This window comes from Methylocystis silviterrae (genome assembly GCF_013350005.1).
Lineage (GTDB): Bacteria > Pseudomonadota > Alphaproteobacteria > Rhizobiales > Beijerinckiaceae > Methylocystis > Methylocystis silviterrae.
Window position 1 is genome coordinate 114,012 of sequence record NZ_JABVWW010000001.1, and the last position, 56,734, is coordinate 170,745.

At 62.3% G+C, this 56,734-nt stretch carries 54 protein-coding genes, 1 tRNA gene and 2 pseudogenes (2 of these 57 only partly in view); 32 read left to right on the plus strand and 25 right to left on the minus strand.

All coding sequences use genetic code 11. The features are described 5' to 3' along the window. The 15 genes in view from HUN39_RS00535 to hypB are tightly spaced (at most 20 nt apart) and all read left to right on the plus strand, a layout consistent with a single transcriptional unit that may run on beyond the window. A protein-coding gene (locus HUN39_RS00535) for an NADH-quinone oxidoreductase subunit B family protein (protein WP_175092573.1) crosses the window boundary here: on the plus strand, positions 1-566 show its 3' portion. Its footprint begins 520 nt before the window's first position; 566 of the gene's 1,086 nt are visible here — the last part of the coding sequence; the start codon falls outside the window, past its left edge; it ends in the stop codon at positions 564-566. A gap of 17 nt (positions 567-583) precedes the next feature. After that, the gene (locus HUN39_RS00540) at positions 584-2,404 is read left to right on the plus strand and encodes a nickel-dependent hydrogenase large subunit (RefSeq protein ID WP_175092574.1); all 1,821 of its coding nucleotides are present in this window, start codon (positions 584-586) and stop codon (positions 2,402-2,404) included. After that, positions 2,401-2,922, plus strand: a complete 522-nt coding sequence (locus HUN39_RS00545; RefSeq protein ID WP_175092575.1) for a nitrogen fixation protein NifU — start codon at positions 2,401-2,403, stop codon at positions 2,920-2,922. Before HUN39_RS00540 ends, HUN39_RS00545 begins: the two co-directional genes overlap by 4 nt. A gap of 20 nt (positions 2,923-2,942) precedes the next feature. Beyond that, complete coding sequence (locus HUN39_RS00550) at positions 2,943-3,566, plus strand: DUF5947 family protein (RefSeq protein ID WP_175092576.1); 624 nt, start codon at positions 2,943-2,945, stop codon at positions 3,564-3,566. Continuing rightward, on the plus strand, positions 3,559-4,206 hold the full coding sequence (locus tag HUN39_RS00555; RefSeq protein WP_175092577.1) for a DUF6084 family protein: 648 nt from the start codon (positions 3,559-3,561) through the stop codon (positions 4,204-4,206). Before HUN39_RS00550 ends, HUN39_RS00555 begins: the two co-directional genes overlap by 8 nt. Further along, the gene (locus HUN39_RS00560; RefSeq protein ID WP_175092578.1) at positions 4,203-5,561 is read left to right on the plus strand and encodes a hypothetical protein; all 1,359 of its coding nucleotides are present in this window, start codon (positions 4,203-4,205) and stop codon (positions 5,559-5,561) included. Before HUN39_RS00555 ends, HUN39_RS00560 begins: the two co-directional genes overlap by 4 nt. Then, positions 5,558-6,046 carry a hydrogenase maturation protease gene (locus HUN39_RS00565; RefSeq protein WP_175092579.1) on the plus strand — a complete coding sequence of 163 codons (489 nt, stop codon included), beginning with the start codon at positions 5,558-5,560 and terminating at the stop codon, positions 6,044-6,046. Before HUN39_RS00560 ends, HUN39_RS00565 begins: the two co-directional genes overlap by 4 nt. Before the next feature lies 1 nt (position 6,047). Next, on the plus strand, positions 6,048-6,203 hold the full coding sequence (locus tag HUN39_RS00570) for a hypothetical protein (protein ID WP_175092580.1): 156 nt from the start codon (positions 6,048-6,050) through the stop codon (positions 6,201-6,203). Positions 6,204-6,219: 16 nt separating this feature from the next. Then, on the plus strand, positions 6,220-8,616 hold the full coding sequence (gene hypF, locus HUN39_RS00575; RefSeq protein ID WP_175092581.1) for a carbamoyltransferase HypF: 2,397 nt from the start codon (positions 6,220-6,222) through the stop codon (positions 8,614-8,616). Further along, positions 8,580-8,876, plus strand: coding sequence for a HypC/HybG/HupF family hydrogenase formation chaperone (locus HUN39_RS00580; protein ID WP_175092582.1), 297 nt, complete (start codon positions 8,580-8,582; stop codon positions 8,874-8,876). Before hypF ends, HUN39_RS00580 begins: the two co-directional genes overlap by 37 nt. Positions 8,877-8,881: 5 nt before the next feature. Beyond that, on the plus strand, positions 8,882-9,571 hold the full coding sequence (locus HUN39_RS00585; protein ID WP_175092583.1) for a D-sedoheptulose-7-phosphate isomerase: 690 nt from the start codon (positions 8,882-8,884) through the stop codon (positions 9,569-9,571). Continuing rightward, positions 9,568-10,710 carry a hydrogenase formation protein HypD gene (gene hypD / locus HUN39_RS00590; protein ID WP_175092584.1) on the plus strand — a complete coding sequence of 381 codons (1,143 nt, stop codon included), beginning with the start codon at positions 9,568-9,570 and terminating at the stop codon, positions 10,708-10,710. The genes HUN39_RS00585 and hypD overlap by 4 nt, the downstream gene beginning before the upstream one ends. After that, positions 10,707-11,774: a hydrogenase expression/formation protein HypE gene (gene hypE, locus HUN39_RS00595; protein ID WP_175092585.1), complete on the plus strand. Its 1,068-nt coding sequence runs from the start codon at positions 10,707-10,709 to the stop codon at positions 11,772-11,774. The genes hypD and hypE overlap by 4 nt, the downstream gene beginning before the upstream one ends. Positions 11,775-11,784: 10 nt before the next feature. Further along, the gene (gene hypA, locus HUN39_RS00600) at positions 11,785-12,123 is read left to right on the plus strand and encodes a hydrogenase maturation nickel metallochaperone HypA (protein ID WP_175092586.1); all 339 of its coding nucleotides are present in this window, start codon (positions 11,785-11,787) and stop codon (positions 12,121-12,123) included. After that, the gene (hypB, locus tag HUN39_RS00605) at positions 12,123-13,064 is read left to right on the plus strand and encodes a hydrogenase nickel incorporation protein HypB (RefSeq protein ID WP_175092587.1); all 942 of its coding nucleotides are present in this window, start codon (positions 12,123-12,125) and stop codon (positions 13,062-13,064) included. The genes hypA and hypB overlap by 1 nt, the downstream gene beginning before the upstream one ends. Before the next feature lie 21 nt (positions 13,065-13,085). On the opposite strand, the gene HUN39_RS00610 is transcribed toward hypB, so the two are convergent. The 4 genes from HUN39_RS00610 to HUN39_RS00625 form a co-directional block, all read right to left on the minus strand. Next, positions 13,086-13,901, minus strand: a complete 816-nt coding sequence (locus tag HUN39_RS00610; protein WP_175092588.1) for a hypothetical protein — start codon at positions 13,899-13,901, stop codon at positions 13,086-13,088. Between the two features lie 102 nt (positions 13,902-14,003). Further along, positions 14,004-14,885, minus strand: a complete 882-nt coding sequence (locus HUN39_RS00615) for a transglutaminase family protein (protein ID WP_124738819.1) — start codon at positions 14,883-14,885, stop codon at positions 14,004-14,006. Then, entirely contained in the window at positions 14,882-17,395 is a 2,514-nt protein-coding gene (locus tag HUN39_RS00620) for a circularly permuted type 2 ATP-grasp protein (protein WP_175092589.1), read from the minus strand. Before HUN39_RS00620 ends, HUN39_RS00615 begins: the two co-directional genes overlap by 4 nt. Beyond that, positions 17,385-20,693 (minus strand): transglutaminase family protein, encoded by a 3,309-nt coding sequence (locus HUN39_RS00625; protein WP_175092590.1) that lies wholly within the window; start codon positions 20,691-20,693, stop codon positions 17,385-17,387. The genes HUN39_RS00620 and HUN39_RS00625 overlap by 11 nt, the downstream gene beginning before the upstream one ends. Positions 20,694-20,988: 295 nt before the next feature. Here HUN39_RS00625 and HUN39_RS00630 point away from each other — a divergent pair, with 295 nt between their 5' ends. Both HUN39_RS00630 and lldD read left to right on the plus strand, forming a co-directional pair. After that, positions 20,989-22,071 carry a zinc-binding metallopeptidase family protein gene (locus HUN39_RS00630; protein WP_175092591.1) on the plus strand — a complete coding sequence of 361 codons (1,083 nt, stop codon included), beginning with the start codon at positions 20,989-20,991 and terminating at the stop codon, positions 22,069-22,071. A 209-nt stretch (positions 22,072-22,280) separates the two neighbouring features. Further along, positions 22,281-23,413: pseudogene (gene lldD / locus HUN39_RS00635) on the plus strand (FMN-dependent L-lactate dehydrogenase LldD). A gap of 101 nt (positions 23,414-23,514) precedes the next feature. On the opposite strand, the gene HUN39_RS00640 reads toward lldD, so the two are convergent. Continuing rightward, complete coding sequence (locus tag HUN39_RS00640) at positions 23,515-24,282, minus strand: carbonic anhydrase (RefSeq protein ID WP_175092592.1); 768 nt, start codon at positions 24,280-24,282, stop codon at positions 23,515-23,517. A 344-nt stretch (positions 24,283-24,626) separates the two neighbouring features. Here HUN39_RS00640 and HUN39_RS00645 point away from each other — a divergent pair, with 344 nt between their 5' ends. Both HUN39_RS00645 and HUN39_RS00650 read left to right on the plus strand, forming a co-directional pair. Beyond that, positions 24,627-24,848, plus strand: a complete 222-nt coding sequence (locus HUN39_RS00645) for a NepR family anti-sigma factor (protein WP_232365849.1) — start codon at positions 24,627-24,629, stop codon at positions 24,846-24,848. 98 nt (positions 24,849-24,946) lie between these two features. Next, positions 24,947-25,231, plus strand: coding sequence for a PsiF family protein (locus tag HUN39_RS00650; protein WP_175092594.1), 285 nt, complete (start codon positions 24,947-24,949; stop codon positions 25,229-25,231). 42 nt (positions 25,232-25,273) lie between these two features. Here HUN39_RS00650 and aqpZ read toward each other — a convergent pair whose 3' ends face one another. From aqpZ to HUN39_RS00705, 11 genes and pseudogenes are all read right to left on the minus strand, one after another. Continuing rightward, on the minus strand, positions 25,274-25,975 hold the full coding sequence (aqpZ, locus tag HUN39_RS00655; protein ID WP_175092595.1) for an aquaporin Z: 702 nt from the start codon (positions 25,973-25,975) through the stop codon (positions 25,274-25,276). A gap of 176 nt (positions 25,976-26,151) precedes the next feature. Then, positions 26,152-27,120, minus strand: coding sequence for a DUF5996 family protein (locus HUN39_RS00660; protein ID WP_175092596.1), 969 nt, complete (start codon positions 27,118-27,120; stop codon positions 26,152-26,154). 16 nt (positions 27,121-27,136) lie between these two features. Further along, the gene (gene egtD, locus HUN39_RS00665) at positions 27,137-28,099 is read right to left on the minus strand and encodes an L-histidine N(alpha)-methyltransferase (RefSeq protein WP_175092597.1); all 963 of its coding nucleotides are present in this window, start codon (positions 28,097-28,099) and stop codon (positions 27,137-27,139) included. Next, positions 28,099-29,403, minus strand: coding sequence for an ergothioneine biosynthesis protein EgtB (gene egtB, locus HUN39_RS00670; RefSeq protein ID WP_175092598.1), 1,305 nt, complete (start codon positions 29,401-29,403; stop codon positions 28,099-28,101). The genes egtD and egtB overlap by 1 nt, the downstream gene beginning before the upstream one ends. Positions 29,404-29,505: 102 nt before the next feature. Further along, a complete protein-coding gene (locus HUN39_RS00675; RefSeq protein ID WP_175092599.1) occupies positions 29,506-30,222 on the minus strand; it encodes a glutathione S-transferase in 717 nt (238 codons plus the stop codon). Between the two features lie 237 nt (positions 30,223-30,459). After that, positions 30,460-30,982: pseudogene (locus HUN39_RS00680) on the minus strand (nucleotidyltransferase family protein). Then, a complete protein-coding gene (locus HUN39_RS00685; protein WP_175092600.1) occupies positions 30,979-31,995 on the minus strand; it encodes an XdhC family protein in 1,017 nt (338 codons plus the stop codon). The pseudogene HUN39_RS00680 and the gene HUN39_RS00685 overlap by 4 nt, the downstream one beginning before the upstream one ends. A gap of 156 nt (positions 31,996-32,151) precedes the next feature. After that, positions 32,152-32,451: a molybdopterin cofactor-binding domain-containing protein gene (locus HUN39_RS00690; protein WP_408631382.1), complete on the minus strand. Its 300-nt coding sequence runs from the start codon at positions 32,449-32,451 to the stop codon at positions 32,152-32,154. A gap of 162 nt (positions 32,452-32,613) precedes the next feature. Continuing rightward, positions 32,614-32,973: a hypothetical protein gene (locus HUN39_RS00695; protein WP_175092601.1), complete on the minus strand. Its 360-nt coding sequence runs from the start codon at positions 32,971-32,973 to the stop codon at positions 32,614-32,616. A 354-nt stretch (positions 32,974-33,327) separates the two neighbouring features. Further along, positions 33,328-33,403, minus strand: a tRNA-Ala gene (locus HUN39_RS00700). A gap of 272 nt (positions 33,404-33,675) precedes the next feature. Next, a complete protein-coding gene (locus HUN39_RS00705; RefSeq protein ID WP_175092602.1) occupies positions 33,676-34,050 on the minus strand; it encodes a response regulator in 375 nt (124 codons plus the stop codon). A 261-nt stretch (positions 34,051-34,311) separates the two neighbouring features. On the opposite strand from HUN39_RS00705, the gene HUN39_RS00710 reads away from it, so the two are divergent. The 4 genes from HUN39_RS00710 to HUN39_RS00725 are packed head-to-tail and all read left to right on the plus strand — an operon-like array spanning position 34,312 to position 38,679. Beyond that, a complete protein-coding gene (locus HUN39_RS00710) occupies positions 34,312-35,805 on the plus strand; it encodes an FAD-linked oxidase C-terminal domain-containing protein (RefSeq protein ID WP_175092603.1) in 1,494 nt (497 codons plus the stop codon). Between the two features lie 2 nt (positions 35,806-35,807). Beyond that, on the plus strand, positions 35,808-37,025 hold the full coding sequence (gene glcE, locus HUN39_RS00715; protein ID WP_175092604.1) for a glycolate oxidase subunit GlcE: 1,218 nt from the start codon (positions 35,808-35,810) through the stop codon (positions 37,023-37,025). Between the two features lie 6 nt (positions 37,026-37,031). Continuing rightward, a complete protein-coding gene (glcF, locus tag HUN39_RS00720; RefSeq protein WP_175092605.1) occupies positions 37,032-38,330 on the plus strand; it encodes a glycolate oxidase subunit GlcF in 1,299 nt (432 codons plus the stop codon). 22 nt (positions 38,331-38,352) lie between these two features. Continuing rightward, the gene (locus tag HUN39_RS00725; protein ID WP_175092606.1) at positions 38,353-38,679 is read left to right on the plus strand and encodes a nucleotidyltransferase family protein; all 327 of its coding nucleotides are present in this window, start codon (positions 38,353-38,355) and stop codon (positions 38,677-38,679) included. 161 nt (positions 38,680-38,840) lie between these two features. On the opposite strand, the gene trpS is transcribed toward HUN39_RS00725, so the two are convergent. From trpS to HUN39_RS00745, 4 genes are all read right to left on the minus strand, one after another. Further along, positions 38,841-39,875 (minus strand): tryptophan--tRNA ligase, encoded by a 1,035-nt coding sequence (gene trpS / locus HUN39_RS00730; protein ID WP_175092607.1) that lies wholly within the window; start codon positions 39,873-39,875, stop codon positions 38,841-38,843. Between the two features lie 73 nt (positions 39,876-39,948). Next, positions 39,949-41,253 (minus strand): ATP-dependent protease ATPase subunit HslU, encoded by a 1,305-nt coding sequence (hslU, locus tag HUN39_RS00735; protein ID WP_175092608.1) that lies wholly within the window; start codon positions 41,251-41,253, stop codon positions 39,949-39,951. 96 nt (positions 41,254-41,349) lie between these two features. After that, a complete protein-coding gene (hslV, locus tag HUN39_RS00740; RefSeq protein ID WP_175092609.1) occupies positions 41,350-41,913 on the minus strand; it encodes an ATP-dependent protease subunit HslV in 564 nt (187 codons plus the stop codon). A 122-nt stretch (positions 41,914-42,035) separates the two neighbouring features. After that, positions 42,036-42,722, minus strand: coding sequence for a hypothetical protein (locus HUN39_RS00745; RefSeq protein WP_175092610.1), 687 nt, complete (start codon positions 42,720-42,722; stop codon positions 42,036-42,038). Between the two features lie 371 nt (positions 42,723-43,093). On the opposite strand from HUN39_RS00745, the gene hisB reads away from it, so the two are divergent. The 8 genes from hisB (at position 43,094) to HUN39_RS00785 (ending at position 49,509) form a co-directional block, all read left to right on the plus strand. Beyond that, entirely contained in the window at positions 43,094-43,690 is a 597-nt protein-coding gene (gene hisB, locus HUN39_RS00750) for an imidazoleglycerol-phosphate dehydratase HisB (RefSeq protein WP_175092611.1), read from the plus strand. Between the two features lie 32 nt (positions 43,691-43,722). Next, positions 43,723-44,121 (plus strand): DUF2628 domain-containing protein, encoded by a 399-nt coding sequence (locus HUN39_RS00755; protein ID WP_175092612.1) that lies wholly within the window; start codon positions 43,723-43,725, stop codon positions 44,119-44,121. Beyond that, on the plus strand, positions 44,118-44,768 hold the full coding sequence (hisH, locus tag HUN39_RS00760) for an imidazole glycerol phosphate synthase subunit HisH (protein WP_175092613.1): 651 nt from the start codon (positions 44,118-44,120) through the stop codon (positions 44,766-44,768). Before HUN39_RS00755 ends, hisH begins: the two co-directional genes overlap by 4 nt. Then, positions 44,765-45,511, plus strand: coding sequence for a 1-(5-phosphoribosyl)-5-[(5-phosphoribosylamino)methylideneamino]imidazole-4-carboxamide isomerase (hisA, locus tag HUN39_RS00765; RefSeq protein ID WP_175092614.1), 747 nt, complete (start codon positions 44,765-44,767; stop codon positions 45,509-45,511). The genes hisH and hisA overlap by 4 nt, the downstream gene beginning before the upstream one ends. Then, a complete protein-coding gene (gene hisF, locus HUN39_RS00770; RefSeq protein ID WP_175092615.1) occupies positions 45,511-46,290 on the plus strand; it encodes an imidazole glycerol phosphate synthase subunit HisF in 780 nt (259 codons plus the stop codon). The genes hisA and hisF overlap by 1 nt, the downstream gene beginning before the upstream one ends. A 223-nt stretch (positions 46,291-46,513) precedes the next feature. Then, positions 46,514-46,837 carry a phosphoribosyl-ATP diphosphatase gene (locus HUN39_RS00775; protein WP_175092616.1) on the plus strand — a complete coding sequence of 108 codons (324 nt, stop codon included), beginning with the start codon at positions 46,514-46,516 and terminating at the stop codon, positions 46,835-46,837. After that, entirely contained in the window at positions 46,834-47,796 is a 963-nt protein-coding gene (gene coaA / locus HUN39_RS00780; protein WP_175092617.1) for a type I pantothenate kinase, read from the plus strand. The genes HUN39_RS00775 and coaA overlap by 4 nt, the downstream gene beginning before the upstream one ends. A 63-nt stretch (positions 47,797-47,859) precedes the next feature. Then, the gene (locus tag HUN39_RS00785) at positions 47,860-49,509 is read left to right on the plus strand and encodes a Na+/H+ antiporter (RefSeq protein WP_175092618.1); all 1,650 of its coding nucleotides are present in this window, start codon (positions 47,860-47,862) and stop codon (positions 49,507-49,509) included. A 187-nt stretch (positions 49,510-49,696) separates the two neighbouring features. On the opposite strand, the gene clpB is transcribed toward HUN39_RS00785, so the two are convergent. Together clpB and HUN39_RS00795 are read right to left on the minus strand one after the other, a co-directional pair. Beyond that, a complete protein-coding gene (clpB, locus tag HUN39_RS00790; protein WP_175092619.1) occupies positions 49,697-52,321 on the minus strand; it encodes an ATP-dependent chaperone ClpB in 2,625 nt (874 codons plus the stop codon). Between the two features lie 185 nt (positions 52,322-52,506). Next, a complete protein-coding gene (locus HUN39_RS00795) occupies positions 52,507-52,932 on the minus strand; it encodes a hypothetical protein (protein ID WP_175092620.1) in 426 nt (141 codons plus the stop codon). A 95-nt stretch (positions 52,933-53,027) separates the two neighbouring features. Here HUN39_RS00795 and HUN39_RS00800 point away from each other — a divergent pair, with 95 nt between their 5' ends. After that, positions 53,028-53,786, plus strand: coding sequence for an MOSC domain-containing protein (locus HUN39_RS00800; protein WP_175092621.1), 759 nt, complete (start codon positions 53,028-53,030; stop codon positions 53,784-53,786). 4 nt (positions 53,787-53,790) lie between these two features. Here HUN39_RS00800 and HUN39_RS00805 read toward each other — a convergent pair whose 3' ends face one another. The 3 genes from HUN39_RS00805 to htpG form a co-directional block, all read right to left on the minus strand. Continuing rightward, a complete protein-coding gene (locus HUN39_RS00805; protein ID WP_175092622.1) occupies positions 53,791-54,666 on the minus strand; it encodes a DUF4167 domain-containing protein in 876 nt (291 codons plus the stop codon). Between the two features lie 517 nt (positions 54,667-55,183). Continuing rightward, positions 55,184-56,083 (minus strand): peptide chain release factor N(5)-glutamine methyltransferase, encoded by a 900-nt coding sequence (gene prmC, locus HUN39_RS00810; RefSeq protein ID WP_175092623.1) that lies wholly within the window; start codon positions 56,081-56,083, stop codon positions 55,184-55,186. Between the two features lie 2 nt (positions 56,084-56,085). Further along, on the minus strand, positions 56,086-56,734 hold the 3' end of the coding sequence (htpG, locus tag HUN39_RS00815) for a molecular chaperone HtpG (RefSeq protein WP_175092624.1). The gene runs 1,262 nt beyond the window's last position; only the last 649 of its 1,911 coding nucleotides appear in the window; the start codon falls outside the window, past its right edge — the gene reads right to left on this strand; it ends in the stop codon at positions 56,086-56,088.

A 56,734-nucleotide genomic window follows, 5' to 3' on the forward strand; every position in this document is an offset into this window, starting at 1 on the left:
AATCGAAGGCCGGGTTGCCGATCGTCAATGTCCCGGGCTGTCCTGTGCAGCCCGACAATTTCATGGAGACATTCCTCTACCTGCTGCGCCAGCTCGCTGGTCTGGCGCCGATGATTCCTGTCGACCGACACGGCCGCCCGCGCTGGCTGTTTGGTCCCACCGTTCATGAGGGATGTGACCGCGCCGCTTATTACGAAGAGGCCGATTTCGCGCAAGAGTATGGCTCGCGGAAGTGCCTGGTGAAGATCGGCTGCTGGGGACCGGTTGTTCAGTGCAATGTGCCCAAGCGCGGTTGGATCGCGGGTCTCGGCGGCTGTCCAAATGTCGGCGGCATCTGCATCGGCTGCACTATGCCGGGCTTTCCCGACAAGTTCATGCCGTTCATGGACGAACCGCCCGGCGCCCGCATCTCATCGGTTCTCATCAAGCCTTACGGCGTGCTGATCCGCAATTTGCGGAAAATCACCAATCACACGCTCAACAAGGAGCCGAAGTGGCGCAACAGGGAGCCGACCTACACCACCGGGTACGATCCTGATCAGCCGAACAAAACTCATCCACTCTAAAGTAAGGGACTGCGATCATGGTCGACCTTGCAACGCGTCGCTCCGCGTCTCCGAGCCCCCATAAGGCGTCGCCAAATCTCGTCGAGATGAATTGGGATCCGATCACCCGGATCGTCGGCAGTCTCGGAATTTTCACCAAAATTGATTTCGAAAACCGGCAGGTCGCCGAATGTCACAGCACGTCGTCGATCTTTCGCGGCTACAGCATTTTCATGAAGGGCAAAGATCCCCGTGATTCCCACTTCATCACCAGTCGCATCTGCGGAATCTGCGGCGACAATCACGCGACGTGCTCCGTCTATGCGCAGAATATGGCCTATGGCATTAAGCCGCCGCCCCTCGCCGATTGGATCATCAATCTGGGCGAAGCCGCGGAGTATATGTTCGACCACAACATCTTTCAGGACAATCTCGTCGGGGTCGATTTCTGCGAGCAGATGGTCAAGGAAACCAATCCGAGCGTCTGGGTAAAGGCGCAACGGACCCCAGCGCGGAACTCGGACGCGCATGGCTATCGCACGATCGCCGAGATCATGACCGCGCTCAATCCTTTTTCCGGCGAATTCTACCGTGAGACATTGATTGTAAGTCGCTACACGCGTGAGATGTTCAGCCTGATGGAGGGGCGCCATGTGCACCCCTCCACTCTATATCCTGGCGGCGTCGGCACCGTGCCGTCGAACCAGCTCTTCACCGAATATCTAACGCGACTCGTGCGCTACGCCGAGTTCATGAAAAAATGCGTGCCGCTGCACGATGATCTGTTCGACTTTTTTTACGAAGCGTTGCCCGGCTACGAGGAAGTCGGACGTCGACGAATTCTGCTGGGGTGCTGGGGCGCGTTTCAGGACCCGAACCATTGCGACTACAATTATAAGCATATGACCGACTGGGGTCGGAAGATGTTCGTCACCCCGGGCGTTGTCGTTGACGGCAAGCTTGTCACGACCGACCTCGTCGACATCAATTTGCAGATTCGTATCCTGCGCGGGCAGTCCTACTACGACGACTGGGACAATTGTGAAACTTTCGTCAAGACGGATCCGCTGGGCAATCCGGTCGACCAAAAGCACCCATGGAATCAGACGACGATTCCAAGACCGCAGAAGCGCGATTTCGACAAGAATTATTCCTGGGTGATGTGTCCGCGCTGGCTTGACAAGAGCAGCGGAGATCATCTGCCGCTCGACACCGGCGGCGGCGCCTTCGCGCGCCTATTCTCGACGGCGCTGGCAGGGCTCGTCGACATGAACGGCTATGTCAAAGCCACGGGCGACAGCGTGAAGATCAATCTCCCCAAGACGGCGCTCAAGCCTGCAGTGGAGTTTGAATGGAAGGTGCCAAAGTGGAGCAATGCGATCGAACGCGATCGGGCGCGCACCTATTTTCAAGCCTACTGCGCCGCTGCCGCGTATTATTTCCTGGAACAAGCCTTCGCAGAAATTCAGGCGGGCCGCACAAAGACCTTTACGCCATTCGAGGTTCCGGATGAGGCGATCGGCTGTGGCTTCCACGAGGCGGTGCGCGGCGTGCTGTCGCACCATCTCGTCATAAAAGACAAGAAAATCGCCAATTATCATCCCTATCCGCCGACGCCATGGAACGCGACGCCGCGAGACGATTTCGGAACGCCGGGGCCTTACGAGGACGCAGTTCAGAACACGCCGATCTTCGAAGAGAATGGTCCGGACAAGTTTAAGGGCATCGACATCATGCGCGCGGTGCGCAGTTTCGATCCCTGTCTGCCATGCGGCGTGCATATGTATGTGGGCGGCGGCAAGACCGTTAAGACCACGCACTCGCCCATGTTCGGCGCCTCGCGAAAGCCGTCGCCATGAGCGGAGAAGCGCGCGAGACGGAGACGCTGGAGCAGTCACTGGCCCGGCTGGAAAGGCTGACGGCCGCGCTCGAGGGGATCGCAGACGGGACGGGGCGGGAGGCGGCGCGTGAGTTGCTGGCGCTCGTGCTCGATTTGCACGCGCGCTCGCTGGCGCGACTCAGCACAATCATTGCAGCATCGGACGATGGCGCCGCCTTACTCGAGACGATCGTCGAGGATCGGGCCCTTCGGGCAATATTGCTCCTCCACGGGCTACATCCGCATAGCGTGGAGGATCGTCTACAGGATGTCGTCGCGCGCATGCAGCCGCAATGGAGCGCGCGCGGCCTCCATGTGAGCCTCATGAGCGCGAGTAAAGCCTTTGCAATGGTTCAGCTGCAAAGGAATGGCGTTGCTGAGCCTACCGACCAGTTGCGGCTGGAAATCGAGAACGCGCTCACCGACGCGGCGCCGGACCTCGACGATATTTTGATCGAAATGGACATGACAGCCTTTTACGTCGAAACCGCCGCCTAGCCACAAAGAGGCGCGAGAGCATGGAAAGAATAGAATCGGGGAATTGGGCGTCTCGGCTGCGGCGCTTCGCGCGCGCGACGGAAGAAGAGCATTGCGAGTTCTGCTCGAAGGCCATCAATTCCCGGCACGCGCATTTGGTTGAGCGCGCGACGCGAAAGTTCTTTTGCGCTTGTCCCCAATGTGCGTTCCTCTTGGGCGGGGGAGAGCGTTTTGCCGCCTTGCGCGCACGTGCCGATGCGCTGCACGACATCGATCTGAGCGACGTCGAATGGGAGGGTTTTCGCATCCCAATTGATCTCGCATTCGTGTTCCACAGCACGCCGGCGCAGGGTCCGGTGGCGATCTATCCAGGTCCGGCCGGAGCGATCGAGTCTCCTTTTGCCGCCGATGGCTGGTCGCGACTGATCGCGGCCAATCCGATGTTGGCCGACCTTGATCCGGACGTTGAGGCGTTGCTCGTCAATCGAATGAATGGCGCACGGGAATACTATCTTGTTTCGATTGATCGCTGCTATGCGCTCATTGGGCTGATCCGAAGGCATTGGCGCGGATTGTCCGGCGGCGAAGAAGTCTGGGAGTCTGTTCGCGACTATTTTTGCACGCTGCGAGACGACGTCGAGACGAAGGACAGGGTTCATGGTTGATCTCGACTTTCGCATCGAAGACGTCAAAGTCGAGAAATATTCGGCGGCGCCGCTGCTGCTGTTTGCGTTGCATGTCGTAAACAAGACGCCGGATCTAGCCATTCTCAACGTGATGTTGAACTGCCAGATTCGCATCCAGCCTGCGCTGAGACGTTATGACGGCGATGAGCACGATCGGCTTTCCGATCTCTTTGGTCATCCGTCGCGCTGGGGCGAGACGATGCGGAGTTTCCTTTGGACGCACGCGAGCGTTTCCGTTCCCGCCGTCAACGCTGAGCGCAGGGTCGATCTGCCGGCGCCTTGCAGCTATGACTTCAACATTGCAGCGACGAAATATTTTCATGGCCTGGAGCAGGGCGACGTTCCGCTCAATTTTCTGTTCAGCGGCTCGATTTTTTACCGCGACAGCGAAGGCAGGCTGCAGATCGAGCAGGTCGCTTGGAGCAATGAATGTGCGTATCGTCTGCCCTTAAGCGTATGGCGCGCGATGATGGAGCATTACTATCCGCAGAGCATGTGGCTCTGCCTGCATCGCGACGCTTTTGACGACCTGGACCGGTACCGGCGCCGGCAAGGACTTCCGACATTTGAACGCGCCTTGCAGGCGCTACTCGAAGCCAACGCGGCGGAGGCGACATGAAACTCGACTCCATCAGAGCAATCGCCAATGCCGTTCTTTACGAGGGCTACATCCTTTATCCCTATCGGCCATCGTCAATAAAGAATCGTCAGCGCTGGACGATCGGGGGCGTCTTTCCGAAGGCGTTCGATCAACAAGGCGACGCCTCTCGCATGGAGACGCAAGTTCTCTTGCGGGGCGGAGAGCAGGCGGCGTTCAACGTCCATTTTCGATTCCTGCAGGTCATGACGCGCGAGGTCGGACAGTTGGCGATGCTGGCGCAAGAGCTTCCGGAAGAGGGCGAGCCGGCGCTGACGCGCGTTCCGAGCTTCAATGTCGACGGTCGGGAGTTGCTGGCCTGGGAGGAGGCGATCGAACGGGAGATCGCCTTAGGGCCGCTGCGGCCGGCAGATATTCAAGAGGTAGCGACTGTCTTGTCGTTCCGCTTCGAAGGCGCGCGCGAAATCGAGCCGGTGCGCGCCCAGGACGGCTGCATCGCCGCCGTTCTCATTCGTACGTCGCATGAGATTCAGGGCGTCATCGGTGCGAAGGCGCAGAGGCTCGCGTCGGACGTGTGGAAGCTGACGATAGGAATCGAGAACGTCACGCCGTTTGCGGGCGCGGATCGTGAGGAACGCGCAGCAGCGCAACTTCGCGCCTTTGCCTCAACGCATGCAATCCTCACGGTTGAAGATGGCGCGTTCGTCTCGTTGCTCGATCCTCCGGACGATCTGCGGGAAGCTGCGACGCAGTGCCGAAATGTCGGCGCTTTCCCGGTGCTGGTCGGGGAACCAGACAATAGCGCCATGCTCGCTTCGCCGATCATCCTCTATGATCATCCGGCGATCGCGCCGGAAAGTCCCGGCGACCTCTTCGACGGCACTGAGATCGACGAAATCTTGACGCTTCGCATCCTCGCGATGACCGACGCCGAAAAGCGCGAGATGGCGTCCGTGGACGCCCGTGCGCGCGCGCTTCTGGAGCGCACGCATGCTTTGTCCGCCGAGGACATGGCGCGACTTCATGGCGTCATGCGCGATCACCGGTCTCAGGCCAGTCCTATTGAACCGGCGCCGATGGGCGGGGATCAAGAGAAGCCTCGCCTCGTCTCGCTGCTCGAGAGCGGACGCAGCCTATGCGTCGGAGCCCGCGTGCGACTCCGCCCAAAATCGGGCGGCGACATCATGGATATCGCGCTCAAAGACAAGATTGCGGTCGTCGAGGCGATTGAGCGCGATTTCGAGGACCGGATCCATGTCGCGGTGACGTTGATTGACGATCCCGGCCGGGATCTCGGCGCGGCGGGCTTTCCTGGACATCGCTTCTTTTTCAGCCAGGAGGAGATCGAGCCGATTGCGGCGGGAGATGGGCCATGACCTCCATTCTCGTCGCCTGCGTCGGCAACATCTTTAGCGGCGATGACGCCTTCGGAGTCGAGGTGGCGCGCCGGCTCTCACGGGTCACGCTCCCGGACGGGGTACGCGTGATCGATTTCGGCATTCGCGGAATAGATCTCACCTACGCGCTGATGGATGGCTATGACGCCGTGATTCTCGTCGACGCGGCGCAGCGGGGGCATGCGCCGGGCGTCGTCTCAGTAGTCGAGCCGGACCTAATCGAGGCGGGAGACTCCACACCCGAGGATCTGGCGCTTTCGCCGCATGAGCTCGATCCGGCGAAAGTTCTTCGCCTGGCGTCGGCGCTCGGCGGAAGTTGCCGGCGCGTGCTCCTGGTTGCGTGCGAACCGCTGACGCTTGGCGGCGAGGAAGGCGTGATGGGTTTGAGCGAGCCTGTCACGGCAGCGGTGGCCGTCGGCGCCGAAACGGTAGAAGAGCTGATCGATGGAATGATGGCGGCGTAACTTGGCGCAATTCGCGCTCGCGCCGCGTATCGGAAAAGGGAGAAACGTCATGAGCGGATGGGAGATTACAGGAATCGTCCTGGGGATTATTATCCTCCTGTTGCTGGTCATGAACGCGAAGGATCTTTGGCGCTATATCAAAATCAGCAACATGTGAGGCTGACAGGACAATCATGAGTTTTGCCGCCGAGCCATCGCAGGCGCTCGAATTTCGGGTGCGCGGCCGCGTGCAGGGCGTCGGCTTTCGTCCGACCGTCTGGCGCATGGCGCGCGAACTTGGGCTTGCCGGCGAGGTTCTTAATGACGGCGAGGGCGTATTGGTGCGCGTCAGCGGCGACCAGTCGCGGATCGCTGCGCTGCTTCGACGAATCGAACGGAGCTCGCCGCCGCTGGCGCATATCGACAGCATCGAAAGGCGGCGCTACAGCGGCCGACTGCCACAGGAGTTCCGTATCGCCGACAGCATCGGCGGACCCGCACGCACCCAGGTCGCGCCCGATGCCGCGCTCTGCGGCGCATGCGCAGCGGAGCTGCGCGATCCCGGCCAGCGCCGCTATCGCTATCCGTTCACGAATTGCACCCAATGCGGACCGCGCCTCAGCATTGTGACGGCCATTCCCTACGACCGCGCGACGACGACGATGGCGCCCTTCGCCCTGTGTGCGGCGTGTGAGGCGGAATATCGCAATCCGAACGATCGCCGCTTCCATGCCGAAGCGGTGGCCTGCCCGTCCTGCGGGCCGACTGCATCGCTCGTTGCCTTCGGGCAAGCGGGAGCGCCGCGCGACGGCGGCCCCGACGCGGTAAAGATTGCGGCTGGGCTTATCGCGCGCGGCGATATCATCGCCGTCAAGGGACTCGGCGGCTATCATCTCGCGTGTGACGCGACCAGCCCCGAGGCCGTCGCGCGCCTGCGGCTGCTGAAGCGTCGTGACGCAAAGCCCTTTGCGCTGATGGCGCGCGATCTCGATGTCATGAGGCGCTACTGCGTAATCGACGCCGTCGAGGAACGCGAACTCACAAGCGTCAAGGCGCCGATCGTGCTGCTGCGCGCAACAGGTCCGGAGCGCCTGCCCGAGGCCGTCGCGCCCGGACTCGACACGCTCGGCTTTATGTTGCCGACGACGCCGCTGCATCTGCTACTCGTCGATCAGTTCGAACAACCACTCGTGATGACGAGCGGCAATATTTCGGACGAACCCGCCGTTGTTGACGACGCGGAGGCGTACCGACAGCTTGCCGAAATCGCCTCCTTCGCATGGACGCATAATCGCGCCATCTCCAATCGCGTCGACGACTCGGTCGTGCGGGTCATGGCCGGGCGATCGCGCGTCCTTCGCCGCGCCCGCGGCTACGCGCCCGCGCCGCTACGATTGCCGAACGGCTTCGAGAATGCGCCCGACCTGTTGGCGATGGGCGGAGAGCTGAAGGCGACCTTCTGCCTGGTCAAGGACGGTCAGGCGATCCTGTCGCAGCATCAGGGCGATCTCGCGAACGCGGCGACGTTAGATGATTACAAAAAGAATCTGGCGCTCTATCGGAGCCTGTTCGATCACGCGCCGTCGGCGATCGTCGTCGACCGGCATCCTGAATATCTGTCGTCGAAACTCGGACGCGCAGAGGCCGACACACGGGCCTTGCCGTTGATTGAGGCTCAACACCATCACGCCCATATAGCCGCCTGTCTTGCCGAGAACGGGCGGTCGCTCGATGCGCCGCTAGCGCTCGGCGTCGTGCTCGATGGATTGGGCTTTGGCGACGACGGCGCGATATGGGGCGGCGAGTTCCTGCTCGCCGACTATCTCGGCTACGAGCGACTGGCGCGTTTGAAGCCGGTCGCCATGCCCGGCGGCGCGCAGGCGGTGCGCGAACCGTGGCGAAACCTCTATGCGCATCTTAAGGCCGCGGGCGCGTTCGATGCGAGGCCGTCCGCGGCCGGCAATTGGAGCGCCTTGAACGGCAAACCGCTTGCGACGATCGACCGGATGATCGCCCTAGGCCTCAATTCGCCGTTAGCCTCCTCGTGCGGACGCCTGTTCGACGCGGTCGCCGCCGCGCTCGGCGTCTGCGCCGATCGTCAGGCCTACGAAGGCGAAGCCGGGGCGCGACTTGAGGCGCTTGCGGCGGCGGCGCCAAACGAGACGCGCGGCTATGCGCTTAGGATTTCCGAGTCCGAGCTTGTCGACATCGATGCGGCGCCGATGTGGCGCGCAATTCTCGATGATTTGCGGCAGGGCGTTTCGGCGCAGACCATCGCGCGCCGTTTTCACCTCGGTCTGGCGCAGTCAATCACTGAAGTCGCCGTGCGGCTGGCGGCTGCGCGACGCTTTGAAACGGTGGCGCTCTCAGGAGGCTGCTTTCAGAACCGGCTGCTATTTGAAAGCGTCCATGGCGGATTGTGCGAGGCGGGGTTCGTCGTGCTCACCCATGCAGATGCGCCGGCGAATGATGGCGGGCTCTCGCTGGGTCAGGCCGCCATCGGCGCCGCGCATCTGATGAGAACCGACATGACAAGAGATGGAAAGGACGGCGCATGTGCCTCGGCATCCCCGGCTGTATCGTTCGCATAGACAATGCCGACGATCTCGTGGCGACCGTTGACGTGAGCGGGGTGCGTCGTCAGATCAACATCAGCTGCATCGTGGATGAAGCGCATCCTGTGGACTCCTGCGTCGGCGACTGGGTTCTCGTCCATGTCGGTTTCGCGATGAGCCGGATCAACGAGGCGGAGGCGGCGGAGACGCTCAGATTGCTGCAAGAGCTTGGCGAACTCCAAGCCGAACTTGAGACTATGCAAACGCTCACCGACGCAGTCGCGGCGCAGGAATAGGGATCATGACCAGCAAGAGCGCACTGGAGGTCCTTTATCCGTTCCTGCATGGCAAAGAGCAGGATCCTGCCGCCGTCGATGCTGGGTTGCTGCACTCCATTGAAGAGAAAGCGCGCGAGTCGCGTGAGACCAATGCGAGTTTCTTCGCCGAGCAGGCGCCGGTCCTGCTCGACGCGGCGAAGGCGCTTGCCGCCGTTTATCGCCGCGGCGGCCGGATGTTCACCATGGGCAATGGCGGCTCGAGTTGTGACGCCTCGCATGTCGCCGTCGAGTTCCTCCATCCGATCACCGCCGGTCGGCCGGCGCTTGCAGCGATAAACCTCACCGCCGACGTGGCGATGACGTCCGCCGTGGGCAATGACGTGGGCTTCGAGCACATTTTCGTGCGCCAGCTTATCGCTCATGGCCGTGCGGGAGACGGGCTTATCGGCCTCTCCACCAGCGGCAATTCGGCAAATCTGATCGCCGCCTTCGTGAAGGCGAGGGAAATGGGTCTGACGACCATTGGCTTTAGCGGCGGCGACGGCGGCAAGATGGCGTCCGGCGTCTGCGATCATTGTGTTGTCGTGCCCACGACGTCTGTCCATCGCGTTCAGGAGTGCCACGTCGCCGCCTATCACATTCTGTGGGACCTCGTTCACACGCTGCTCGCCGACGATCGCGGCTCGGCCATAAGCAAGGACGTCGCGGCATGAGATATGTCGACGAATTTCGCGATCGGGCGAAGGCGGATGTCCTGGTCAAGGAGATCGAGCGGCTGCTCGCGCGAATCGGGCGCGATGAAAGTCGACCGCTACAGATCATGGAAGTCTGTGGCGGGCACACGCATTCGATTTTTCGCTACGGCGTCGAAGGCATGCTGCCGAAATCCATCGAGCTGGTGCATGGACCGGGATGTCCCGTTTGCGTGCTGCCGATGGGACGCGTCGACGATTGCGTCGCCATCGCCGAGCGTCCGGAGGTGATTTTCACCACCTTCGGCGACGCCATGCGCGTGCCGGGCTCACGCAAGAGTCTGTTGCAGGCGAAGGCTGACGGCTGTGACGTGCGCATGGTCTATTCGCCAATGGATGCGCTGGCGCTCGCGCGTAAAAATCCCGCGCGCGAGGTCGTTTTCTTCGGCATCGGCTTCGAGACGACGATGCCGTCGACGGCGTTGACCGTGCTGCAGGCGGAGCGCGAAGGGATCAAGAATTTTTCGATCTTCTGCAATCACATCACCATCGTTCCAACGATCAAAGCGATTCTCGACAGCCCGGATCTACGCCTCGACGGATTTCTGGGACCGGGCCATGTGTCCATGGTGATCGGCGATGCGCCCTATGAATTTATCGCGCGTTACTACAAGAAGCCGATGGTGATCGCGGGATTCGAGCCTCTCGACATTTTGCAGTCGATCTGGATGTTGCTGAGGCAAATCGACGAGGGACGCTGCGAGATCGAAAATCAATATGCGCGCGTCGCGCCAGCAGGGGGCAACGCCGTTGCGCTGCAGGCGGTTGCGCAGGTCTATGAACTGCGCGAATTCTTCGAATGGCGCGGGCTCGGCTCCATTGATCACTCGGGGGTCAAAGTGCGCGACGCCTATGCGGGCTTTGACGCCGAGCGGAAATACGCAGTGCCCAATGCAAGGATCGCCGATCCCAAGGCATGCCAGTGCGGCGAAGTCCTCAAGGGCGTCATCAAGCCCTGGCAATGCAAGGTTTTTGGCCGCGCCTGCACGCCGGAGACGCCGCTCGGCGCGCTGATGGTGTCCTCCGAGGGCGCTTGCGCCGCCTATTACCAATATGGCGGCATAAAGCGGGACCGCGACGACGAGGCGAGCGCCGCATGAACATGGTCTCCTTCCCGCCCCGGCGTTCGCGCGGCAAGGTGCATGTGCCGACCGTCACGCTTGCGCATGGCGGCGGCGGCAAGGCGATGAAGGATTTGATCGACGACGTCTTTGTCGCGGCGTTCGACAATCCACTGCTGGCGTCGCTCGACGATTCTGCGCGGATGGATCTCTTGGACCTCGCCCAATATGGCGACCGGCTGGCCTTCACGACGGATTCGTTCGTCGTCGACCCGTTGGTCTTCCCCGGCGGCGACATCGGCAGGCTTGCGGTCTGCGGCACAGTTAACGATCTCGCCGTTGGCGGCGCGCTTCCGCTCTATCTCTCTTGCGCAGTCATTATCGAAGAAGGCGTTTCCGTCGATTTTCTCCGCCAAATTGCCAAGTCTATGGCGGCGACGGCGCAGGAGGCCGGGGTGAAGATCGTCACCGGCGACACCAAGGTCGTGAACAAGGGCGCCTGCGACCAGATGTTCATCACCACGACCGGCGTTGGCGTCGTCGCCGCAGGCGTCGAGCTTGGCGCACATCGCGCGAGACTGGGCGACGCGGTGCTCGTCAACGGGTTACTCGGCGATCATGGCGCGGCAATTCTTGGCGCGCGCGGCGATATGGCGTTGCAGTCGCCGATCGAGAGCGATTGCGCGCCGCTGCAGGGTCTTATCGCAAGCCTGCTCAATGCGGCGCCGAATATCCGATTCATGCGCGATCCGACGCGCGGCGGCGTGGCGACTGTGCTCAATGAAATCGCCGAAGCCGCACAGGTCGCCATCGAAATTGACGAGGCCGTTACGCCGCTGCGCGATGAGGTTCGTGGCTTTTGTGAAATTCTCGGCCTCGATCCGCTCTATCTCGCCAATGAAGGCAAGATTGTCGCAATTATCCCGCCCGACGAGGCCGAACAGGCGCTCGAGGCCATGCGTGCGCATCCGCTGGGCCGACAGGCGGCCATCATCGGCAGTGTCGTCGCGGGCGAGCCGGGTCGCGTCACCATGCGCACGATTTTCGGTGGCCGGCGCATCGTCGACATGCTGGTCGGCGAGCAACTACCGCGCATCTGCTAAAGGAGCCGAGGTGCACGAACTCTCGATCGTTTGCAGCATCGTCGAATTGGCGTCGCAGGCCGCGGAAGGGCGTCGCGTGCGCCGGGTGACGCTCGAGATCGGCACATTGTCGGGCGTCGAGCCGCAGGCCGTCGCCTTCTGTTTTCCTGAAGTCGCCCGAGGCACGCCGGTTGAAGACGCGACGCTGGACATCCGCGAAGTCGACGCCGAGGCGCGCTGCGACGTCTGCGGCGCGGAATTTCCCACGCCCGACATGCTCTCGGCGTGTCCATGCGGCTCTCGTCAATTTCAGCGCCTGCGCGGCGAAGAGCTGAACATCAAGAGCATCGAAGTCGAAGAGGCTGCATAATGTGCACGAGCTGTGGCTGCCAAGGGCAGGGGACTACGACGACCAATCTGCAGACCGGCGCGCGCGCGGAGATCGCGGCGCTGCCCGAGCATGATTCGTTCGGCGATGGCCATTCGCATGGGGACCATGGCCACGGTCATCTTCATGGCGAACATCAACATGCTCATGATCATCATCACGGGCGCGAGCATGGCCATGCGCATGGGCATGATCACAGCCACGCGCATTCGCACGATCACGGCGATCACGATCACGCTCACGAGGATTCCCACCGGCGCCTCGAATTGGAGACGCGCATTCTCGCGAAGAACGACGCGATCGCCGCCAAATGTCGCGCCTGGCTCGCGGGTCGCGAAATTGTGGCGCTCAATCTCGTCAGCTCGCCCGGCGCGGGAAAGACGACGCTGCTCGAGCGCGCCATCGCCGACCTCTCAGGCGAACTGCCGCTGTTCGTCATCGAGGGCGATCAGGCGACGTCGAATGACGGCGAACGCATTCGCGCGGCGGGCGCGCCGGTGGTTCAGGTCAACACCGGCACCGGATGCCATCTCGATGCGGAAATGATCGCGCGCGCGCTTTCCGAACTCAAGCCGAGCGTCGCTTCGCTCGTCTTCATCGAAAACGTCGGCAATCTCGTCTGTCCGGCGCTTTTCGATCTCGGCGAACACGCCAAGGCGGTCATCTTCTCGACGACGGAAGGCGAAGACAAGCCGCTCAAATATCCGCATATGTTCAGCGCCGCGAAGCTCGTCATCTTCAACAAGATTGATCTTCTGCCGCATCTAGATTTTTCGATGGAGCGGGCGCGGGAGAATATTCTCCGCGTCAATCCGGGTGCTGAAATCATTGAAGTCTCGACGAAGACCGGCGCGGGCATGCAGACGCTTTATGACTGGGTTCGTGCACAACGTAAGGCTGCCGGACAGTTGGACGTCATCTGACGCTCGACGCGAGAAAAACGTCTACTTCGGTCGCGGAATTGCCAGCCCTGCCTTCTTCAGAACTTTACGCTTATAAATAGTATAGGTATCATCATTTCTAAGACTATGTGGTGATTGTTCCATTACGTTGACTGTGGATTCTCTTTGCGTCCTCAAGCCTAGAAAGCTCACTGCAAAGAAAGGGCTATCTGGGCTTCTGTCGCCTTGATTACATCCCGCGGCAGAATTACTTTTTCTCCAATCCTGCGGGCGATATACATCAACATCGACGATATGATCCATTCTGTCGAACTCCGGCGAACGAAGCAAAGAAAACGATCGTACAGGCAGTTCGGCGTCTATCACAATTCTTATTCGAAAAATGAAGTACGTAATAGCGCATCTCTCGGTCGTCGAAGGTAATTCTTTTGCTCGATCATATGTTTCTATATCTTTGAAGACGCAATATTTGGTATCTTCTCCGATGGCGATGTACGCCAAATCCTTCGAATTCGCCGCGTCTTTGACTGAGACGACGTTGTTCTTGAGGGTGAACTTGATGTCCGCAAATTTGGTCGCGTGCGACGAAGTTCCCGGCGGCCCGGAAAATCGGTTGAGAATCTGGTAATCCGAACTGCACTCGTAGGAGCCGGGGGCATCGCCTCTGTAGTTTTCCGCCGCTTCAGCCGGAGCGGCGCTTGCGACAAGCATTGCGGAAAAAACAAGCGCGCCGAGGATCCGCCGCGCGGCCGCCACGAAACATGAATTGCGCGAACCCGTGTCCGCCACGTCGGAGAAGAAAAAAAATCTCAAGACAAAAACCTTCCCGCAATTGGCCGCTAAACGGGGCAGGCTCACATCCGCCGGTCAGCAGCGTAGCAAATTTTGCTTCGGATGCAATGAAGCGGCGCTCGCCTCATTGAGGATGGGAAGCCTTGGACACTGGTAAAGGAGTTCTTCCTAAATCGCTGCTTCCTTGACGTCGACGCTGACATCCAAATCTTGATCGCCGGCGCCGATAATCACCCCGTCGATCGGCGAAACATCCGCATAGTCGCGTCCGATGGCGATGGCGATATGGTCGTTCCCAACGACGATCGCGTTCGTCGGATCAAGGTCGAAGAAGCCAAATTCCGGCCCGCACCAGACAGACACCCACGCATGGGTTGAATCGGCGCCTTCCAGCCGCGCCTGGCCTGGCGCCGCGAAAGTTCGAAGATAGCCGCTGACATAGGACGCCGCCAGGCCAAGCCCGCGTAAAGCCGCGATCATGATATGCGCGAAATCCTGGCAGACGCCGCGACGGCGTTCGAACGCCTGGGCGATCGGCGTCGCGATATGCGTCGCATCCGGATCGTAGGCGAAGTCGGCGTGGATGCGCTGCGTTAGTTCGATTGCGCCTTCGAGAATGGGTCGACCCGGCGAAAAGCTTTTGCGCGCATAATGCGTCGCTGCGTCGAACAGCGGCGCAAAGCGGCTTGCATAAATGTAATGGGCGGGAGAGGAGGCTGCGAGCGAGTCGGACGCGTAAGCGGCGTTCCTCACGATTTCCCATGCCGGCGTCAGCGCCGGCGCAGGCGGGGGCGCCCGTTCGACCGCGACGCGCGCAGCAAGGGCGATTTGCAGTCTCGTATGAGGCTTGAGAATGCGCGCTTCGCAGATCCGGTTGCCGTGAAAGTCGATTCTTTCATGGAGGATTTCGGCTGATGGCGACAGCTCAATTCGGTGGGACAGCACGGTTTGGCCGCGATCGTTTCGCGGGATCAGGCGCATGGCGCAGCGCGCCGAGGCGACCGGCGCGTCATATTTGTAGATCGTGCGATGGGCGATATCGTAAATCACGCGATCCGTGACGGCTGAGAGTTTGCTGCGCCATCGGCGTCATGCGTGAAATAGCGTTCGGCGATTTTGTCGGCGAGAGACATCAGGCGCTGCTCAAACGCAAAAATGGTCGCGGCGTCCAGGCGGCGCGCATCCTCCGACTCGAGCTCGGCGCGCAGCTTGACGGAGAGTCGCCGCGGCGGCTCCATGACTCCATCGTCGCGCAGATTCGGCAGCGCCGCGAGATGTTCGTCGATACGCATCGCCTGGAAGAGGACGGATCGCGGATTGAACGGGTCGAGCATGGCCATGTCGAGGACGGGCGCCAGAGCGGCTCCGGCGATGTAGCGTGAGCGATAGGTGATCTGCGAATCGAGCAGATCGAGCAAAGCGTCCAACGTCTCGACCGTCGCGTCGTCGCCGGCGAACTGTCGGGCAAATCGGCAGGTCCCGATGGCGCGTTCGATTCTGCGCCCGAGATCGATAAAACTCCAGCCGGCGACGCGGTTGAAATTTTCGTCGATCAGTCCGGACAAAGCCGCCAGCGTATGGAGCGAACGCTCCACGATCTCCAGCGCTTCGGGCTCCGTGATGGGGCGGGCGCCCGCGTCCGTCAGACGCGTCTCGATGCGCCCGATGAGTTGCCAGACATCTTGGGACAAACGCTCGCGCACGATCGAGGCTGCGCGTCTTGCATAGCGCATGACAGAGAGCGCTGAACCGTAATTGTCGGCGCCTGCGGCCGCCACCCATGCGATCTGCGTCGGGTCCATGTCCGGCATGTCTTCGGGCGCGGCGCCCCAGGCGATCAGCAGTCGCGCAAGCCGTTCGATCGATTGGCGCCCTTGAAGATCGATGTGCTGGAGTTCGCCCAGCCGCGCCCCGAGCGACCGCACGACGCGCAATGTCGCTTCGGCGCGCTCGAGATAGCGTCCCATCCAGAAAAGATTATCGGCGGCGCGGCTCGGCAGATTGCCGAGCGCGCGCACGATCGGCGGATCCTCGTCGGAAGGCAAGAGCGTCGACCATTCGATCGGACGGCTCGTCAACACCCAGACGTCGCTCGATTGCGCGCCGGCGTCCATCGACACGGCGCGCGCGTCGAGCCGGTTGGAGATGCGACAGAAGCCGCCGGGCATCACCGTCCAACCGTCAGCCGTCGCGGCGGCGAACACGCGCAAGGCGAAAGGTCTCGGCGTCAGTCTACCGTCGGCCCAGGCTGGCGTCGTGGAGAGATTGACAGGTTCCTGAGCGACATAGTCGACGCCGCGCTGATTTATAGCGTCGATCAGCCGCGCGCGCTCCTCGCTGGAGAGCGCATGACCGAGCGCCTCACGACGTTCGCCAAATCCCGGGAGCCTGTCGCTGAACGCTCCGCTGATCGCGTAGTCGCTCAATGCCTGGACAACTTGATCGCGTTCGCTTTCGCGTCCACACCACCACGTCGCGACATTGGGAAGTTTGAGGCTCTCGCCGAGCAGGCGTTGCGACAGCTCCGGCAGGAAACTCATCAGCGCGCGCGATTCGATGAGACCGGCGCCGGGCATGTTCGCGACGACAACGGCGCCGCGACGGATGGCCTCGAACATCCCGGCGACGCCCAGACGCGACGCGGCGTTCTGCTCCAGCGGGTCGCACCAGTCAGCGTCGACGCGACGCCAAATCGCATCGGCGCGCTTCAAGCCGGCGATGGTGCGCACATGCAGCTTGCCATCGCTCATGACGAGATCTTCGCCTTCGACCAGCGTAAGGCCGAGATAGCGGGCGAGATTCACCTGTTCGGAATAGGTCTCGCTCCAAGGGCCAGGCGTCAGCAGGCAGATGCGCGGATCAACGCGTTGCGCCGCGCCGGAAATGCTCGCACGGAATTCTCGGAAAAACGGCGCGAGGCGCTCGACGTTCATGTCTCGATAGAGACTCGGCAGCGCGCGCGACAGGATCATCCGATTTTCTAAGGCGTAACCAGCTCCCGAAGGCGCCTGCGCGCGATCGCCGAGCACCCGCCAGGCGCCATCGGGCCCGCGCCCGATATCGGCGGCGTAAAAGCGCAGCCAACGTCCGCCGGGCGGCGCGACTCCGCACATCGGTCGTATGAAGTCCGGCGATCCCGTGATGGCCGCGGCCGGCAGGGCGCCCTCAGCGACAAGCCGCGCCTCGCCGTAAACGTCATGCAGGATCTGATCGAGAAGTTCGGCGCGCTGTGCGACGCCAGTCGCAATATCGCGCCATTCTGATTCCGGGATCAGAAGCGGCAAACGCCCTAACGGCCAACTGCGCTCCTTGGTTTCTCCGTGAACCCGGTAGGAAATCCCCATGTCGTCGATGCGGCGGCCGGCCGCGGCGAAGCGTTGCTCGAGGCCGGTATCGCCGAATGCGGCAAGCGATTCGAGGAACTGGAGCCAGTGCGCACGCGGCCGTCCATCGGGGTCGAGAAGCTCATCCGGCGCGTCGCGCATCGGCGCATATTGAGCGATCCAGGCGGCAACGCACTGCGACGCCTTGTCCGTTTCAATGGGGCGCTCAGCGGACAATGCTCCTCCGAAGATCCAGCGTCAGCGGAAACTCTTGGCCCGGCTCCTCGCGCGGCGGATCGACAGGCCCGGGCGTGTGCCCATGATCCTGAAATCGCGCCAAGCGCCGCGCTTCGGCTTCGTTACTGTTGACGGGGAAGGCGTCGTAATTGCGGCCCCCGGGGTGCGTCGCGTGATACACGCAGCCGCCCAGTGAACGCCTGCTCCAGCAGTCGATGACGTCGAAGGTCAGTGGCGCATGGACCGGCAGCGTCGGATGCAGGCCCGACGGCGGTTGCCAGGCCTTGAAGCGCACGCCCGCCACCGCCTCGCCGGGGACTCCGGTGCTGGTCATCGGCACGCGGCGTCCGTTGCAGGCGATGATGTGTCGGCCCGGAACGAGACCCTTCGCTTTGACCTGCAGGCGTTCGAGCGACGAATCGACATAGCGCACCGTACTGCCATTCGCGCCTTCCTCGCCCATCACATGCCAGGGCTCAAGCGCGCCGCGGATTTCCAAATGAACGCCGCCGTGCTCGACGCTTCCGGCGAGCGGGAAGCGGAATTCCCGCTGCGCCTCGAACCATTCCGCTTCGAAGCCGTAGCCGGCGCGGCGCAGATCATCGACAACGCCGAGGAAGTCCTGCCAGACGAAATGCGGCAGCATGAATTTGTCGTGCAGCGCCGTTCCCCAGCGCACCAGGTCTCCGTGCTGCGGCTCCCGCCAGAACCAAGCGACGAGCGCGCGAAGCAACAATTGCTGCGCGAGACTCATTCGCGCGTCGGGAGGCATTTCGAACGCGCGGAATTCGACGAGCCCGAGACGCCCGGTCGGTCCGTCGGGCGAATAGAGCTTGTCGATACAGATTTCGGCGCGATGGGTGTTGCCGCCGACATCGACCAGCAGATTGCGGAACAACCGATCGACGAGCCACGGCGGCACATAGCCTTCGCCAGGAGACGGCACCTGCGCCAGTGCGATTTCCAGCTCATAAAGAGAATCGTGCCGCGCCTCGTCAACGCGCGGCGACTGGCTGGTGGGACCGATGAACAGTCCGGAGAACAGATAGGATAGCGAGGGATGCCGCTGCCAATAAAGCACAAGGCTCTTCAACAGGTCTGGCCGGCGCAGGAAGGGCGAGTCGGCTGGCGTTTTGCCCCCAAGCACGACATGATTGCCGCCGCCCGAGCCGATCTGCCGTCCGTCGATCATGAATTTGGCGGTCGTCAACCGCGCCCGCCGCGCGTCCTCATAGAGCGCGGTCGTCGTTTCGACGGCCTCCCGCCATGTGGCGGCCGGGTGAATATTGACCTCGATGACGCCAGGATCAGGCGTCACCTTGATCACTTCGAGGCGCGGATCGTCGGGCGGCGGATAGCCTTCGATGTAGAGCGGCAGCCCGGTCGCTTTGGCGCTCTCTTCCACCGCCTCGAGCAGTTCGAGATAATCCTCGAGCGTTTCAACCGGCGGCATGAACACGCAGAGATTGCCGTCGCGCGGTTCGATGGTGAAGGCAGTGCGCACGGCCCCTTCGACAATGGACTGTTCGTGCACGTCCTGGCGCGCGTGACCGCCGGACGTCGCCCCGCCGCCTTGAATGCGGCGAAAATGTCCGGGTTCCGGCAGCGGCTCGCGAGGCGCGAAGGGATCCTGCGGATAGATGAACGGATATTCGCCTTCGGGGAGCTTGGGCAAGGATGCAACCGGGAGCCGCAGTCCAATAGGCGAATCGCCCGGCGCCAAGAACAGCTTTCCTCGACGCAGCGTCCACTTCTCCGAGGTCCAGCGCGACTGGGACTCGGCGCGCGCGTTCCAGCGCTGAATCGGCAGGACGAAACCCGTCGGCTTGCTCAGGCCGCGCTCGAACACCCGCATCATGCGCGAGCGTTCCTCCGCATCGTCGATCTTGGGATCAGAGGGATCGACATTGATCGGGAGGACGCTCTCCTTGACCATCCAATGCGCGGGATCTTCATAGGCCGGCAAAGCATGTTCGGCGCCCACCCCGAGACGCTCGGCCAGATCCTGCACAAAGACTTCCGCTGCTGCCGTGGTCGCGCCTTTCGGCTCGGCGATATCGGCGATCAGTTGCGGCTGCGACCAAATCGGCTTGCCGTCCCGGCGCCAGTAAAGCCCGAAGGCCCAGCGCGGCAGGCTTTCGCCCGGATACCATTTGCCCTGGCCGTAATGCAGAAACCCGTTTGGCGCAAAGCGCTCGCGCAGCCGGCGTATAAGGTCGTCGGCTCGGGCGCGCTTGGTGGGGCCGGTCGCCGCCGTGTTCCACTCGGGGGACTCGAAGTCGTCGATCGAAACGAATGTCGGCTCGCCGCCCATGGTGAGGCGAACGTCAAGCGCCTCAAGATCGGCGTCGACCTTCTCACCTAGCTCATCGAGCCGGCGCCATGCGTCGTCCGAAAAAGGCGCTGTGATGCGTGGCGCCTCATTGATGCGGTCGACGCGCATCTCGAAACCGAATTCGACCTGGGCGGGCTCTACGAGGCCCGACAGAGGCGCGGCGGAGCGATAGTGCGGCGCGCTGCATAGCGGCAGATGACCTTCGCCACAGAACAGTCCCGACGTCGCGTCGAGACCGATCCAACCAGCGCCGGGCAGAAAAACTTCCGCCCAAGCGTGCAGATCTGTGAAGTCGTGATCAGTTCCCTTCGGGCCTTCAATCGGATCGACATCGGCCTTTAACTGGATGAGGTAGCCGGAGACGAAACGCGCCGCGAGACCGAGCTTGCGCAAGATCTGCACGAGAAGCCAAGCGGAATCGCGGCACGAACCCGATCCCAGCGCGAGAGTCTCTTCCGGCGCCTGCACGCCAGGCTCCATCCGGATGACGTAGCAAATATCGCGGTGCAGCCGCGCGTTGAGTTCGACGAGAAAATCAATTGTCCGCGTCTTTTGCCGCGGAAGGCTTCGGACAAAGCCTTCCGTCAATGACCCCACGTCCTCGGGTTCCAGATAGGCGGCGAGTTCAATTTTCTGTTCGTCCGGATAAGCGAACGAAAATTCTTCGGCATAAGGCTCGATGAAGAAATCGAATGGATTATAGACGGCGAGATCCGCCAGCAGGTCGACCTCAATCTTGAATTCGCTCGCGCTATCGGGGAACACCAGACGCGCCAGCCAATTGCCGTGGGGGTCCTGCTGCCAGTTTATGAAATTTTCCGAAGGCGCGATCTTGAGCGAGTAGCTCAAGATTTTCGTGCGGCAATGCGGAGCCGGGCGCAGACGGACGATCTGCGGACCGAGCGCGACCGGGCGGTCATATTTGTAGTGGGTGATATGGTGAAGCGCGATCTGGATCGACACGTTAATCAGCGTCTCATTTCAGCGCCATTCGCTCACGAATTGGCGCAGGGCCACTGCCGGGAGTTTAGCGGGGCCGCGCCGCGCAGTGTCAATCTGAAGAGCCGCCAAAATGGCGGCTTTGTCCGAAATTGCGGCAATAAGCCTAGCGGGTGAATACGGGCTGCGCATTCAACTGGCGCCGGTATAGGATGCTCCGGAAGACCGAGGCTCCCGAGCGACCACCGCTCTGTCTCGACCAGGAACATTCCGCCTGCAGCGCAGTTAAGGCGGCAAGCGCGCTCCCGAAAGATCCTCCATGAAAGCCTTTCGATGCCAAGTTTGCCGCCAGAGCATACTTTTCGAGAACACCAAATGCGAAAGTTGCGGGCACACGCTCGGCTATTTGCCGGCGCATGGCGCGATGACCGCAGTCGAACCTGCCGGTGACGGATGGCGCGCGTTCGCTGACGGAACCCGCGAATATCGCTTCTGCAAGAACTGGGAGCTGCACGGATGTAATTGGATGGTCGAGAAGGGCGGCCCTTCGGAGTATTGTGTTGCCTGCCAGCACAATCGAACCGTGCCTGACTTGTCGGACGACAAGCGCCACGCCGCGTGGCAGAAAATCGAAGCCGCCAAACGACGGCTCTTTTACAGCCTGATCAGACTGAATCTTCCTGCGCCCACGGCGTCCGAGAACGACGGCGAGCCGCTCGTCTTTGATTTTTTGGCGGAGGAGCCATCGAAGCGGCCGGTGCTAACGGGCCATAGCTCGGGGCTGATCACGATCGCCCTGAAGGAAGCGGACGATCCGGTCCGGGAAAAAATGCGCGACGATATGGGTGAGCCCTATCGTACGTTGCTCGGGCATTTCAGGCATGAGATCGGCCACTATTATTGGGATCGCATCGTGCCGCACTCCGAACATCTTAGGCCGTTTCGTGAGCTCTTTGGGGACGAGCGGGTAGACTATGCCGCCGCCCTAAAGAGACATTACGACGAGGGGCCTCCAGCCGACTGGCGACAGAAGCACATAAGCGCATACGCCTCTTGTCACGCGTGGGAAGATTTTGCGGAAACCTTCGCGCATTATCTCCATATCGTCGACACGCTCGAAACGGGTCGCAGCACGGGGCTCGTCGTGCGGCGGGATGACGGTTCTCCGGCGCGGGTCGATTTTGATCCCTACGGCTATCCCGACATAAATGAGATGGTCGACAGTTGGCTGGACATTTCGTTTGCGTTGAACAACATCAACCGATCGATGGGGCAGCCAGATATCTATCCCTTCGTGATTTCGCCGGTCGTGAAAGAGAAACTGGGCTTTGTCCAAAACCTTCTCATGGATCACGCACAGCGGCACGCCGCCGTCGCCGCGCCGCGCGCCGCGTGCTGCTAATCCATCCATTTGCGATACCAGGCCAGCTTGCAGGCGAACGCTCTTGATCTGCGCCGAAGCGGCAAGCATCCCAAAACGAAAGACCGGTTTGACGATGCGCCGCGCCGCTGCGATCAAAGGCGCAGGATGTGAGCATCGAGGCGCGCCTGTGCGTTCAGGCGCGGACGCGCGCCCCCGTTGCGGCGCCCGACGAGCCTTTGGAGAATCGAATGATCGTTTCGTCAGCTTCGGATTATCGAAAGGTCGCGCAGCGCAAGCTGCCGCGCTTCCTCTTTGATTATATCGACGGCGGGGCGAACGCTGAAGACACGCTGCAGGCCAATGTCGCTGATTTGAGAGCCGTGAATCTCAGACAGCGCGTGCTGAAGAACGTTTCCGACCTCAGTCTCGCGACGGAGTGGTTCGGTCAGCCTTCTGAGCTTCCCGTGATCCTGGCGCCTGTCGGGCTGAGCGGGATGTTTGCCCGTCGAGGCGAGGTGCAGGCGGCCAAAGCTGCGGCGAAGAAGGGCGTTCCTTACGTGCTATCGACGCTCTCGGTCTGTTCGCTCGAGGAAGTTACGTCGCAATGCAGCGCAGGAACCATCTGGTTCCAGCTCTACGTGCTCAAAGACCGTGGATTCATGCAGTCGATGTTGGAGCGCGCCCAACGCGCAGGCATAGAAAAACTTGTGTTTACGGTAGACTTGCCCGTGCATGGATCGCGCTACCGCGACGCCCATTCCGGGCTGTCAGGACCCTACGCCATGCAGCGGCGAATACTGCAGGCGATAACAAAACCCGCTTGGGCCTTTGACGTCGGGATCCGCGGACGACCGCACGATCTCGGCAATATCTCAGATTATCTCGGCAAGACGACCGGACTGCAGGATTACATCGGCTGGCTTGGAAAAAACATTGACCCGTCGATCAGCTGGTCGGACCTGGAATGGATCCGCGATTTCTGGAAAGGGCCTTTGATCGTCAAAGCGTATTGGATCCCGAGGACGCGCGGGACGCCGTGCGCTTCGGAGCGAACGGGATCATTGTTTCCAATCACGGGGGAAGGCAGCTCGATGGGGCGCTGTCGACAGTCAAAGCCTTGCCCCCAATCGCCGACGCCGTCGGAAGCGATCTTGAAGTGTTTGTCGATTCAGGCGTTCGATCGGGACTGGACGTGGTCCGCATGCTGGCGCTCGGCGCAAAGGGCGTCCTGCTCGGCCGAGCGGCCGCCTATGCGCTGGCCGCGGCCGGACAGGCGGGCGTCGAGAATATGCTTGAGATCTTCGCCAAGGAAATGCGTGTGGCGATGACGTTGACGGGCGTCACTTCGGTTGCGCAGATCGATCGGCGGATTCTCGCTTGATAGCAGGCGCGCATGGCCGTTCGCGCTCGATTGACGTTCTTGTGCGGCATCGACGTTACGTTTCGTGACCGCGCCGACTAAACAGCGCCAGCTCCTCGGCCTCACGCAAACAGATCGACCCGACCGTCGCCAAGCCGGTAAATTCCGCTCACGATTTTGAAGCGCTTTTCATTGAAAGCGGCGCTCAGCAAAGGCGTTGCGGTCTTCAGCGTCTCAACGCCGAGCCGGGCGTTTTCCATCGTCGCGTTTTCTAACTGATCGCCTGGACGGCCAGCGACTGCTTTGACGGCCGGGGTCAGAGCAGCGACGAGCGAGGGAAGGTGGCCAGGCAAAGTCGTATGGTCCTGGATTGAGGAAATTGCGGATTTAACAGCGCCGCAGGCTTCGTGACAGAGCACCAGAATGAGAGGCGTCTTTAGGACCTCCACCGCGTATTCCATGCTCGCAATATTGTCCGGGTTGGCGAAGTTGCCGGCGACGCGAACGACGAAGAGATCTCCGCGCGAACTGTCAAACGCGTATTCCGGCGCGATCCGCGAATCCGCGCAGCTGAGAATCGCGGCGTAAGGATTTTGTCCGCCGACGAGCGCCTCGCGTTCCGCGACGAAGTCGTGCCGTTTTGCGATGCCTTTCTGATATCGTCTATTGCCCTCCATCAGGCGCGCCAACGCCTCGTCCGGAGTCATCACGTTCTCAGGCTTGGGCGGCGCACTACTCTGCTTGGTTTGGTTTGACTGGGATTTGACGCCTTGCGCGCGCGCGCTTGCGGCGACCGTCAGCGCCCCCGCCGTGGCGGCGCCGAAGACAAAGGCTCTGCGGCGCATTTTGCTGCCATGAACGATATCGGCAAAGCCACACGCCTGACACATACGCGATCCTCCGAGAGAGAAAACAAGCGCTCTGCGCTGGTCGCGCAAAGATAGCGCCAAAACGATCGATATTGAAAGCGCCTACTCGAGCTCAGCTTTTTGACCAGCGGTCAAAATTCGCTTTGCCTTCAATGCTGACAAGGGCGCCATGCGAACGGCTGCCGCTGCCGAAGACCGATGGCGGGCCGATTGAGCAGGATGTGGTGTGTCTAATTTACCATAAAATTTACAAATCGCCTGTTGCAGGCACGCCGGGGAGCGTCGCTCACATTGTGGCCGCAACCTAAGTCGACGCTCTCACGTCCGCTGTGGACGAGTGGAGGCGTAACATGCGTCGGTCCCCTATGCATGGCCAAAAGGTCGGCGATGAAATCGGCAAATTGCTACGGCAAACGTACGACGACGTTCTTCGAGAGCCGCTTCCCGATCGGTTCCGCGATCTGTTGGAGGGGCTGGAAATGGACAGCGCTTGTCCGCGAATGGAATGCGGGGAAAGGCCGTTCTTTTTAGCGGAAGCGCGAGCGCGCGAAGACAGCGACGCCGCTGATGCGCTCACGGAGCGCTGACATTCTTGGCGCCTAGTGTCCTGGGCTCGGGTCATGTCAGCAGATCGCGTCGCCGTCATGCTAACTGAGTCTCTTCGCCGAAGCTACGGGAGGACAACATGTCGGTAAGAATTTTGATTGCCGGTATATGCGTCGCTGGCGTTTTGATTTCGGCTGCTGCTTTCGCTCAAACAACGCCAGCTGGCCCGGATTGCGCCGCCCAGGCAACGGAAAAGAAGCTGCATGGCGCAGCGCTGAAAAGTTTCATGAGAAAGTGCGACAGAGACGCCGTTGCAAGCGCCTGCGATGCCGCTGCTGCTGAAAAGAAGCTGGCAGGCGCAGCTCGGACGAGCTTCACGAAGAAGTGTGTCAGGGACGCTGCGGCGAAGCCGAGCGTCTATTGAATGCGTCTAGATTCTGCTGTTTTTCGCGCAAGTGATGGGGGCTCAGCCATCAGCAAGGGTGAAGCGATGAATGAGCCCCCCGATGACGGCGCCGACGAGCGGCGCGACCCAGAACAGCCAAAGTTGTTCAAGCGCCCACCCGCCGACGAAGAGCGCTTGGCTTGTCGAACGCGCAGGGTTCACGGAAGCGTTGGTGATGGGGATGTCGACCAGATGGATCAGCGCCAGCGCCAATCCGATGGCGATGGGCGCGAAGCCGACCGGCGCGCGGCCTTCGGTCGTTCCCAGAATGACAAGCAGGAAAAAGGCCGTCAGCACGATTTCAGCAAGAAGGCCAGACTGCCACGTGTAGCCGTTTGGCGAATGTTCGTCATAGCCATTAGCGGCAAAGCCGCTCGCGACCGAAAAATCGATGTTGCCCTGCGCGATCTTGAGCAGCACGAAAGCCGCAAATGTCGCGCCGAGAAGCTGCGCCACCCAAAACGGTCCGACCTCCTTCCAGGAGAAGCGGCCGGCCGTCGCGACGCCGAGCGTCACCGCTGGATTGAAATGGCCGCCGGATATGGGGCCGAAAGCGTAAGCGCCCGTCAGCACCGTGAGCCCGAAGGCTAGCGCCACGCCCAGGAAGCCAATGCCGAGCTGCGGAAAGCTGGCGGAAATCACCGCGCTGCCGCAGCCGCCGAATACGAGCCAAAAAGACCCAAGAAATTCAGCCAGAAGCTTGCGTGGAAGAGAATGCCGCATTTGAGTTCTCCATCTCCGCTGAACCAATGAATCTGTGAATAAAGCAAAATCTAGCGCAAAGCCTTGGTCTGTCGAGGGCCGAGATGCCGTGGCGTTGCCAAGCGGGGACTGCGCCGTCCTCCGAGATCCGAGTGGGAAAGGGCAGAAAGCTGCGCAAAAACTGATTTGTCGAAGACCTATCCGGGAACGGGACGCGGGACGCCGACATGTCCTAACGGACATTCGAGCGCGGCGCGGTCCCATCCGCCGGCGTCGGCGGCCGCCTCATATGTGCTCTGCAAAAAGCGAAGTAGCGTCGCATCTGGATGCTCGGCTTTTCGCACGATGTCATAGGGCAGGATGAATTCCTTGAGATCCTGGCTAAAAAATGCGCCGTCCGGTGCAACCGTCGCGCGATCGAATCCAGGCGGCGCGGGATAGGCGTAGGAATAGAAAGCGGGGAAATCGATCGAGCCGCCGCCAGGCCAGAAGCCGGCGCTGCTCACCTCATGCGAGTAAGCTTCGCGCACAACGGCGTCTGCAAGATTTGGAACGCCACCCGGATGGCGCGGCGCACGGCGACCGGAAAACCTCGTCACCGCCAAGTCAAAACTGCCCCAGAAAAAATGCACAGGGCTGACCTTGCCAACGAAGGCCGTGCGAAAGATTTTGAATACACGGTCGGCTTGTACAAGCAGTCTCCAAAAGCAGTTTGCATAAGCAGGATCGTAGTCAGCATGAATCCGGTCCTTAGTGAAGGGAAGCGCATCAGGCATCTCGTTGGGATGCTCATTGATATGGACAAAAATGTCCAACTCCTCGAGCGTGCTGAAAAGATCCGCGTAACAGTCGGCGACTGTCCGAGGTCGGAGCTGCAATTGGCGTTCTCCGCCATCGCTCGTCGTTATACGCAGCGCATGGTCTATGAAGTCGAAATCGATTTGGAAGGCTCTTGCGCCATATGCGATGGGCGACGTGGTGAGGCCTCGCGTCGTCACATACAGCGCAACGTGCCAGGAATGGTTTTGCCAGGGAGCAAGCGATAATCGAATCTTGCCGACGATCTGAGTCCAAAGATGCAGAGTCGTATAGGTCTCTCGCCAAGCGAAATAAGGCAATGCTGGCCACGCGTCTCGCTCAGCTTCGCTCACCTTCGTGGCAGTCATTCAGCTGGTCCTCCGCTCAAGACGCGACCAGTTCATGTACGCTGAACAGATTTAGCTCATCGTTCCACACGCGCAGAGGCGTCCACCCCGCCGACTGCGCGATCAGATGGAACTCCTCGATCGTGTATTTGTACGCGCTCTCGGTGTGAATCGTCTCCGCTTCCCGGAAGCGAATGTTTCTTCCCGCCACCCAGACGTCCTGATCCTTCAAACTGACGAGATGCATTTCAATGCGTCCTTCGAAGGGCTCGTAGGTCGCCGCATGGCGAAAAGCTTGAAGATCGAACGTCGCATCGAGCTCACGATTGATGCGCGCCAGAAGATTCAGATTGAATGCGGCGGTGACGCCATTTGCGTCATCGTAGGCTGCAACAAGCTGGCGAACGTCCTTTTTCAGATCGACGCCGATGACCAGCTTTCCGTGCGGCGAAAGCGTCTCTCGCATCGCTCGTAGCAACTGCGTCGCCTCCGCAGGGACGAAATTGCCGATCGTCGATCCAGGGAAAAATCCCAGTTTAGGCCGTTCCGCCAGCTCGAGAGGAAGCTCGATCGGATGCGAAAAATCAGCCAATAGCAGCTGAATGTTGAGTCCAGAAAATCGCGCCGTCAGCCGCTCTCGAGCATTTGTAAGAGCGCTCTCCGAGATGTCGATCGGCACATAGGCGTGTAGACGCCGCATGTGTTCGAGCAGGATTTCAGTCTTGATGCTCGAACCAGAGCCAAACTCGACGAGAACCGTCTCACCGAGCGCTCCCTCGAGTATCTGCATCGCATTGGCTGTGAGAATCCCAACCTCAACTCTCGTGGGATAGTACTCAGGCTGGCGCGTAATGTCTTCGAAGAGCGCGCTGCCTTTAGCGTCATAAAAGAAGCGACAGGGAAGAGTCTTCTTTGGCCGGGACAGGCCCTCGAGCACGCTAACGGCGAAGTCGTCCGCTTGCCGCACGAGCGGCGCTGAGCGTTCCGTCGCCTCTGACATCAGGCAATCTCCGAAGCGAGGCGTAGTCCCAGAAATTGCCAACGCTGATGCGGATAAAAGAAGTTGCGATAGCTCGGGCGGACGTGATTTTGCGGGGTCACGCAGGAGCCGCCGCGCAACACATGCTGACCAACCATGAACTTGCCGTTGTATTCTCCCAGCGCTCCTTCAGGGGCGCGATAGCCCGGATAAGGCAGATAGGCGCTCTGGGTCCATTCCCAGACGTCGCCGAACATCTGACGAGGCGATCCATTTGGTTCGGTTTCGGCGGGGCGCGGATGCAATGCAGCTGTTCCAAGAAAATTTCCCTGCTTGGGCGCTGTGGCCGCCGCGACCTCCCATTCGAATTCGGTCGGCAATCGCTTGCCAGACCAGCGCGCAAAAGCGTCGGCTTCGTAGTAGCTCACATGCGCAACCGGCGCATCGAGGCTTAGCGGCTGTAGTCCTTCGAGCGACATTTCAAACCACTCTCCGTCACGAGACTCCCAATAGAGTGGAGCATGCCAGTTTTCGCGACCGACCGCGGCCCAGCCGTCGGACAGCCACAGGGTCGCCGCCTCGTAGCCGCCGTCGGCGACAAACTCCAACCATTCCCTGTTTGTGACCAGGCGGTCCGCAAGCCGGAACGGGCGGAGGAGCACATCATGGCGGGGCCCCTCATTGTCCCAAGCGAAATCTTTGCCCTCGTGGCCGATCTGGTAGACGCCGCCGGCAAAATCAATCCAGCGTTGCGGTTCGCATGGCGCCGGAATGGCGCGCGGGTGGGTCGGGCGGTAGGCTGGCCTGAGGGGATTTGCGGCGAAAAGGGAGAGGATGTCTGTGAGCATCAACTCCTGATGTTGCTGCTCGTGATGAATTCCGACCTCAAGCGTATGGATCAAGGCTGGCGGCGCGTCGGTTTGCACAGCAAGCAGTTGCGCCAACGCCAGGTCGACATGCTGCCGATAGGCGAGGACTCGATCGAGCGACGGCCTGGTGAGAAGTCCGCGCTTCGGCCTCGGCTGCCGGGGGCCCTGGTGCTCATAGTAGGAGTTGAAGCAATAGTTGAACGCCTCGTCGAACAGCGGATAGCCAGTCAGATAGGGCGTCAAGACAAAGGTTTCGAAAAACCAGCTTGTATGAGCGAGATGCCATTTGGTCGGACTGGCGTCTTCCATCGCTTGGACGACCATGTCTTCGGCGCTGAGTGGAGCTGCAAGTTCGATGGAAAGTCTGCGGGTTTCGAAAAGACGATCGCTCAAGGCGCTGAGGGCGCTCGCCGAAAGCTGCGTAGCGAGGATCGAGGCTAATCCGCCCATCAACATCTCTCCAAGAAGCAAGCCGAACCCGAACTGCGACGCCGGACAAGATGAGCATATAGGGCGAGGCGATCCATCTAAGATCCGTGTAAGGACGGATCTCGCTGATCAGTCATCGAGTTCAGCATAGTGACGAAATATACCTTGCTCATTGAATTTCACCCGGCGATCGCTATCGAGGTAGGCGCGAATGCGCGGGCGTTGCGCGACCATCATACGAAGAGCGGACACGCGCGGCGACTCGGCCAGGATGGCTTTTGTTGTCTTGGGAAACGCATAGAGCAAGCCTTCGACGGCCTGGAACAGGGAGATATCTGCATAGCTTAAGGTATCGCCGACGAGATGCGAGTCGCCGTCGGGATTGCGTGCGAGAATCGTTTCGAACCAATCAAGATATTTTTGTATCCGTTCCTCACGGAACCACTTCGCTCTGCGTAAGGCCTCGGGTTTCTGCTCCTCGTAGTACAAATCGCCGCCCAACGGGTGATGCGTGTCGTGAGCCTCGCCGACCAAATCAGCGATCGTCAATTGAATTTGCTGAACCCAAAGCCTGCGCGCCGCATCTCTCGGAGCGAGATCGTGACGATCGCCGAGATAAAGCAATATTGCGGCGGTCTGTCCGACGAGCACATGTCCGTCTTTCAAGAACGGCGGTGCGAACGAAGGGTGGGCGAGGTCGGTCCGTTCGAGTAAGGCTATAAGCGTCGCCTCGGCGTTTGGCTCACGCGCCATATCGATATAGTTGGCGCCGGCTTCTTCCAGCGCGAGTCTGGCGAACTCTCCACGCCCCTGAATGCCGGGCCAATAATAGAGCTCATAGGACATGAGGGGGCCTGCAGTTTCGGCGACGCTGGAACGCTCCTGCGCTGGAGGCCGTCTCGAACGTCAATCGTTTGATGGCCAATAATGTTGCAACATATTCCTTGGGCCGCACACATCAAGTAGCGCCGATCTTTGAGGCGCATGGAAGGCCGGCGCAGTCGCGCGGCAGCTCTTTCCATCGTCGCGTGCGCAGTTACAAGCGGCCCATTGCATGACGAATTCTGCGCCACGTAAAAGACCTTAAAGATTCGCAATGTTCCATCGCGAACGGGCGGCTTCCAAATCCGCGGGCGCATCAATATCGATAAAGGCGCCTTCGTCGAAGACGTGCGCCTGCTTCTGAGAATTCTCGCTGTTCTGGAGCAATTGCTTGGCGCCCGGCGACCCAGAGAGCGCCGCCAGCGAAGGGAAGAATCGTCGGGGCCACAAGACGGGGTTGCGCTGCTTGCCCTCGGATGTCGTTGGATAGGTGATCAACGCTCCCCGGCTTTCCATAAAGACGGTCATCAAGTCCTTGATCAGATCTGATGTCAAAAAGGGCAGATCGCCCGGGACGACAAACGCCCCTTGTGTTTGCTGGCCGAGCGCCATTATGCCGACCGCGATCGACGACCCCATGCCGCTTTCCCAGTTCAAATTGCGTGCAAATCGAAGCGGCCACCCTGCGGATGAGCGGCTTCCCGCCAAGGTCGGAAAGAAGTTTGTTGTTCTCCCCAAATCGCTTTGAGGCGCCAGCAGCCAAGAGCACAGCTGCAATATTCACCCTTGCCTCGTTTCGCGCGCGACCTGCACAATCTCCGCGAGAATGGAGACGGCGATCTCAGCTGGTCCCTTCGCGCCAATCGGCAGTCCGACCGGGGCGCTGATGCGCGCGAGTTCCGCATCGTTGAAGCCTGCGGCGGCGAGACGTTGCAGGCGCTTGGCGTGTGTCCGCGTCGAGCCCAGGGCGCCAATATACAGGCAGTGCGAGCGCAGCGCCTCGGTGAGCGCTTCATCGTCAATGGCGGCGGCGTGGGTCAGAGTGACCACTGCGGTCCTAGGGTCGAGCCCCAAGGATTTCAGCGAGATTTCAGGCCAGTCGGTGAGACTTTTGAAATCGCCGAGGCGGTCGACGCTCGCAAAAGCGGCGCGCGGATCGACGACGACGACGTCGTAACCAATGCGGTTCGCCAAATCAGCAAGCACCTGGCCGACATGCGTCGCGCCAACGATGACGACGCGAACTGGCGGGGTGAGCGCGTGCAAGAAGACCGGAGCATCTCCAAGAGAGAGAAGCTGGCTCTCACACGAAACGAGGCATTGGGCGATCTCGGCCGGCATCGGCGCCCCGGCGTCGAATAGGCGCCGCTCGCCGGTCGCAAGCGTCGTGAGCACTGCAAGCGACGTCCGCGCGCGGCGCGCTGAAAATACTCTGTCGAGAAAAGCTGAATCTCGCTCACGCCGCAGAGGCTCGACATAGATGCTGATCGCGCCGCCGCAGGGCAGGACGGCCTTCCACGCCAGTTCCTCTCCGACTCCGAACTCTAGCAGCTTCGGTCTGTCGCGCGCCAGAACGTCCGCCGCTTCGGTAATCACGTCCACTTCGACGCAACCGCCGGAGACAGAGCCCTCGAATTGTCCGCCTGGACCGATGGCCATTTGGCCGCCGATCGGTACGGGCGACGAACCCCAGGTGGAGACGACGGTCGCCAGCGCCGCCTGTCCGAATTCCTCCAGCCATCTGCGGGCGCTGGTGAGAGCGTCTCTCGGCCGTCCGGGGTCTGGGACGTAATTCATTTACGCCGCGTGGTTGCTCGTGGGCTGCCTCAGCTCGAGCAGCTTATCGATGGTGATCGGTAGATCGCGGACGCGCACGCCGGTTCAAAGCGGACGTATTGGCGATCGCATCATGCTCCATGGCCACCAATCGTCCATCGTTCTCGGCTCCCAGTGTTAGCGTCTGGAGTGTTTGCGGACGATAGCCAAGCGTGAACATCTACTGGCGCGCAGCGTGACCCTGACAGATCGCTTGAGGCCAATGGCGGCGAGCGCCGCCATGAATAGCTGATAATTTGGCCTAAGACCGACTCCGAAGGCGCCGCCGACATAGGGAGACAAGACCCGCACTTTGTCCTTGGCCAGGCCGAACACGCTACACAAATATTCGTCGCAATTGGGCGCGCCCTGCGTTTTATCGTAGACCGTGAGGCGGGCGTCGTTCTCCCAAACCGCCGTGCTCGCAAAAGTTTCCATCGGGTTGTGATTGAGAATATGCTTCCAGGCTCACGTCGCGCGTGACTTGGCGCGAGGAGGCCGTGGTGAGGAGCACGATGCCGAACGGGTTCTTGCGACGCCGTCCGGCGCTCGATCGCGTCGATATCTTGGAGGAGTGTTCGAGGCCCCGAAATCCTGGGTCTATTTCTGTTCGACACACGCGCCGTTGATCGAGACCGTCATCTCATGGGAGGCGGCGTTCACGGCATATAATTCCACTGCGCCGGTGGAACGGTTGATGTTGCCTCCCTGATTCTTCTTATTTTTAAAGACGTAAAAGGCGTCATTCTTTCGAATGAGGGAAAAATTGCCGTCGAGGGCGCTGACGTTGCTCAGCTTCACCGCGGCGCCTCTTATCTCGATGGAAAATGGCGCGGACTGGCTTGAGTCGCTCTGTTGAGCCGAGACCTCGCATTGATATGTCACCGGCGCATCTTCAGCGAAGGCCCAACCCGAGCAGAACAAAGATATGATCGTCGCAACGGATAGTCGTGATTTCATTTCGCATGTCCTTTTCTTTGGAAGTGTCGCCCTGCGCGCGCCGATGGGCGTCAACCGATGTCGCTGGCAGGCGGCGCCGTTGTCGCGAGATCGGCGCCAACCCAATCTTTGAGAACGCATTTCGGATTCAGTTCGTCCATTTGGTGCGCGTCTTTGAACGGGTCTCTCGCGCCGGGGTTTCGTCGCGGGATCACCTGTTTGGACGCGAAAACAATTTTCCCACGCCGAGATCGGCCGCCAGGTTGAGAGGCTGCGAGGCGTTCTTGCGATTCGGCTAGGGCCAAGTCCCGGATTGTCGAGAACCATTTCGTTGGTTCTTCGAAAAAGCCACGTTAAAACAGCGAACTAGGATAGTGGTGGAGCCAGACGGAATCGAACCGACGACCTCTTCAATGCCATTGAAGCGCTCTCCCAACTGAGCTATGGCCCCGTTCTATTCGGACGCCTCTTGGGGGAGGCCGGACGGCTTGACGTCGTCGCGCGCTGTATAGTTCAGCCGCGCGTCGCCTGCAAGCCCGCTCAAAGGGGAGGGGCCGCCGATCCGCCGTGGCCGGACTATCGACGGGTCTGGCGATGAAGCGTCTGCGCCGGCCTCCAGACCACAGACGGTCGCCAGGGAGCCGTCATCGGCTGCAGGATGCGCGGTCGTTCGAGGGCAGATCGTCAGTGACGCGAATGCGCGCTCATGTGAAGACAGAGATCTCAGCGCTTCTCTGCGAGAAAGGAATTCACGGTTTCGAGGAATTTCGCCACGGAAATCGGTTTCGACAAATAGGCTTCGCAGCCGCCCTGCAGGATTTTTTCCTCGTCGCCCTTCATCGCAAAGGCGGTGATCGCGATGACGGGAATGGCGCGCAGATCATCGTCCTCCTTGAGCATGCGGGTGACCTCCAGGCCGCTGATCTCTGGCAGCTGGATATCCATCAGGATCAGATCCGGCTGATGGCTGCGCGCGAGGGATATCGCCTCGAAGCCGCTCTTTGTTTGCAGCGTCGCATGGCCGTTGGCTTCCAAGAGATCATTAAAGAGCTTCATATTGAGCTCGTTATCCTCGACGATGAGGATGGTCTTGGTCATTTCCCTTCGGCCCGTGTTTCGTCGTGCGATCGATCGATTCCACCTAGCATAGGCGGATTAATGAAAAGCGCCAGAAATCCGCGCATTTCTAATGGTTTTGCGATCGGGCCATGCTTGCGGGCGCTTCGAGGCTCCTCTAAACGGTTCGGACCATAGGGCGCAGCCCGGAGCAGGGTTCAAGCTCCGCTTAGGCGAATAGCTGCAGGTTCAGCAGCGCTCTCGCTCGCGTTGGAGGCGCGAGTCCATGACGCTTCTGAGTCCATGACGCTTCTCATGCCGAAGCCCGAGCCGGCGATAATGTCGCGGCGCAATGAACTCATTGCGCGACTCGGGGCCATACTGCCTCGCGAAAGCCTGATCGTCGACGAGGTCGCGCGTCGCGCTTATGAATGCGACGCGTTCACCATGTATCGGGCGCTCCCGCTCGTCGTCACGCTGCCGGAGAGCGTTGAACAGGTGCGCGCGATCATGGCGCTCGCCGCCGAAATGAACGTCAAGGTCGTGCCCCGCGGCGCCGGCACGTCGCTGTCTGGCGGTTCGATGCCGCTCGAGGACGGCATTCTTCTCGGCATGTCCAAGTTCAATCGAATTCTCGAAATCGACTATGAGAACCGCTGCGCGCGCGTCCAGCCTGGCGTTCAAAATCTCGCGATCTCCAAGGCCGTTGAAGCGCAGGGCTTCTATTATGCGCCGGATCCGTCGTCGCAGATCGCCTGTTCGATCGGCGGCAATGTCGCCGAGAACGCCGGCGGCGTTCACTGCCTGAAATATGGCCTGACGACCAACAACATCCTCGGGCTCGACGTCGTGCTGATGGGGGGCGACCTGATCAGGCTCGGCGGCAAGCATCTCGACAGCGAGGGATATGACCTCATCGGCCTGATGACCGGCTCCGAGGGATTGCTCGGCGTCGTCACGGAGGTGACCGTGCGGCTGCTGCAAAGGCCGCCTGTTGCGCGGGGGCTGCTGCTCGGCTTTGCGAGCGTGGCGGCGGGGGCGCGCTGTGTCAGCGCGATCATCGCGCGCGGCGTCATCCCCGCTGGCCTCGAAATGATGGACAAGGCGACGATTCATGCGGTCGAGCGCTTTCAGCCCTGCGGCTATCCGCTTGACGCGCAAGCGCTCGTCATCGTCGAGCTCGATGGGACACAGGCCGAGGTCGATCATCTCGTTGGCGTCGTGCAGGATATCGCGCGCGAGGAAGGCGCAACCACGATACGGGCTTCCACAAGCGAGGCCGAGCGCCTGCAGTTCTGGGCAGGACGCAAGAACGCCTTTCCGGCGGTGAGCTGCATCGCGCCCGACTATCTTTGCATGGACGGCACCATCCCGCGGGCGCGGCTGCCGGAAGCGCTCGCCGGCATGGATCGGCTCGCCAAAGAGCAGGGGCTGAGCGTCGCCAATGTCTTTCACGCCGGCGACGGCAATCTCCACCCGCTCATTCTCTATGACGCGTCAAAAGAGGGCGACGTCGAACGCGCGGAAAAGCTCGGTTTCGACATCTTGCGCCTGTGCGTCTCGCTTGGCGGCGTTCTCACTGGCGAACATGGCGTTGGCGTCGAGAAGCGTGACCTCATGGGCGAGATGTTCACCGAGGTGGATCTCGCCCAGCAGATGCGGCTGAAATGCGCTTTTGACCCGGAGGGCCGGCTCAATCCGGGCAAGGTGTTTCCGACGCTGCATCGTTGCGCTGAACTCGGGATGATGCGTGTCTCGGGCGGTAAAATGCCTTTTCCCCACCTGCCGAGATTTTAGCGATGCAATCCGCTTGCGCGACGCTCGAAATCCGCGACGAAGCGGACGCGGTCGACGCCATTTGCGCGGCGAAAGCGAAAGGCGACTGCTGCGCGATCGTCGGCGGCGGCTCCAAGTCGGGGCTCGGCCGCTACGCGCCGCAAGCGCAGGCGCTCTCCACAGTGGCGCTGACAGGCGTGACGCTCTATGAGCCCAATGAACTCGTGCTCTCGGCGCGCGCCGGCGTTCCTCTGAGCGAGATCGAAGCGCTGCTGGACCAGCACGGGCAACAGCTCGCCTTCGAGCCAATGGACTATGGACTGCTCTTTCGCGCAGAAGCGGGCGGCGCCACGATCGGCGGCGCCATCGCGGTGAACGCCGCCGGGCCGCGGCGGATCAAGGCGGGCGCGGCGCGCGATCATCTGCTCGGGTTCCGCTGCGTCACCGGTCGCGGCGAGCAGGTGAAATCCGGCGGCCGCGTCATGAAGAACGTCACCGGCTACGATCTCTCCAAGCTTGTCTGCGGCTCCTACGGCACGCTGGCGCTCCTCACCGAGCTGACGCTCAAGGTGCTTCCAAAGCCGCAGACAGAATGCACGCTGTTGGCGATCGGCGCCCATGAGGCGGAGAGCCTCGCGCTGCTGCGCCGCGCCACCGCGACGCCCTGTGAGCCTTCAGCGCTCGCAATGCTGCCGGCCGGCGCCGCGCCCTTGGCGCTGAACGCCAATGCGGCCGCCATACGGCTGGAAGGTCCGGCGATTTCCGTAACGGCGCGCCGCGATGATCTCGTCGGGCGACTGGCGCGCGGCGGGCTCCGATTTGAGACGCTCGACGAATACGACTCGAAGACACTGTGGCGGGGTTTGCGCGACGCTGCGCCCGTCGCCGCCAAGGTCGGCCAAGTCTGGCGTATGTCCGTCGCGCCGAGCGAAGGTTTCGCGGTTGTCGAGCGCATCCGCCGCGCGGGCGCGCCGATGCTTGCGCATTTCTACGACTGGGCCGGCGGACTGATCTGGCTGTGCCTCGAGACCGCGCCTGACGCGTATGCCGCCGTCGTGCGCAGCGCGGTGGACGCCAGCGGCGGCCATGCGACGCTGATCCGTGCGAGCGAAGAGGTTCGCGCGACGGTCGACGTCTTCCATCCGCAACCGGCGGCGCTCACGGCGCTGACGCGCCGCGTCAAGAACAGCTTCGATCCAGCGCATATTTTGGAGCGCGGCCGCATGCGCGCGGAGTTTTAAGAGACGATGCAGACGTTCTTCTCGCTGCAGGCGCTCGCCGATCCCGAAATGGCGGAAACGGAGAAGATTCTGCGCGCGTGCGTGCACTGCGGATTCTGCTCGGCGACATGTCCGACCTATCTTCTCACCGGCGACGAGCTCGACGGGCCGCGGGGCCGCATCTATCTCATCAAGGAGATGTTCGAGAAGGAACGGCCGGCTGACGCGCGCACGGCGCTTCATATCGATCGTTGTCTGTCATGCCTCTCCTGCATGACGACATGTCCTTCGGGCGTGCATTTCATGCATCTCGTCGATCACGCCCGGGCGCATATCGAAAAAACATATGCACGACCCTTCATGGAGCGCGCCATGCGCGCGGCGCTCGCTTTCGTCTTGCCTCGTCCTTCTCTCGCGCGACCGCTGTTTCGCGTCGCAGCGGCGATCCGCCCCTTGGCGCGCTTCCTGCCGCGCCGACTCGCTGCGCCGTTCGCGCTGGCGCCGTCCAGCCTTCCGCCTGTTTCCAGCGTCGATGCGCCGCAGGTCTTCGCCGCGCAAGGCGCGCGCAAGATGCGCGTTGCTCTACTCAATGGCTGCGTTCAGACGGTCATCGACACGTCGATCAATGCGGCGACGATACGGCTGCTCACGCGCCACGGCGTCGAGGTCGTCGTCGCGAAGGGCGCCGGCTGCTGTGGGGCGCTGCCGCATCATCTGGGAAAGATGGACGACTCGCTACGCTATGCGCGCGCGAACATCGACGCCTGGACGCGCGAAATCGACTCAGGCGGACTGGATCATGTGGTCATCAACGCTTCGGGCTGCGGCACGAGCGTGAAGGACTATGGCCATATGTTCCGCAACGATCCGACTCTCGCGGACAGGGCTGCGTGCATCTCGGCGATGACCAGAGACGTGACGGAGCTGATGACTGAGATTGGCTTTGCGCCGTCGGTCGACGCGCCGAAACTTCGAGTGGCCTACCACTCCGCCTGCTCTCTGCAGCATGGGCAGAAAATATCGCAAGAGCCGGTCGCGCTGTTGACCGCCGCTGGCTTTAATGTCGTCTCCGTTCCCGAGGGTCACATCTGCTGCGGCTCGGCGGGAACCTATAATGTGCTGCAGCCGAAGCTGGCCGGTGCGTTGCGGTCGCGAAAGGTCGCAAATATCGAGAGCGTCGCGCCGGACATTGTCGCTGCGGGCAACATCGGCTGCATCGTGCAGATCAGGTCGGGTACGCCCGTCCCAGTCGTCCACACAGTGGAATTGCTCGACTGGGCGAGCGGAGGGCCAAACCCCTACAGCGCTAAAGAAAACCTGATATGATTCGTGGCAGAGGAAGATCGCGATGCCACTGCTGGATACCTTGCTTGCCAAACGCGCGGAAGTTCTGAATGCCGCGAGTCGGCACGGCGCCTCGAATGTCCGGCTTTTCGGATCGGTCGCTCGAAGGTCGGAAACGCCCTCGAGCGATGTGGATATTTTGATCGATCTGGCGCGAGACCGCAGCTTCTCCGATTTCCTTGCGCTCGCCGAGGAGTTGGAAGAGCTGATCGGTCGAAAGGTCGACCTCGTCACCTCGCGGGGCCTCAGTCCGTATTTAAAACCGTTCGTCGAAAAGGAATTGCTCTGGCTCGAAGCTGACGGCGGCTGTTTGCAAAACGAGCACTACTGACGGGATTGCCTGTGTCATTCCCGACGCGCGCGAAGCGAGCGATCGGGAATCCAGAGCCAGGTCAAAACTCATGGATTGATTCTGGATTCCCGGTCGGACCTTCGGTCCGCCGGGAATGACACGTCATGTGAACCGACCTAGCGGATCCGTGTAACTCGGGACTAACGCAAAAACCCCACGATATCCTTCACCGCATTCATATTCTCACGGGCGATGGCGCGGGCGCGTTCCGCCCCGTCGCGCAGCACGCCGTCGACATAGCTCTCATCCTCACGAATGCGGCGCATTTTGTCGGTGATCGGCGCGAGCTTGGCGACGGCGAGATCGACAAGCGCGCTCTTGAAGGTCGAGAAATTGGCGCCGCCGAATTCGCCGAGCACTTCGGCCTTGCTGCGGCCCGAAAGCGCCGCGAAGATGCCGACGAGATTATAGGCCTCGGGGCGCCCTTCGAGGCCCTTTTCCTCGGAAGGCAGCGCGTCGGGGTCGGTCTTCGCCTTCTTCACCTTCTGCGCGATCTGATCGGCGTCATCCGACAAATTGATGCGCGAATAATCCGAAGCGTCCGACTTCGACATTTTCTTCGTGCCGTCGCGCAGGCTCATCACCCGCGTCGCGGGGCCGGAGATCAGCGGCTCGGGCAGGGGAAAGAAGGCCTCCCCAAAGCCGTTGCGCGCGATCGATTCCGAGAAGTCGTTGTTGAACTTCTGCGCGATATCGCGCGCGAGTTCGAGATGCTGCTTCTGGTCGTCGCCGACCGGCACATGCGTCGCGCGATAGATCAAAATGTCCGCGGCCATCAGCACCGGATAGTCGAGCAGGCCCATGGAGGCGTTCTCGCGATCCTTGCCGGCCTTGTCCTTGAACTGCGTCATGCGGTTGAGCCAGCCGATGCGCGCGACGCAATTCAGAACCCAGGCGAGTTCGGCGTGCTCCGGCACCTGGCTCTGATTGAAGACGATGTTCTCCTTGGGGTCGATGCCGCAGGCGATGAAGGCGGCGGCGATCTCGCGCGTATTCGCCTTCAGCGCGATCGGGTCCTGCGGCACCGTGATCGCATGCAGGTCGACGACGCAATACATGCAGTCGAAGTTCTTCTGCAGCTCGACGAATTTGACGATCGCGCCGAGATAGTTGCCGAGATGCAGATTGCCGGTGGACTGCACGCCCGAGAAGACGCGCTGAGGAAATGTGGACATGTGATTGGCCAAGGGTTTTGGGTTTGGCCGGTCTTATGGCGAGAAGCGCGCGCAGGCGCAAGTGCCGTGCATTTTACAAAATAAACCGGCTCAAATCGCGGTTCTTCGCCAGATCGCCGATATGCTCCTCGACATAGGCGCCGTCGATCACGATACGGTCGCCCGCGCGGTCGGACGCCGAGAAACTGATGTCGTCGAGCACGCGCTCCATGACCGTCTGCAGGCGCCGCGCGCCAATATTCTCGACTGAGGTGTTCACCTGAACGGCAACCTTGGCGATCGCGTCGACGGCGGACGGCGCAAATTCGAGCGTCAGGCCCTCCGTGCCCAGCAGCGCGGAATATTGCTTCGTCAGACAGGCCTCGGTTTCGGTCAGAATGCGGCGGAAATCGTCTTCATTGAGCGAGGCGAGTTCGACACGAATTGGCAGGCGCCCCTGAAGTTCCGGCAGCAGGTCTGAGGGCTTCGCCACATGGAAGGCGCCGGAGGCGATGAACAGCACATGGTCGGTCTTCACCGTTCCATGTTTCGTCGCGACCGTCGTGCCTTCGATGAGCGGCAGAAGATCACGCTGCACGCCTTCGCGCGAGACGTCGGCGCCGCCGCGGCCTTCGCGCGCGCAGATCTTGTCCATCTCGTCGATGAAGACGATGCCGTTGTTCTCGACCTCGTGGATCGCCTCGCGGACGCTCGCTTCCTGATCGATCAGCTTGTCGCTCTCTTCGGCGATCAGAGGTCCCTGCGCCTCTTTGACCGAGAGTTTGCGCGGCTTGCCGCGCTGCATCGCCTTGCCGAAAATATCGCCGAGCGAGAAGGCGGAGACGCTCGCGCCGGGCATGTTCGGCAGTTCGAACATCGGCATCGAGGAGCCCGACTGCGTCAGCTCGACTTCGATTTCCTTGTCGTCGAGTTCGCCCGCGCGCAGGCGGCGCCGAAACGTTTCACGCGTGCCAGGTGACGCGGCGGGCCCCACCAGCGCATCGAGCGTGCGCTCTTCGGCCGCTTGCTGCGCGCGCGCCTGCACGTCCTTGCGGCGGCGCTCCTTGACCATCACGATGGCGACCTCGATCAGATCGCGCACAATCTGTTCGACGTCGCGGCCGACATAGCCGACCTCGGTGAATTTCGTCGCTTCGACTTTGATGAAGGGCGCATTGGCGAGACGCGCGAGACGGCGGGCGATCTCGGTCTTGCCGCAGCCTGTCGGTCCGATCATCAGGATGTTCTTGGGCAGCACCTCTTCGCGCATCTGGCCTTCGAGCTGCAGCCGCCGCCAGCGGTTGCGCAGCGCGATCGCCACGGCGCGCTTGGCGTCGCTTTGCCCAACGATATAGCGATCAAGTTCGGAAACGATCTCGCGCGGCGAGAAGTCGGCCATGGTGAGTTCCTTCGGAACGGCAGTAGGCAGGGCAGTAAGCAGTAGACAATCGGCTGTGGGATATTCGTCATTGCCGACCAACGATTGCCGACCGCCTTAGATCTTCTCCACCACCACATTCTGGTTGGTATAGACGCAAATCTCGGAGGCGATCACCATTGCGCGGCGGGCGATGGCTTCGGCGTCGAGGGATGAATCGAGCAGGGCGCGCCCGGCGGCGAGCGCGTAGTTTCCGCCCGAACCAATGGCGGCCACCGCGCCTTCGCCCGTGCCTTCCGGCTCAAGCACGTCGCCGGAGCCGGTGAGCACGAGGCCGACGCTCTTGTCGGCGACGAGCATCATCGCCTCGAGGCGCCGCAGATAGCGGTCCATACGCCAGTCCTTGGCGAGTTCGACGCAAGCGCGCATCAATTGTCCGGGATATTGCTCCAGCTTCGATTCAAGCCGTTCGAAGAGCGTGAAGGCGTCGGCGGTCGCGCCGGCGAAACCAGCGATCACGTCGCCCTTGCCCAGACGGCGCACTTTCTTGGCGTTGCCCTTCATGATCGTCTGGCCGAGGCTGACCTGGCCGTCGCCGGCGATCACCGTTTCTCCGGCTTTCTTGACGAGGATGATTGTCGTCGCATGCATGGCCGCAAAGCGGTGTTGTTCGCTATCCATTCGCCGTATCCAGCCTGAGATGTCCAGCCGATGTAAGGTTTGGCGGCGATTTGAGCAAGGGCGGAGCGGCGGCAGGGCAGCCGCGCTCTTCGCTAGTCGGGCTCGGATTTAAAACGCCAGACTCACTCGCGCGGCGCGCCGGCGAGCGGCGCAGGAAAATCCAGGACCTCGCGCGTATAGGTCTCATGCACCTCGGAGAGAGGACGTTGATCGCGCGCATAGACCACGGCGGTGTGCTCGAAGAGGTCGTGCGGAATGGAGAGCGCGCCGCTGGCCTTTTCAGGCGAGGCCGTCGGGACGGCCGAAAGCTCCCAGCCTTCGGGCAAGGGCGACCAGCGCATCTTCATGTCGATGGTGCGACGGAACGGCTGCAGCGGCGCGATGGCCTTGCCGAAGGGCGTTTCCGTCATCTCCAGCGCGCGGTTCATTTCATCGGAAAGGCGCCCAGGCACATACCAATTGTCAGCCTCCGAGAGCACGTGATCGCCGCAGGCGAGCTGCACGCGCCGATATTTCACCGGCTCCTCGTCGCTGACGTCGAGCCGCCGGCGGGTCTCCGCGCTCGGCTGCTGCTCGATCCCAGCAACGCGGCGAGCGACGATCTTGGGCTCCGCGGACATCTTGTGATCGGCGCACCATTTCTCGAGCGTCGCCGTCGCGCTGCGGCTTGCGAGCAGGGAGGCATTGAGCGTTTCCATGAGCGCCAGCGCTTCAACGCGCGACACGAAGCCGTCCCGCCAAGGCTCGCCGGCGGCCGGAATGGACATCAAAGGCGCCGCGAGGAGCGCCAAACCGAGCCTAAGTCGCATGTTTTCAAGTCTCCTGGCGCCCGCGCGGCGATTCTCGCCACGACTTCGCTGCGGTGCCGGCCGCCACCGGCCAAAGTCGCCGCCGCTGAGGCATTTAGCGTCTTCTTGATGCGTTGTCGCGAAGCTACAAGCGCCTGCCGGCGTCGGAGATATTGCCGTGGTCGCGCTTAACCAGGGAATCGACGCGAACAGACGGACCATTCTTTGTTTTGTGTCCGATCTGCCGACAAGCGGCGTTCGTTGGCGCGCATCTCGCTTCTCTTTGACGCCCGAGCGGTTCGGGTGGCGAATCCAGGGCGGAGTTGCTACAAGCTGGCCGCTTGCGGCCGGAGTCGCCGGAAACGCCGGTAGGGCCCAAGAAAAGGCTGGAAATGCGCAGCGCGACGATCGAGCGCAACACCAAGGAAACCAAAATCACGGTCACCGTCGACCTCGACGGTGACGGCCGCTCGGATATATCGACCGGCGTGGGATTTTTCGATCATATGCTCGACCAGATCGCTCGTCATGCGCCGCTGGATCTTGCCGTGCGCGCTGAGGGCGATCTGCACATCGACGGTCATCACACGGTCGAGGACGTCGGCATCGCCATCGGCCAGGCGGTGGATCGCGCGCTTGGAGACCGCAAGGGCATTTCCCGCTACGGCGACGCGCATGTGCCGCTCGACGAGGCCCTGACCCGTGTCGTCGTGGACGTTTCGGGGCGGCCCTTTCTTGTTTACGAGGTCGCATTTCCGGCGCAGCGGATCGGCGGCTTCGATACCGAGCTGATGCGCGAATTTTTCCAGGCCTTTGCGGTTCACGCCCAGGTCGGGCTGCACATCGAATGCCTGCGCGGCGTCAACAGCCACCATATCGCCGAAAGCGCCTTCAAGGGCTTCGCGCGCGCCTTCGGCAAGGCGGTGGCGATCGATCCGCGCCGCACGCAGGGGGAAGCGCCTTCCACCAAGGGAACGCTCACCGCCTGAGAGAGGCGAGTGACGCCGAGAGGGGAAGGCCGATGGCGATATTCACTGTTCATTTTCCGCGAATGGCGTCGGGCCAGCTTCCCGCGCCGGAAAAGATCGTCTTCCTGCGCGACGGGTTTTCCTGGCCGGCCTTTATTTTTGGTCCGTTCTGGCTGGCCTGGCGCAGAGCTTGGCTCGTCGCGGGGCTGTGGACGCTTCTTCTCGTCGCCTTGGCGCTCATCGCCTGGCAGCTGCGGGTATCGCGCGACGCGATGTCCTGGCTGACGCTCGGGCTCGCTGTTTGGCTCGGTTTCGAGGGGGAACGGCTTGTCGGCTGGAATTTGGCGCGTCGCGGCTATGTCGAGCAGGATCTCGTCATTGGCGATGACCTCGACGAGGCGGAGGCGACCTATTTCCACCGCCATCGCCCTTCTGGGGAGCCCGCTCCTTGACGACCGCGATCATCGACTATGGGTCGGGCAATCTGCATTCCGCCTTGAAAGCCTTTGAGCGCGCCGCCCGCGAGTCACAGGCGCAAGACGACATTCGCGTCACCAGCGATCCTGACGTCGTGCGCGCCGCCGAGCGCGTCGTTCTGCCGGGCGTCGGCGCTTTCGCCGATTGTCGCCGCGGCCTGATGGCGATCGAGGGTCTTTACGCCGCCCTGCAGGAGGCGGTTATCGACCGTGGCCGGCCGTTCTTAGGGATTTGCGTCGGGATGCAGCTCATGGGCGCGCGCGGCCTTGAACATGGCGAAACGCCGGGCCTCGGCTGGATTCCGGGAGACGTCGCGGCGATCGAGCCTGCGGATCCTTCGCTGAAAATCCCGCATATGGGTTGGAATACGCTGACGCTGAGCCGGGAACATCCGCTCTTTGCCGGCGTGCCGACGGGAGAGCGTGGATTGCACGCCTATTTCGTGCACTCGTTCCAGCTGACGCCGGCGTCGTCAGAACATGTTCTCGCGACAACCGACTATGGCGCGCCGCTCACCGCGGCTGTGGCGCGCGACAATCTCGTCGGCGTGCAGTTCCATCCCGAAAAAAGCCAGAGGCTGGGCCTAGCGTTGATCGGCAATTTCCTGAGGTGGCGTCCGTGATTCTGTTTCCCGCAATCGATTTGAAGGAAGGGCAATGCGTGCGCCTCGCCCAGGGCGATATGGACCGCGCGACCGTGTTCAATGACGACCCTGCGGAGCAGGCGCGCGCCTTCCAGCGGGTCGGGTTCGAATATCTGCATGTCGTCGATCTCGACGGCGCTTTCGCCGGCGCGCCGCGCAACGCCCAGGCGGTCGAATCCATTCTCGCCGCGCTGACGATTCCCGTGCAGCTCGGCGGCGGCATTCGCGACATGCGCACGCTGTCGCGCTGGTTGGAAAAAGGCGTTGCGCGCGTCATCATCGGCACGGCGGCTGTCAAGGACCCGTCTTTCGTGCGTGAGGCGGCGCGCCTTCACCCGGGCCGCGTTGCCGTAGGGGTCGACGCCAAGAACGGTTTTGTCGCCGTCGACGGCTGGTCGCGCGCGACACGCATGTCGGCGCTCGATCTCGGCAAGAGCTTCGAAGACGCGGGGGTGAGCGCCATCATCTACACCGACATCTCGCGCGACGGCGTTTTGACCGGCCTCAATATCGAGGCGACCCTGGCGCTCGCCGACGCCTTGACGATTCCCGTCATCGCCTCGGGCGGCCTCGCGTCGCTCGCCGACGTGGAGCGGCTGCTGCAGCCCGATTGCCGCAAGCTTGCCGGCGCCATCACCGGACGGGCGCTCTACGACGGGCGGCTCGATCCGGCGCAGGCGTTGGCGATGATCCGCGCGCGTGCGGCGACCGAGAACGCGTGATGCTGAAAGCGCGCGTCATTCCCTGCCTGGACGTGAAAGGAGGACGCGTCGTCAAGGGCGTCAATTTCGTCGATCTGCGCGACGCCGGCGATCCGGTCGAATGCGCCATCGCCTATGACGCCGCCGGCGCCGACGAGCTCTGCTTTCTCGACATCACCGCAAGCCATGAAGACCGCGGCATTCTGCTCGACGTCGTGCAGCGCACGGCGGAAGCCTGCTTCATGCCGCTGACTGTGGGCGGCGGCGTGCGCACGCTGGACGACATCCGTAATCTGCTGCTCGCCGGCGCCGACAAAGTCTCGATCAATTCCGCCGCCGTGGCCAATCCCGGCTTCGTTCGCGAAGCGTCGGAAAAATTTGGCGCGCAATGCATCGTCGTGGCCATTGACGCCAAGCGCGCAGCCGAGGAACGTTGGGAAATCTTCACCCATGGCGGGCGCCGCGCAACGGGGATCGACGCAGTGCAATATGCGCGCGACGTCAGCGAACTCGGCGCAGGCGAAATCCTGCTGACCTCCATGGATCGCGACGGCACGAAGAGCGGCTTCGACATCGCGCTGACGCGGGCCGTCGCCGACGCGGTGCAGGTGCCGGTCATCGCCTCGGGCGGCGTTGGGACGCTCGACCATCTCGTCGCCGGCGTCAAGGAAGGCCATGCGAGCGCCGTGCTCGCCGCTTCGATCTTCCATTTCGGCGAATATTCGATCCCGCAGGCGAAGCTGCATATGGCGGCGGCGGGGCTGCCGATGCGCCTCGACGGCTTGGAGGCGATGGGATGATGGCTGTTGAACGGCTCGGATGTCATTCCCGACGCGCGCAACGCGCGCGATCGGGAATCCAGAGCAAGACCAGCATTCTTGAATTGGCTCTGGATTCCCGGTCAGGCCTTCGGCCTGCCGGGAATGACACGGCGCAAGCGATCGGCGCTTGCGGGTTCAATATCGAGCGCCGAGCCTGCTCCCTCTCCCGCGAAGCGGGGGAGGGTTGGGGAGGGGGGCTGTCATGAGTTTCACGCTCGACGATCTCGCGGCGCTCATCAAATCACGCCGCGAGGACGACGCCTCGACCTCCTATACGAAGACCTTGCTCGACGCGGGAATGCCGCGCATCGCCAAGAAATTCGGCGAAGAGGCGGTCGAAACCGTCATTGCGGCGATGGAGGGCGACCGAAGCGCGCTCGTCAATGAAGCCGCGGACACGTTCTATCATCTTCTGGTCATGCTCGAAGCGCGGGACATTTCGCTCGACGACGTGTTGCGCGAACTGGAGCGGCGCACGAAACAATCCGGGCTGGCCGAGAAAGCCGCGCGCGGAGCAAAGGAATGACGGTGGCGGAGCTCGTCCCCAACAACGAGGCTCTTTCCCCCTACCGGCATTTTACGCGCGCCGAATGGGCGTCGCTGCGCGCCGATACGCCGCTGACGCTGACGCTCGATGATCTCGTCCGGCTAAAATCGCTCAACGATCCGATCTCGCTCGAAGAAGTCATCGAGATCTATCTGCCGCTGTCGCGCCTGCTGGCTCTTTACGTTGCGGCGACGCAAGGCCTCTTCAAGGCGACGCAACGCTTTCTCGGCGCCGAGGACGGCAAGGTTCCTTACATTATCGGCGTCGCGGGCTCCGTCGCCGTGGGCAAATCCACGACGGCGCGCGTGCTGCGCGCGCTGTTGTCGCGCTGGCCGAACACGCCGAAAGTGGAGCTCATCACCACCGACGGATTTCTTTTGCCCAACAGAATCCTTGAAGCCGAAAGGTTGATGGACAAGAAGGGCTTTCCGGAAAGCTACGACAACAAATCGCTGCTGCGATTCCTCTCCGATGTGAAGGCGGGACGGCGCAACGTCTGCGCGCCGGTCTATTCGCATATGACCTATGACGTCGTCGAGGGCGAAGCGAGCTGCGTCGACCGGCCCGACATTCTCATCGTCGAAGGCGTCAACGTTCTGCTTGCGCCGCGCATGCGCGACGGCCGCGAAATTCCCTTCGTCTCCGACTTCTTCGATTTCTCGGTCTATCTCGACGCGCCTGAAGACGTGCTGGAGCGATGGTATGTGGAGCGCTTTCGCCGGCTTCAGCAGACGGCGTTCCGCGATCCGGAATCCTACTTCCGCGTCTATGCCGATCTCGACGCAGAGGAGACGACGCGCGTCGCAAAAGACATATGGACGCGCATCAACCTCGAGAATCTGCGCCAGAACATCGCGCCCACGCGCCCGCGCGCGAGTTTGATCCTCACCAAGGACGCCGATCACAGGATCGAGGAAGTGGCGCTTCGGAAGTTGTAAGCTTGGGTTCATCGGCATTGCGGAGTTCGCTCTGCCGCTGGGGCGCGGCAAAGAGGTGAGCGCATGCTGGCGGGTTTGCAAATCCTCGTCTTTCTTCTCGCGGTGGTGGCGGCCGTCGCCTTCGTCGCCTCGCGCCTCGGCCTCGCTTCGCCCATTCTGCTCGTCGCGGCGGGCGTGGCGATCGCGATGGCGCCGGGTGTGCCGCCGCTGGTGCTCGAGCCCGAATTCATCTTGCTCCTCGTCCTGCCGCCGGTGATCTACATTTCGGCGATCGCCATGAGCTGGCGGGAATTCCAGTTCAATCTGCAGCCGATCCTTGTGCTTGCGATCGGCTGCGTCGTCTTCACGACCATCGCCGTTTCGGCGGCGACGAACTGGTTGCTCGGCTGGCCCTGGGCGGTCGGCTTCGTCCTCGGCGCGATCGTCTCGCCGCCTGACGTCCTCGCGCCGCTCGCCATCGCGCGCCGCATGCGGCTGCCCCGGCGCATCCGCGTCATTCTGGAGGGAGAAGGTCTCGCCAATGACGCGACGGCCCTGGTTCTCTATCGTTTCGCGGTGGCGGCGGTCAGCGTCGGCTCTTTTTCGCTGGCGCAGGCGGGCGAAACCTTCACGATCATCATCGTTTCGGAGATTGTATGGGGCGTCGGCGTCGGCTGGACGATGTTGCGGCTGCGCCGCTTCATGCGCGATCCGCGCATCGAAATCACGCTGTCGCTGATCACGCCGTTCCTCGCCTATTGGCCGCCAGAACATCTTGGCGGCTCGGGCGTCATCGCGACCGTGGCGACGGGCCTCTATATCAGCTGGAACGGCCCCCGGCTGATCAGCGCCGCGACGCGTCTGCAGGGCGTGTTCTTCTGGGACTTCTTCATCTATCTGATCGAAGGCCTCGTCTTTCTCTTCACCGGCCTGCAGGCGCAGGCGCTTTTCGCACGCATCCAGAACCACTCGCTTTACGATCTGGCGGCGTCGGCGGCGCTCGTTTCGCTCGTCGTGATCGTGGCGCGCTTCATCTGGATTTTTCCGCACGCCTATCTGCCGCGATGGCTCATCCCGCGCGCGCGGCGCCAGCCGGCGCCGCCGTGGCAAGGGCTCTTCATCATTTCCTTCACCGGCGTGCGCGGGATCGTCTCGCTCGCCACCGCGCTGGCGATCCCGATCACGACGGCGCGCGGCGAGCCCTTTCCCTATCGCGACTCCATTTTCTTCCTCGCCTTCTGCGTCGTGATGGTCACGCTCGTCTTCCAGGGCGCGATGTTGCCCTGGGTTATTCGCAAGCTCGGGGTCTCCAAAGCCGGGATGGAGGAGCGTCTGCTCGACCGCGCCGAGGAAATTCAGGCGCGCCGCTCCGCCGTAGAGGCTTCCACCGCCAGATTGGCGGCGTTAGTCGCCGAGCAGGACGTGCCGGAAGAAGCGACGCTGTCGTTTCAAGCGCAACAGGATTATTTCCTGTCGCGCATCCGCATGAAGTGCGACATCGAGGAAGAGCGCCGCGCGCTGACCGAGCTGCATGATGAGATTGAATTGGAGCTGATCGCCGCGGAGCGCGACGCGATCAACGGCATGCTGCGCGAGGGAAAACTCACCGACGAAGCGCGCCGCCGCATCGAACGCGAACTCGATCTGCGCGAAGCGGATGTGCTGAACCGCCGGAAAGAGCGGCTGGGGCAGGGCGACGCGCCGCGTCAAGAACGCGGCGCTCGGGAAATGTGAAGAGCCCCCTCCCTGTCCCTCCCCCGCTTCGCGGGAGAGGGGACGCTAACGACCGGCGTTGGCGATCAGGACAAAAGAGGGCGCGCTCTCCTCCCTCTCCCGTCCGAAGTCGGCTGTTGCCGACTTCAGCGTCGATGCGCAAACCGGGAGCACCCGGTTTGCGAAGCGGGGGAGGGTTGGGGAAGGGTTAGGCGTTCCCCACCGTGCGCAGCAGCGGCGGCGCGGCATGACGATGCGCCGACTTGCCGTCGATGACGAGGCCCGAGGCGTCGGCCGAAACTTCGACGCTCGCGCTGTCGATGATCTCGCCGGCAAGCAGCCGCTCGGCAAGCGTGTCCTGCAACTCCTTCTGCATGACGCGCTTCAAGGGCCGCGCGCCATAGGTCGGGTCGTAGCCCTTCGCCGCCAGCCAGTCGCGCGCCTTGGCGTCAAGATGCAGTGTGATCTTGCGATCTTCGAGGAGCTTCTGCAGCCGCTTGACCTGGATGTCGACGATCGCGCCCATATCCTCGCGCCGCAGGCGGTTGAACAGGATGATCTCGTCGACTCGGTTCAGGAACTCCGGCCTGAAATGCGCCCGCACGACCTGCATGACTTCGCTGTGCACGGCGGAGGAATCCTCGCCCTCCTTCTGCATGACGAGGAATTCCGAGCCGAGATTCGACGTCATGATGATCAGCGTGTTCTTGAAATCGACCGTGCGGCCTTGGCCGTCGGTCAGGCGGCCGTCGTCGAGCACCTGCAGAAGCACGTTGAAGACGTCCGGGTGCGCCTTTTCGATCTCGTCGAAAAGCACGACCTGATACGGCCTGCGGCGGACGGCTTCGGTCAAAGCGCCGCCTTCCTCATAGCCGACATAGCCGGGGGGCGCGCCGATGAGCCGCGCGACCGAATGCTTTTCCATGTATTCGGACATGTCGAGCCGCACCATCGCCGTCTCGTCGTCGAAGAGAAACGCCGCGAGCGCCTTCGTCAGCTCCGTCTTGCCGACGCCGGTGGGGCCAAGGAAGATGAAGCTGCCGATCGGGCGGTTCGGGTCCTGCAGTCCGGCGCGCGCGCGGCGCACCGCGGTCGACACGGCGACAACCGCGTCATGCTGCCCGACGACCCGCTTTGCGAGCTCGTCCTCCATGTGCAGTAACTTCTCGCGTTCGCCCTCGAGCATTTTGTCGACAGGCACGCCGGTCCAGCGCGAGACGACCTGCGCCACGTCATTGGCGGTGACCTCCTCGTCGACGAGCGTGTCGGATTCGCCTTCCGTCTCGCCCAGTTTCCTTTCGAGGTCGGGGATCACGCCATAGGTGAGTTCGCCGGCGCGCTGATATTCGCCGCGCCGCTGCGCCTGCGCCAGCTCGTTGCGCGCCGCTTCAAGCTGCTCCTTGAGCTTCTGCGCCGCGCCGAGCTTGTCCTTCTCGGCTCGCCAGCGCGCGGTGAGCGCCCCTGATTTCTCTTCGAGGTCGGCAAGCTCGCCTTCGAGCTTCGCCAGGCGATCCTTTGACGCCGCGTCCGTTTCTTTCTTGAGCGCTTCCTGTTCGATCTTCAGCTGGATGATGCGCCGGTCGAGTTCGTCGAGCTCCTCGGGCTTCGAGTCGATCTGCATGCGCAGGCGCGAGGACGCCTCGTCGATGAGGTCGATCGCCTTGTCCGGCAGGAAGCGGTCGGAGATGTAGCGGTTCGACAAAGTCGCCGCGGCGACGATCGCGCTATCGGTGATGCGCACGCCGTGATGGAGTTCGTATTTCTCCTTCAGGCCGCGCAGGATCGAGATCGTATCCTCGACGGTCGGCTCGTCGACGAAGACCGGCTGGAAGCGCCGGGCGAGCGCCGCGTCCTTCTCGACATGTTTGCGGTATTCGTCGAGCGTCGTCGCGCCGACGCAATGCAATTCGCCGCGGGCGAGCGCGGGTTTCAGCAGATTGGAGGCGTCCATCGCCCCATCCGACTTGCCGGCGCCAACGAGCGTGTGCATTTCGTCGATGAACAGGATGACATTGCCTTCGGCGGCGGTGACTTCGTTCAGCACCGCCTTCAGCCGCTCCTCGAATTCGCCGCGATATTTCGCGCCGGCGATCAGCGCGCCCATATCGAGCGCGAGCAGCTTCTTATCCTCAAGCGATTCCGGCACGTCGCCATTGACGATGCGCAAAGCGAGACCCTCGACGATCGCGGTCTTGCCGACGCCGGGTTCGCCAATCAGCACCGGATTGTTCTTGGTGCGGCGCGATAGCACCTGAATAGCGCGGCGGATCTCCTCGTCGCGGCCGATCACCGGATCGAGCTTGCCTTCGCGCGCCGCCTCGGTGAGGTCGCGGGCGTATTTCTTGAGCGCGTCGTAGGCATTTTCGGCGGAAGCCGAATCCGCCGTGCGGCCCTTGCGCAAATCTTCGATCGCGGCGTTCAGCGTCTGCGGCGTCACGCCGGCGGCGGCAAGAATTTTCGCGGCCTCGGAGTCCTTCTCCATCGCCAGCGCCAGGAGCAGCCGCTCGACGGTGACGTAAGAATCGCCCGCCTTCTGGGCGATCTTCTCGGCGTTGTCGAAGAGGCGCGCGGTCGCGGGCGCAAGATAGAGCTGGCCGGCGCCGGCCCCCATCACTTTGGGCAGTTTGGCGAGCGCGGCCTCGGTTTTCGCCAGCGCCTCGCGCGAGCGGCCGCCGGCGCGGTCGATCAGCCCGGCGGACAGGCCCTGATCGTCATCGAGCAGGACTTTCAGGATGTGCTCGGGCGTAAACTGCTGGTGGCCTTCGCGCGTCGCCATCGACTGCGCCGACTGCACGAATCCGCGCGCGCGTTCGGTGTATTTCTCAAAGTTCATTTATAGCCCCTCTGACCATGAGGCGGCCCTTTGTTTTAAGCGGCGCGCCTCGCGTCCAAAATTTTCTCGTTCAAGGCCCCTTGCGGCTGCCCTCGTGGTCGATATGGGAAGGGCTGCACGGTGTTAAAGGGGGTGCGGCGCGAAAGCGCGGACTCGACCGCGCCGGGCGCATCGGAATACCTCGGCTAATCGCTTTGGCGATGTAAGCGCGCAGCCGGCCAGAGCGCGCGCCATCCGCCATAGAGCGAGAGCGCCACAAGCGACAGCATCATCGCATAGACCGAGCCCGAGGCGATGAGACCGGCGATGGGACTGCCATACATCGCATAGATGTTGGACGGCCGCTGCTCGGCGGCAGGGCTCAAATGCGCGAACCAGAGCGCCACGGCGCCGAGAACGCCGATGACCGCCCAGAACGCTGCGCCGATCTTGCCGCGGAAATAGAAATACAGCGCGGCGCCTGTGAGCGCGTATTTCACCGAAAGAAAGGCGGCGGCGATCGACCATGCCCCTGGTTGCGAGAAATCGTCGCGTGACAGGTGGTCGAGATCATGCGCGGCGGAAAACGCCACTGCGGCTAGAACGAGGACCGTGAGCGTCTTGTCCGGCATGGCTGGCTCTCCTTGCGAACGGCCGAGTCTATTTTCCTGACGGTCGGGCGGGTGTAGGCAATCCGCCTCGACTTGTCACCGAAACAGGGACGTCCATGCGACTCGCCTCTCTCTATCGCTATCCCGTCAAAGGCCTCTCGCCCGAGCCGCTGGACGCCGCCGATCTGAAGACTGGCGACTATTTTCCGGGAGATCGACTGTTTGCGCTGGAAAACGGCCCTTCAGGCTTCGATCCCGCGGCGCCCGAGCATCAGCCCAAGATCAAATTTCTGATGCTGATGAGGAACGGCGCGCTCGCGGGTCTTGCGACGCGCTACGATGAGGCGACGGGCGTATTGACGATCGCCAGGGCAGGGCGCGAGGTCGCGCGAGGCGATTTGCGGTCGCCCGAAGGGCGTCAGCCCATCGAGGCCTTCCTGACCGGCTTTCTTGGGCCCGAAATCCGTGGCCCCGTGCGGCTTCTGGCTGCGCCCGACGGTTTTCGCTTCACGGATTCAAAGTCGGGATTTGTCTCACTGGTCAATTTGGCGAGCGTTGCGGCGATTGCCCAGGCGCAAGGGGCCGCGCTCGATCCGCTGCGGTTTCGCGCCAATCTCTACGTCGAAGACATGGGCGCATGGGCCGAAGCGGCGCTCCCGGGGCGAACCCTGTCGATCGGCGGCGCGCGGCTCGAGGTGCTCAAAATGACCGATCGCTGCGCGGCCACAGGCGTCGAGCCGGGCACAGGGCGACGCGACATGGATATCGTTCAAACGCTGCGCCAGAACTTCGGCCACATTGATTGCGGCGTTTACGCGCGGGTGATCGAGGGTGGCCGGATCAAGGCCGGCGACGCGATCAGCATCCTCGCCTGAAGCTCTAGAACCGATCTGGCTCGAGCGGAAGTTCGCCCACCTGCGGCGCGTCATCGTCCCGTGCGCCGCCGGCGACGTCATCCATCGGCGGGCGCGGGCGCCGGCGCCGGCGTGAGCTCAGATGATAATTGACTCCGCCCTCGTGTTCACGCGGCGCATTTTCGCGCTCGAGAACGGGTTCCGCTCCGGCGCTCTCGCTGGGAGCAGCGGCGCGCGCCACTGGCGCGGTGATGAATGAGGGAAGCGCCGTCCCTGGTTCGCTCTCGGCCGCGCTGGCCTCGGGGCGCGGCTGGAAGCGTCGGTCGCGGCCGCGCTCATATCCCTGGTGACGCGGACGGTCGCCGCCCTCGGCGTTGCGGTCTCGGTTGAACTGCGGTCGTTCGTGCCGCTGCGGGCGTTCCGGACGCTCCGCGCGCTCGCCGGCCCGCATCTCGCCGATCGGGCGCTCCTCAAAGGGCTGGGGCTGGGGCTGCGGCTGCGAAAAATGCGGCTGCGGCTGCGGTTGCGGCGCGAAGGGCGGCGGCGGCTGGAAGGCCGGCGGCGGCAGCCGTTCGGCAAGCGGCGCGAAACGGTCCGGAAGCGGGGCGAAATCGTCGTCGTCCTCGGAGGTGTCGATTTCCGCTTCCACCTGCGGGCGCCCATAGCCGTTGACTTGCTGCTGTTGCTGCGCGGCGGCGATCAGCCGGAAATAGTGCTCAGCGTGCTGCAGCAGGCTCTCGGCCATGATCGTGTCGCCGGAGGACTGCGCGTCGCGCGCGAGCTGAAGATATTTTTCGGCGACATGCTGAGCCGTGCCGCGGATCTTCACGTCGGGGCCATTCGATTCATAGGACCGTGTAAGCGGATTGGGCCCTTTGCGGTTGTTGCTCCGACCGCGCATTCTCTTGTTTTGCCCTGGTCTCATCAAACTCCCCGAAATCTTGCTGCGCTCGGCCCCGCCTGCGCGGCGTTCCCAACAACGTCGCCGCTAAATTCCTTCGCCCGGCGCATGCGCCAACGGACAGGCGACAGCAATCCGTTTTCGGACCTCAAGCTTCGATAATGCTGTGCGCGAGTCGATTTTCCTCAAGTCGGCCGCAATCGGCGGCCCCACGTCGCTCTGCGCCAATTCCCCTCAGCGCAACTGCTTGATGCCCAACGCGACTGCATGCCTGCCTGCCGGATCGCAACGCTCCCGACAATCGAAGTGGTCTTCACTCCGGCGCTTTCATGTCGATTTCGACGTTGCTCCTGGCCGGTCGTTTCGGGCTTCCGTTCGCGACGGAGCCAAAGCGTTCGAGTTCTCTCTCGAAGTCGGCGATCGGCTGGACCTGGAATGACTATAGTGGAGGGGGTGGCCGCCAACAAGGCCGAGCGCGGCGAGACGGGCCAAAAAAGCGGTTACTGTCGCCAATATGTCACGGCCTTGACGGGTAAAGCCGCGCCGCGACAACCCTCTCGTGGCCCCCGATGTCGCGCGCCACACGCTCGATTTTGAAGCCCTGGGCCTCCAACAGCGCCGCGACGCTTGCAGCTTGATCGAAGCCGACCTCGAAGACGACGACCGTGTCCTCGTCAATGAACCGCGGCAGGTCGCCGATGATCTCCCGATACCGCGCGAGCCCGTCGGAGCCGCCGTCGAGCGCCAGCGCCGGATCATGGAGCCGCACCTCGGGATCGAGCCCTGCGATGTCCCCGGTGCGCACATATGGGGGATTGGACACGATGAGGTCGAAACGCGCCTGAAACGCCTCCGCCCAGCGGCCGCGCACAACCGCGGCGCGATCTGACAGGCCGCAACGGGCGAGATTTGCGGCGGTGGCCGCGCAGGCGTCCTCCGAGAGATCGACGGCGACGGCGCGCGCGGCCGGAAGCTCGCTAAGAAGCGCGCAGGCGATAGCGCCCGAGCCGGCGCCGAGATCGAGAATCGAGAGCGGCGCGTCGCGCCGTTCCGCAACGAAGCGCAACGCCGTCTCGACCAGCGTTTCGGTGTCGGGCCGCGGATCGAGCACTGACGGCGCGACGGCGAGGTCGAGCGTCCAGAATCCGCGCTCTCCAAGAATGCGTGACACCGGCTCACGGGCGGCCCGTCGCGCCGCGTAGCGGGAGAGGGCGCTCGCCTCCTCCTCAGAAAGCGGCGCGCGCGGCGTCATGGCGAGTTCGAGCCGCGTCAGCCCTGTGGCGGCGCGCAGCAGAGCGCGCGCGTCCTCCTGCGCGTCATCGACCCCCCGCGCGCCGAGATAGTCCGCAACTGTCGCGATCGCCTGGGCGCGCGTCAGCGGATCGCTCGTTGCGGCCTTCTTCGCGCTCAGACTCATCTCTACCCCCGGCTGGCGAGAAGCGCCGTCAGCCTTTTTGCGAAAGCCGCCGCGTCGATGGGATGCTCGCCGTCGGCGACGCGGGCGAGATCGAGCAGGAGGAGCTGGTCGTCGCGCGCCGCTTCACGCCCCTTTGCGCGCAAGGCCGTCGCCAGCGCGACGATCGCTTCATGCCTCGGGTTGATCTCCAAAACCGGCTTTCCGAAGGCCGCCTGTTGTCCATGTTCGGCCAGAAGGCGGGACAATTGGCGATCCAAGCCGCTGTCCGGAGCGACGAGACAGACGGCGCTGTCGGTCAGCCGCGTCGAGGCGCGCACGTCGTCGACATATTCGGCAAGCGTCTCCTTGAGGGCTGCAAGCAGGTCGGCGACGTCGGCCAGCGCCGTCGCCTCCGTCTTGGCTTCGTCGACGAGCGCGATCGAATCGATGTCGGCCTGACCCTGCGTGACGGATTTGAACGGCTTGCCCTCGTAGCCAAGCGCGCTCGTCACCCAGAAGGCGTCGACGGCGTCGTCGAGAAGCAGCACTTCGACGCCTCTCGCCCGGAAGCCTTCAAGCTGCGGGCTGGCGCGCAGCCGCTTCATGTCGTCGCCGACAAGATAATAAATCGCGGTCTGATTTTCCCTCAGATCGGCGACGTAATCCTTGAGC

Bases quoted from the DNA above. Each gene is read 5' to 3' on its own strand.
- HUN39_RS00540 (WP_175092574.1), top strand. From the start codon at position 584: ATGGTCGACCTTGCAACGCGTCGCTCCGCGTCTCCGAGCCCCCATAAG.
- HUN39_RS00545 (WP_175092575.1), top strand. From the start codon at position 2,401: ATGAGCGGAGAAGCGCGCGAGACGGAGACGCTGGAGCAGTCACTGGCC.
- HUN39_RS00550 (WP_175092576.1), top strand. From the start codon at position 2,943: ATGGAAAGAATAGAATCGGGGAATTGGGCGTCTCGGCTGCGGCGCTTC.
- HUN39_RS00555 (WP_175092577.1), top strand. From the start codon at position 3,559: ATGGTTGATCTCGACTTTCGCATCGAAGACGTCAAAGTCGAGAAATAT.
- HUN39_RS00560 (WP_175092578.1), top strand. From the start codon at position 4,203: ATGAAACTCGACTCCATCAGAGCAATCGCCAATGCCGTTCTTTACGAG.
- HUN39_RS00565 (WP_175092579.1), top strand. From the start codon at position 5,558: ATGACCTCCATTCTCGTCGCCTGCGTCGGCAACATCTTTAGCGGCGAT.
- hypF (WP_175092581.1), top strand. From the start codon at position 6,220: ATGAGTTTTGCCGCCGAGCCATCGCAGGCGCTCGAATTTCGGGTGCGC.
- HUN39_RS00580 (WP_175092582.1), top strand. From the start codon at position 8,580: ATGTGCCTCGGCATCCCCGGCTGTATCGTTCGCATAGACAATGCCGAC.
- HUN39_RS00585 (WP_175092583.1), top strand. From the start codon at position 8,882: ATGACCAGCAAGAGCGCACTGGAGGTCCTTTATCCGTTCCTGCATGGC.
- hypD (WP_175092584.1), top strand. From the start codon at position 9,568: ATGAGATATGTCGACGAATTTCGCGATCGGGCGAAGGCGGATGTCCTG.
- hypE (WP_175092585.1), top strand. From the start codon at position 10,707: ATGAACATGGTCTCCTTCCCGCCCCGGCGTTCGCGCGGCAAGGTGCAT.
- hypB (WP_175092587.1), top strand. From the start codon at position 12,123: ATGTGCACGAGCTGTGGCTGCCAAGGGCAGGGGACTACGACGACCAAT.
- HUN39_RS00630 (WP_175092591.1), top strand. From the start codon at position 20,989: ATGAAAGCCTTTCGATGCCAAGTTTGCCGCCAGAGCATACTTTTCGAG.
- HUN39_RS00640 (WP_175092592.1), bottom strand. From the start codon at position 24,282: ATGTGTCAGGCGTGTGGCTTTGCCGATATCGTTCATGGCAGCAAAATG.
- HUN39_RS00645 (WP_232365849.1), top strand. From the start codon at position 24,627: ATGCATGGCCAAAAGGTCGGCGATGAAATCGGCAAATTGCTACGGCAA.
- HUN39_RS00650 (WP_175092594.1), top strand. From the start codon at position 24,947: ATGTCGGTAAGAATTTTGATTGCCGGTATATGCGTCGCTGGCGTTTTG.
- aqpZ (WP_175092595.1), bottom strand. From the start codon at position 25,975: ATGCGGCATTCTCTTCCACGCAAGCTTCTGGCTGAATTTCTTGGGTCT.
- HUN39_RS00660 (WP_175092596.1), bottom strand. From the start codon at position 27,120: ATGACTGCCACGAAGGTGAGCGAAGCTGAGCGAGACGCGTGGCCAGCA.
- egtD (WP_175092597.1), bottom strand. From the start codon at position 28,099: ATGTCAGAGGCGACGGAACGCTCAGCGCCGCTCGTGCGGCAAGCGGAC.
- egtB (WP_175092598.1), bottom strand. From the start codon at position 29,403: ATGTTGATGGGCGGATTAGCCTCGATCCTCGCTACGCAGCTTTCGGCG.
- HUN39_RS00675 (WP_175092599.1), bottom strand. From the start codon at position 30,222: ATGTCCTATGAGCTCTATTATTGGCCCGGCATTCAGGGGCGTGGAGAG.
- HUN39_RS00685 (WP_175092600.1), bottom strand. From the start codon at position 31,995: ATGAATTACGTCCCAGACCCCGGACGGCCGAGAGACGCTCTCACCAGC.
- HUN39_RS00690 (WP_408631382.1), bottom strand. From the start codon at position 32,451: ATGGAAACTTTTGCGAGCACGGCGGTTTGGGAGAACGACGCCCGCCTC.
- HUN39_RS00695 (WP_175092601.1), bottom strand. From the start codon at position 32,973: ATGAAATCACGACTATCCGTTGCGACGATCATATCTTTGTTCTGCTCG.
- HUN39_RS00705 (WP_175092602.1), bottom strand. From the start codon at position 34,050: ATGACCAAGACCATCCTCATCGTCGAGGATAACGAGCTCAATATGAAG.
- HUN39_RS00710 (WP_175092603.1), top strand. From the start codon at position 34,312: ATGACGCTTCTCATGCCGAAGCCCGAGCCGGCGATAATGTCGCGGCGC.
- glcE (WP_175092604.1), top strand. From the start codon at position 35,808: ATGCAATCCGCTTGCGCGACGCTCGAAATCCGCGACGAAGCGGACGCG.
- glcF (WP_175092605.1), top strand. From the start codon at position 37,032: ATGCAGACGTTCTTCTCGCTGCAGGCGCTCGCCGATCCCGAAATGGCG.
- HUN39_RS00725 (WP_175092606.1), top strand. From the start codon at position 38,353: ATGCCACTGCTGGATACCTTGCTTGCCAAACGCGCGGAAGTTCTGAAT.
- trpS (WP_175092607.1), bottom strand. From the start codon at position 39,875: ATGTCCACATTTCCTCAGCGCGTCTTCTCGGGCGTGCAGTCCACCGGC.
- hslU (WP_175092608.1), bottom strand. From the start codon at position 41,253: ATGGCCGACTTCTCGCCGCGCGAGATCGTTTCCGAACTTGATCGCTAT.
- hslV (WP_175092609.1), bottom strand. From the start codon at position 41,913: ATGGATAGCGAACAACACCGCTTTGCGGCCATGCATGCGACGACAATC.
- HUN39_RS00745 (WP_175092610.1), bottom strand. From the start codon at position 42,722: ATGCGACTTAGGCTCGGTTTGGCGCTCCTCGCGGCGCCTTTGATGTCC.
- hisB (WP_175092611.1), top strand. From the start codon at position 43,094: ATGCGCAGCGCGACGATCGAGCGCAACACCAAGGAAACCAAAATCACG.
- HUN39_RS00755 (WP_175092612.1), top strand. From the start codon at position 43,723: ATGGCGATATTCACTGTTCATTTTCCGCGAATGGCGTCGGGCCAGCTT.
- hisF (WP_175092615.1), top strand. From the start codon at position 45,511: ATGCTGAAAGCGCGCGTCATTCCCTGCCTGGACGTGAAAGGAGGACGC.
- HUN39_RS00775 (WP_175092616.1), top strand. From the start codon at position 46,514: ATGAGTTTCACGCTCGACGATCTCGCGGCGCTCATCAAATCACGCCGC.
- coaA (WP_175092617.1), top strand. From the start codon at position 46,834: ATGACGGTGGCGGAGCTCGTCCCCAACAACGAGGCTCTTTCCCCCTAC.
- HUN39_RS00785 (WP_175092618.1), top strand. From the start codon at position 47,860: ATGCTGGCGGGTTTGCAAATCCTCGTCTTTCTTCTCGCGGTGGTGGCG.
- clpB (WP_175092619.1), bottom strand. From the start codon at position 52,321: ATGAACTTTGAGAAATACACCGAACGCGCGCGCGGATTCGTGCAGTCG.
- HUN39_RS00795 (WP_175092620.1), bottom strand. From the start codon at position 52,932: ATGCCGGACAAGACGCTCACGGTCCTCGTTCTAGCCGCAGTGGCGTTT.
- HUN39_RS00800 (WP_175092621.1), top strand. From the start codon at position 53,028: ATGCGACTCGCCTCTCTCTATCGCTATCCCGTCAAAGGCCTCTCGCCC.
- HUN39_RS00805 (WP_175092622.1), bottom strand. From the start codon at position 54,666: ATGCGCGGTCGGAGCAACAACCGCAAAGGGCCCAATCCGCTTACACGG.
- prmC (WP_175092623.1), bottom strand. From the start codon at position 56,083: ATGAGTCTGAGCGCGAAGAAGGCCGCAACGAGCGATCCGCTGACGCGC.